At 59.5% G+C, this 56359-nt stretch carries 56 protein-coding genes and 1 riboswitch (1 of these 57 cut by a window edge); of the genes, 28 read left to right on the top strand and 28 right to left on the bottom strand.

Annotation, left to right across the window (positions count from 1 at the left end; all coding sequences use genetic code 11):
* Positions 1 to 254, top strand: the 3' portion of a protein-coding gene (locus tag BM438_RS20380) for a RidA family protein (protein WP_093636773.1). The gene continues 103 nt to the left of window position 1, outside the view; 254 of the gene's 357 nt are visible here — the last part of the coding sequence; its start codon lies beyond the left edge, outside the window; the stop codon is at positions 252 to 254.
* Between the two features lie 27 nt (positions 255 to 281).
* Positions 282 to 1514 carry an NAD(P)/FAD-dependent oxidoreductase gene (locus BM438_RS20375; protein ID WP_093636771.1) on the top strand — a complete coding sequence of 411 codons (1233 nt, stop codon included), beginning with the start codon at positions 282 to 284 and terminating at the stop codon, positions 1512 to 1514.
* Here BM438_RS20375 and BM438_RS20370 read toward each other — a convergent pair.
* The gene (locus tag BM438_RS20370; RefSeq protein ID WP_093636768.1) at positions 1495 to 1947 is read right to left on the bottom strand and encodes a cupin domain-containing protein; all 453 of its coding nucleotides are present in this window, start codon (positions 1945 to 1947) and stop codon (positions 1495 to 1497) included. The two genes, BM438_RS20375 and BM438_RS20370, sit on opposite strands and share 20 nt — an antisense overlap.
* A 312-nt stretch (positions 1948 to 2259) precedes the next feature.
* On the opposite strand from BM438_RS20370, the gene BM438_RS20365 reads away from it, so the two are divergent.
* The 5 genes from BM438_RS20365 to BM438_RS20345 all read left to right on the top strand — a co-directional run bounded on the left by BM438_RS20365 (position 2260) and on the right by BM438_RS20345 (position 7732).
* On the top strand, positions 2260 to 3219 hold the full coding sequence (locus tag BM438_RS20365; RefSeq protein WP_093637171.1) for an MBL fold metallo-hydrolase: 960 nt from the start codon (positions 2260 to 2262) through the stop codon (positions 3217 to 3219).
* An 18-nt stretch (positions 3220 to 3237) separates the two neighbouring features.
* On the top strand, positions 3238 to 4269 hold the full coding sequence (locus BM438_RS20360; protein WP_093636765.1) for a CobW family GTP-binding protein: 1032 nt from the start codon (positions 3238 to 3240) through the stop codon (positions 4267 to 4269).
* 168 nt (positions 4270 to 4437) lie between these two features.
* Positions 4438 to 6069, top strand: a complete 1632-nt coding sequence (locus BM438_RS20355; RefSeq protein ID WP_093636762.1) for a methyl-accepting chemotaxis protein — start codon at positions 4438 to 4440, stop codon at positions 6067 to 6069.
* A gap of 210 nt (positions 6070 to 6279) precedes the next feature.
* Complete coding sequence (locus BM438_RS20350) at positions 6280 to 7020, top strand: carbonic anhydrase (RefSeq protein ID WP_093636759.1); 741 nt, start codon at positions 6280 to 6282, stop codon at positions 7018 to 7020.
* A 70-nt stretch (positions 7021 to 7090) separates the two neighbouring features.
* Positions 7091 to 7732, top strand: a complete 642-nt coding sequence (locus BM438_RS20345; protein WP_167378425.1) for an MAPEG family protein — start codon at positions 7091 to 7093, stop codon at positions 7730 to 7732.
* A 32-nt stretch (positions 7733 to 7764) separates the two neighbouring features.
* On the opposite strand, the gene BM438_RS20340 is transcribed toward BM438_RS20345, so the two are convergent.
* The gene (locus BM438_RS20340; protein WP_093636753.1) at positions 7765 to 8766 is read right to left on the bottom strand and encodes an AraC family transcriptional regulator; all 1002 of its coding nucleotides are present in this window, start codon (positions 8764 to 8766) and stop codon (positions 7765 to 7767) included.
* A 242-nt stretch (positions 8767 to 9008) separates the two neighbouring features.
* Here BM438_RS20340 and BM438_RS20335 point away from each other — a divergent pair, with 242 nt between their 5' ends.
* From BM438_RS20335 to BM438_RS20295, 9 genes are all read left to right on the top strand, one after another.
* Positions 9009 to 10064, top strand: a complete 1056-nt coding sequence (locus tag BM438_RS20335) for a beta-keto acid cleavage family enzyme (protein ID WP_093636750.1) — start codon at positions 9009 to 9011, stop codon at positions 10062 to 10064.
* A 155-nt stretch (positions 10065 to 10219) separates the two neighbouring features.
* Entirely contained in the window at positions 10220 to 11539 is a 1320-nt protein-coding gene (locus BM438_RS20330; protein ID WP_093636747.1) for an MFS transporter, read from the top strand.
* A 112-nt stretch (positions 11540 to 11651) separates the two neighbouring features.
* Positions 11652 to 12632 carry a quinone oxidoreductase family protein gene (locus tag BM438_RS20325; RefSeq protein WP_093636744.1) on the top strand — a complete coding sequence of 327 codons (981 nt, stop codon included), beginning with the start codon at positions 11652 to 11654 and terminating at the stop codon, positions 12630 to 12632.
* A gap of 10 nt (positions 12633 to 12642) precedes the next feature.
* Positions 12643 to 13491, top strand: a complete 849-nt coding sequence (locus BM438_RS20320) for a TauD/TfdA dioxygenase family protein (RefSeq protein WP_093636742.1) — start codon at positions 12643 to 12645, stop codon at positions 13489 to 13491.
* Between the two features lie 32 nt (positions 13492 to 13523).
* Complete coding sequence (locus BM438_RS20315; RefSeq protein WP_093636739.1) at positions 13524 to 14084, top strand: RBBP9/YdeN family alpha/beta hydrolase; 561 nt, start codon at positions 13524 to 13526, stop codon at positions 14082 to 14084.
* The gene (locus BM438_RS20310; RefSeq protein ID WP_093636736.1) at positions 14071 to 14433 is read left to right on the top strand and encodes a Rieske (2Fe-2S) protein; all 363 of its coding nucleotides are present in this window, start codon (positions 14071 to 14073) and stop codon (positions 14431 to 14433) included. The genes BM438_RS20315 and BM438_RS20310 overlap by 14 nt, the downstream gene beginning before the upstream one ends.
* A 42-nt stretch (positions 14434 to 14475) precedes the next feature.
* Positions 14476 to 16104 (top strand): 3-(methylthio)propionyl-CoA ligase, encoded by a 1629-nt coding sequence (locus tag BM438_RS20305; protein ID WP_093636733.1) that lies wholly within the window; start codon positions 14476 to 14478, stop codon positions 16102 to 16104.
* 92 nt (positions 16105 to 16196) lie between these two features.
* Positions 16197 to 17342, top strand: coding sequence for a porin (locus tag BM438_RS20300; RefSeq protein WP_093636730.1), 1146 nt, complete (start codon positions 16197 to 16199; stop codon positions 17340 to 17342).
* 30 nt (positions 17343 to 17372) lie between these two features.
* A complete protein-coding gene (locus BM438_RS20295) occupies positions 17373 to 17759 on the top strand; it encodes a BON domain-containing protein (RefSeq protein WP_093636727.1) in 387 nt (128 codons plus the stop codon).
* 298 nt (positions 17760 to 18057) lie between these two features.
* Here BM438_RS20295 and BM438_RS44905 read toward each other — a convergent pair whose 3' ends face one another.
* The gene (locus BM438_RS44905) at positions 18058 to 18414 is read right to left on the bottom strand and encodes a hypothetical protein (RefSeq protein ID WP_143131729.1); all 357 of its coding nucleotides are present in this window, start codon (positions 18412 to 18414) and stop codon (positions 18058 to 18060) included.
* Positions 18415 to 18613: 199 nt separating this feature from the next.
* Between BM438_RS44905 and BM438_RS20290 the strand changes: the two genes are divergently transcribed.
* On the top strand, positions 18614 to 19081 hold the full coding sequence (locus BM438_RS20290; RefSeq protein WP_093636724.1) for an NUDIX hydrolase: 468 nt from the start codon (positions 18614 to 18616) through the stop codon (positions 19079 to 19081).
* Between the two features lie 23 nt (positions 19082 to 19104).
* Positions 19105 to 20235 carry a hybrid sensor histidine kinase/response regulator gene (locus BM438_RS20285; RefSeq protein ID WP_093636721.1) on the top strand — a complete coding sequence of 377 codons (1131 nt, stop codon included), beginning with the start codon at positions 19105 to 19107 and terminating at the stop codon, positions 20233 to 20235.
* Positions 20236 to 20256: 21 nt separating this feature from the next.
* Here the strand turns inward: BM438_RS20285 and BM438_RS20280 are convergent, their stop codons facing one another.
* The 5 genes from BM438_RS20280 to BM438_RS44900 all read right to left on the bottom strand — a co-directional run bounded on the left by BM438_RS20280 (position 20257) and on the right by BM438_RS44900 (position 25920).
* On the bottom strand, positions 20257 to 22806 hold the full coding sequence (locus tag BM438_RS20280) for an ATP-binding response regulator (protein WP_093636717.1): 2550 nt from the start codon (positions 22804 to 22806) through the stop codon (positions 20257 to 20259).
* Positions 22807 to 22823: 17 nt separating this feature from the next.
* Positions 22824 to 24050 (bottom strand): hypothetical protein, encoded by a 1227-nt coding sequence (locus tag BM438_RS20275; RefSeq protein ID WP_093636715.1) that lies wholly within the window; start codon positions 24048 to 24050, stop codon positions 22824 to 22826.
* A gap of 273 nt (positions 24051 to 24323) precedes the next feature.
* Complete coding sequence (locus BM438_RS20270) at positions 24324 to 24854, bottom strand: GNAT family N-acetyltransferase (RefSeq protein WP_093636711.1); 531 nt, start codon at positions 24852 to 24854, stop codon at positions 24324 to 24326.
* A 142-nt stretch (positions 24855 to 24996) separates the two neighbouring features.
* Complete coding sequence (locus BM438_RS20265; RefSeq protein WP_093636708.1) at positions 24997 to 25305, bottom strand: hypothetical protein; 309 nt, start codon at positions 25303 to 25305, stop codon at positions 24997 to 24999.
* 126 nt (positions 25306 to 25431) lie between these two features.
* On the bottom strand, positions 25432 to 25920 hold the full coding sequence (locus BM438_RS44900; RefSeq protein WP_143131728.1) for a hypothetical protein: 489 nt from the start codon (positions 25918 to 25920) through the stop codon (positions 25432 to 25434).
* Between the two features lie 168 nt (positions 25921 to 26088).
* On the opposite strand from BM438_RS44900, the gene BM438_RS20255 reads away from it, so the two are divergent.
* Entirely contained in the window at positions 26089 to 26337 is a 249-nt protein-coding gene (locus tag BM438_RS20255; RefSeq protein WP_425270742.1) for a dihydrofolate reductase, read from the top strand.
* A 337-nt stretch (positions 26338 to 26674) separates the two neighbouring features.
* Here BM438_RS20255 and BM438_RS20250 read toward each other — a convergent pair whose 3' ends face one another.
* The 7 genes from BM438_RS20250 to BM438_RS20225 all read right to left on the bottom strand — a co-directional run bounded on the left by BM438_RS20250 (position 26675) and on the right by BM438_RS20225 (position 32263).
* Positions 26675 to 27271, bottom strand: a complete 597-nt coding sequence (locus BM438_RS20250) for a GNAT family N-acetyltransferase (RefSeq protein ID WP_093636703.1) — start codon at positions 27269 to 27271, stop codon at positions 26675 to 26677.
* 45 nt (positions 27272 to 27316) lie between these two features.
* Entirely contained in the window at positions 27317 to 27727 is a 411-nt protein-coding gene (locus BM438_RS20245; RefSeq protein WP_093636700.1) for an ASCH domain-containing protein, read from the bottom strand.
* A 156-nt stretch (positions 27728 to 27883) separates the two neighbouring features.
* Complete coding sequence (locus BM438_RS20240; protein WP_093636697.1) at positions 27884 to 28279, bottom strand: nuclear transport factor 2 family protein; 396 nt, start codon at positions 28277 to 28279, stop codon at positions 27884 to 27886.
* 96 nt (positions 28280 to 28375) lie between these two features.
* Entirely contained in the window at positions 28376 to 29125 is a 750-nt protein-coding gene (locus BM438_RS20235; RefSeq protein WP_093636693.1) for a nicotinamidase, read from the bottom strand.
* A 47-nt stretch (positions 29126 to 29172) separates the two neighbouring features.
* On the bottom strand, positions 29173 to 29427 hold the full coding sequence (locus BM438_RS47015; protein ID WP_143131727.1) for an ABC transporter ATP-binding protein: 255 nt from the start codon (positions 29425 to 29427) through the stop codon (positions 29173 to 29175).
* A 39-nt stretch (positions 29428 to 29466) separates the two neighbouring features.
* Positions 29467 to 31044 (bottom strand): ABC transporter substrate-binding protein, encoded by a 1578-nt coding sequence (locus BM438_RS20230; RefSeq protein WP_093637168.1) that lies wholly within the window; start codon positions 31042 to 31044, stop codon positions 29467 to 29469.
* Positions 31045 to 31123: 79 nt separating this feature from the next.
* Positions 31124 to 32263 (bottom strand): porin, encoded by a 1140-nt coding sequence (locus BM438_RS20225; protein ID WP_093636690.1) that lies wholly within the window; start codon positions 32261 to 32263, stop codon positions 31124 to 31126.
* A 274-nt stretch (positions 32264 to 32537) separates the two neighbouring features.
* Between BM438_RS20225 and BM438_RS20220 the strand changes: the two genes are divergently transcribed.
* Both BM438_RS20220 and BM438_RS20215 read left to right on the top strand, forming a co-directional pair.
* A complete protein-coding gene (locus tag BM438_RS20220; RefSeq protein WP_093636687.1) occupies positions 32538 to 33392 on the top strand; it encodes a class II glutamine amidotransferase in 855 nt (284 codons plus the stop codon).
* Between the two features lie 310 nt (positions 33393 to 33702).
* Positions 33703 to 34410 (top strand): hypothetical protein, encoded by a 708-nt coding sequence (locus BM438_RS20215; RefSeq protein WP_093636684.1) that lies wholly within the window; start codon positions 33703 to 33705, stop codon positions 34408 to 34410.
* A 72-nt stretch (positions 34411 to 34482) separates the two neighbouring features.
* On the opposite strand, the gene BM438_RS47010 is transcribed toward BM438_RS20215, so the two are convergent.
* Positions 34483 to 34710 carry a VOC family protein gene (locus BM438_RS47010; protein WP_408372896.1) on the bottom strand — a complete coding sequence of 76 codons (228 nt, stop codon included), beginning with the start codon at positions 34708 to 34710 and terminating at the stop codon, positions 34483 to 34485.
* A gap of 96 nt (positions 34711 to 34806) precedes the next feature.
* Between BM438_RS47010 and BM438_RS20210 the strand changes: the two genes are divergently transcribed.
* On the top strand, positions 34807 to 35781 hold the full coding sequence (locus BM438_RS20210; protein ID WP_093637165.1) for an alpha/beta hydrolase family protein: 975 nt from the start codon (positions 34807 to 34809) through the stop codon (positions 35779 to 35781).
* A gap of 679 nt (positions 35782 to 36460) precedes the next feature.
* Here BM438_RS20210 and BM438_RS20205 read toward each other — a convergent pair.
* The 4 genes from BM438_RS20205 to BM438_RS20190 all read right to left on the bottom strand — a co-directional run bounded on the left by BM438_RS20205 (position 36461) and on the right by BM438_RS20190 (position 39015).
* Positions 36461 to 36970, bottom strand: coding sequence for a hypothetical protein (locus BM438_RS20205; protein WP_054033822.1), 510 nt, complete (start codon positions 36968 to 36970; stop codon positions 36461 to 36463).
* A 193-nt stretch (positions 36971 to 37163) separates the two neighbouring features.
* Positions 37164 to 37415, bottom strand: a complete 252-nt coding sequence (locus BM438_RS20200; RefSeq protein WP_093636678.1) for a hypothetical protein — start codon at positions 37413 to 37415, stop codon at positions 37164 to 37166.
* A 146-nt stretch (positions 37416 to 37561) separates the two neighbouring features.
* The gene (locus BM438_RS20195; protein WP_093636675.1) at positions 37562 to 37969 is read right to left on the bottom strand and encodes an ACT domain-containing protein; all 408 of its coding nucleotides are present in this window, start codon (positions 37967 to 37969) and stop codon (positions 37562 to 37564) included.
* A 155-nt stretch (positions 37970 to 38124) separates the two neighbouring features.
* Positions 38125 to 39015: a LysR family transcriptional regulator gene (locus BM438_RS20190; protein ID WP_093636673.1), complete on the bottom strand. Its 891-nt coding sequence runs from the start codon at positions 39013 to 39015 to the stop codon at positions 38125 to 38127.
* 115 nt (positions 39016 to 39130) lie between these two features.
* On the opposite strand from BM438_RS20190, the gene BM438_RS20185 reads away from it, so the two are divergent.
* Positions 39131 to 42667, top strand: coding sequence for an ABC transporter ATP-binding protein (locus BM438_RS20185; protein WP_093636670.1), 3537 nt, complete (start codon positions 39131 to 39133; stop codon positions 42665 to 42667).
* Positions 42668 to 42673: 6 nt separating this feature from the next.
* Here BM438_RS20185 and BM438_RS20180 read toward each other — a convergent pair whose 3' ends face one another.
* The gene (locus BM438_RS20180) at positions 42674 to 43651 is read right to left on the bottom strand and encodes a helix-turn-helix transcriptional regulator (RefSeq protein ID WP_093637162.1); all 978 of its coding nucleotides are present in this window, start codon (positions 43649 to 43651) and stop codon (positions 42674 to 42676) included.
* Positions 43652 to 43759: 108 nt separating this feature from the next.
* Between BM438_RS20180 and BM438_RS20175 the strand changes: the two genes are divergently transcribed.
* Complete coding sequence (locus tag BM438_RS20175) at positions 43760 to 44422, top strand: glutathione S-transferase family protein (RefSeq protein WP_093636667.1); 663 nt, start codon at positions 43760 to 43762, stop codon at positions 44420 to 44422.
* A gap of 26 nt (positions 44423 to 44448) precedes the next feature.
* Here the strand turns inward: BM438_RS20175 and BM438_RS20170 are convergent, their stop codons facing one another.
* Positions 44449 to 46389 (bottom strand): NHL repeat-containing protein, encoded by a 1941-nt coding sequence (locus tag BM438_RS20170; protein WP_093636664.1) that lies wholly within the window; start codon positions 46387 to 46389, stop codon positions 44449 to 44451.
* Between the two features lie 267 nt (positions 46390 to 46656).
* On the opposite strand from BM438_RS20170, the gene BM438_RS20160 reads away from it, so the two are divergent.
* A complete protein-coding gene (locus tag BM438_RS20160) occupies positions 46657 to 47196 on the top strand; it encodes a hypothetical protein (protein WP_093636658.1) in 540 nt (179 codons plus the stop codon).
* Between the two features lie 162 nt (positions 47197 to 47358).
* Entirely contained in the window at positions 47359 to 48036 is a 678-nt protein-coding gene (locus BM438_RS20155; protein ID WP_093636655.1) for a hypothetical protein, read from the top strand.
* A 38-nt stretch (positions 48037 to 48074) separates the two neighbouring features.
* Here the strand turns inward: BM438_RS20155 and BM438_RS20150 are convergent, their stop codons facing one another.
* Positions 48075 to 48485 (bottom strand): S26 family signal peptidase, encoded by a 411-nt coding sequence (locus BM438_RS20150; RefSeq protein ID WP_093636652.1) that lies wholly within the window; start codon positions 48483 to 48485, stop codon positions 48075 to 48077.
* A gap of 105 nt (positions 48486 to 48590) precedes the next feature.
* Positions 48591 to 50354, bottom strand: a complete 1764-nt coding sequence (locus BM438_RS20145) for a serine hydrolase (RefSeq protein ID WP_093636649.1) — start codon at positions 50352 to 50354, stop codon at positions 48591 to 48593.
* A gap of 651 nt (positions 50355 to 51005) precedes the next feature.
* Between BM438_RS20145 and BM438_RS20140 the strand changes: the two genes are divergently transcribed.
* Positions 51006 to 51881, top strand: a complete 876-nt coding sequence (locus tag BM438_RS20140) for a LysR family transcriptional regulator (protein WP_093636647.1) — start codon at positions 51006 to 51008, stop codon at positions 51879 to 51881.
* Between the two features lie 100 nt (positions 51882 to 51981).
* Here the strand turns inward: BM438_RS20140 and BM438_RS20135 are convergent, their stop codons facing one another.
* Both BM438_RS20135 and BM438_RS20130 read right to left on the bottom strand, forming a co-directional pair.
* Positions 51982 to 52449 carry a hypothetical protein gene (locus tag BM438_RS20135; RefSeq protein ID WP_093636644.1) on the bottom strand — a complete coding sequence of 156 codons (468 nt, stop codon included), beginning with the start codon at positions 52447 to 52449 and terminating at the stop codon, positions 51982 to 51984.
* Between the two features lie 417 nt (positions 52450 to 52866).
* The gene (locus tag BM438_RS20130; RefSeq protein WP_093636641.1) at positions 52867 to 53127 is read right to left on the bottom strand and encodes a hypothetical protein; all 261 of its coding nucleotides are present in this window, start codon (positions 53125 to 53127) and stop codon (positions 52867 to 52869) included.
* Between the two features lie 315 nt (positions 53128 to 53442).
* On the opposite strand from BM438_RS20130, the gene BM438_RS20125 reads away from it, so the two are divergent.
* Complete coding sequence (locus BM438_RS20125; RefSeq protein ID WP_093636638.1) at positions 53443 to 53892, top strand: ester cyclase; 450 nt, start codon at positions 53443 to 53445, stop codon at positions 53890 to 53892.
* Between the two features lie 238 nt (positions 53893 to 54130).
* Here BM438_RS20125 and BM438_RS20120 read toward each other — a convergent pair whose 3' ends face one another.
* Positions 54131 to 54982, bottom strand: coding sequence for a tetrahydrofolate dehydrogenase/cyclohydrolase catalytic domain-containing protein (locus BM438_RS20120; RefSeq protein WP_093636635.1), 852 nt, complete (start codon positions 54980 to 54982; stop codon positions 54131 to 54133).
* 155 nt (positions 54983 to 55137) lie between these two features.
* Positions 55138 to 55221: riboswitch (ZMP/ZTP riboswitch) on the bottom strand.
* Between the two features lie 190 nt (positions 55222 to 55411).
* Entirely contained in the window at positions 55412 to 56131 is a 720-nt protein-coding gene (locus BM438_RS20115) for a Type 1 glutamine amidotransferase-like domain-containing protein (RefSeq protein ID WP_093636632.1), read from the bottom strand.
* Positions 56132 to 56359: the final 228 nt, after the last annotated feature.

Below are 56359 nucleotides of genomic sequence, written 5' to 3'. Positions count from 1 at the left end.
ACGTCTCCGTGACCGAACAGGCCAACGAAGTCCTCGCGCGTATTGACACGCTACTCGAAGCGGCCGGCGTTGACCGTACACGCCTGCTGTCGGCGAATATCTGGCTGAGCGATCCGAAGCACTTCGCCGAATTCAACGCGGTGTGGGACGCGTGGGTACCTGCCGGCCACGCGCCGACTCGAGCCTGCGTCCAGGCGCTGCTGATGAAACCGGGTTGCGATGTCGAAGTCGCGGTGACGGCACTGTCGGCGTAATCGTCAGTCTGTGAGCTCACGAGCATGATGAAATTCGATACCGTCGTTCTTGGCGCGGGCATCGTCGGCGTATGCGTCGCCGTCCATCTTCAGAAGCGCGGCCAGCGGGTTGCGCTGGTCGATCGCAAACCGCCCGGCAACGAGACGTCGTTTGGCAACGCGGGGCTGATCCAGCGCGAGGGCGTGTATCCGTATGCGTTTCCGCGCGAACTCGGCACGTTGATGCGATACGCGCGCAACCGGTCGCCGGAGGTTCGATTTCACGCCAACGCGATACTCAAGGCCGCACCGTTCCTGTGGCAATACTGGCGCAATTCTCATCCGGTGAAGCATGCGGCGATTGCGCGGTCGTATTCGACGCTGATCGAACATTGCGTGAGCGAGCATCGTGCGTTAGCCGCCGATGCCGGCGCGAGCGCATTATTGCGCCCGATCGGCTGGATGAAGGTATTCCGCACTGAAGCGGTTCGCGACAGTGAGACACGGCTTGTCGAGCAGTGGCATCGCGAATACGGCGTCGAATTCGAATCGCTCGACGCGGCGAGTCTGCAACAGATGGAGCCTGATCTCGACCGCAGCCTGATCGGCGCGTTGCGCTACACGGCATCCGATTCCGTCAGTGACCCGAACGCGCTCGTCACGGCTTACGCAGAATACTTCGAGCAGCTTGGCGGGCGTTATTTCATCGGCGATGCGAATACGTTGCGCGATCATTGGGCGGTGGATACATCGGCGGGCACCATCGTGGCGTCGTCGGCGGTGGTCGCGTTGGGCCCATGGTCGGATCAACTCAGTTCACGGCTAGGCTATCGCCTGCCGCTCGGCACCAAGCGCGGGTATCACATGCACTATGGCGCGCAGCCAGGCGCGCGTCTGAATCACCCGGTCCTCGATGTCGAACGCGGTTACCTGCTGGCGCCGATGGCCAAAGGTATCCGACTGACAACCGGCGCCGAAATCGCGCTGCACGACGCACCGAAGACGCCCAACCAGCTTGACGCAGTCGAGCCCTCGGCCCGCACGCTGTTCCCGCTTGCTGGGCGTCTGGACGCCGAACCGTGGATGGGCCGCCGCCCATGTACGCCGGACATGATGCCGATCATCGGACCGGCGGCAAAGCACAAGGGTTTGTGGTTTGCATTTGGTCATGCGCATCACGGGCTGACGCTGGGTCCTGTGACAGGACGGCTGATCGCTGAGATGATGACCGGCGAGGAGCCCCTTGTAGATACCCGGCCGTTCAGGGCGGACCGGTTTTAGCCGCCGGCACCAGCCCGTACCTCGACATGACATCGATAAGCTTTGAGCGGTCGGGCGGTCCGCCTGCGCTTACGATTGCTCCGACATCACGAAAATACTGAGCGCCTATATCGGGCGTAAGGACGATCAGCGCGCGGGCCGTGTCATTGTGCGGGTTGCTAAAGTGATGAACCGACCCGCGCGGAGTAAACATCCATTCTCCTGGTACCAGGTCTCGGACTACTCCGTCGACCGAGTACCGAAGCATGCCCTCCAGCACGTAGACACACTCTTCGTTACGCGTGTGGCTATGTGGCGGCGGGACTTGTGAACCCGGTCCCACAGTCAGTTCGAAAACACCCATCCCGCCCGTAGCAGTTCCATCAATCAGGTACTGAATCTTCAATTGACCAATGTTGATTGGTTCGATCGGAGTTGCGCCGTTAAGTGTCATTTTCGAACTCCTTTGGATTCAGGATTCTCGTCAGTCCACTAGCGTTGCAGGTAAGGGGCGGACCGCTTGCGGCGCGTCCGCCGACCAAACGGAACGCAACTCATCCAGGATTATGCGCCTCTCAAGGACATATTTTGTCCCGGAGCAGCGACAGACAGTAACCGGCGGGACAGGATCTGGATCCCGGGCATACTGGCCGATGTGTTGCCCGCAGGGGATTAACCCAGCAAAATCGAGCAGACCTCAACCAAAAATATCAGGAGAAACAGAACCATGAGTGATCAGCCGTTCGGACGTTCCCGTCGTGATTTCATGCGTATTGCCGTGACAGCCGGCACGACTGCGGCGCTGCCGTGGATGCAGGACGCCCACGCGCAGTCACCGGCCAACTCCTCAACCACGGCACCCGCTGCGGGACATTCGACAAAAGGCACACAACTGATTCTGCTTGGCACCAAGGGCGGCCCTACGCCTTCTGACCTGCGCGCGGCGCCGGCGAACGTCCTGGTGGTCGACGGTCAGCCTTACGTCGTCGATTGCGGCAACGGCGTCGCGCTGCAGTTGACCAAAGCCGGCATCAAGCTGCCGGGCATCCGGGACATCTTTCTGACCCATCATCATTCGGATCACAACGCCGACCTCGGCAACCTCGTGTTCCTCGCCTGGGCCACCGGCCTGCACACACCCGTCAATCTGTACGGGCCGCCACGCATGACAAAGATGATCGACGACTTTGTCGACATGAACGCGATCGACCTCGACGTGCGCATGCGCGAAGAAGGTCGCCCGCCGTTCCGCCCACTGATCAACATCCATGAATTCGACGGCCCGCGCCTCGTGATGGAAGACGACCGCGTACGCGTCACCTCGACACTAGTCGACCACTACACGATCAAGCCGGCATTCGCTTACCGCTTCGAAACGCGGGACCGCACCGTCGTTTTCTCCGGCGACACGACCTATTACCCGGCGCTTGCCGAGTTCGCCAAAGGCGCCGACGTCCTGGTGCATGAAGTGATGTACCTGCCTGCGCTCGAAAAGCTGATGAAGACCGTCGACAACGCGCCGACGCTGCTCGATCACCTCATGAAGAGCCACACCAGCACTGAGCAGGTCGGCAAGATCGCCGCGGCGGCGGGCGTCAAAACGCTGGTGCTGAGCCATTTCGTGCCGGGCGGCGACCCCGCGATTACCGACGAGATGTGGGCCGCCGATGCGCGCAAGCATTTCGACGGACAGATCATCGTCGGCAAAGACTTGCAGGTTATTTGAGTGTCAGGAAAAGCTGCCATGCAATCTGCTGCAATTCCCTTGACGTTGCTGACGGGCTTTCTCGGTTCGGGTAAAACCACACTGCTCAATCGCCTGCTGCCGCAGCCCGCGCTGGGCCGTTGTGCGGTGGTGATCAATGAACTGGGCGCGATCGGTCTCGATCATCTGTTCGTCAGCACCTCGCGCGACGAGACCATCGCCCTGCTGGAAAACGGCTGCCTGTGTTGTGGCGTGCGCGACAAACTGGCTGCGACCGTGACCGATCTGCTGCAGCGCCGCACGCGCGGCGAGATTCCCGCCTTCGAGCGAATTCTGATCGAGACCACAGGGCTGGCGCGGCCCGGTCCGGTGATCTCGTTGCTGCTGGGTGACCCGGCGCTTGAAGGTCGTTTGCAACTCGATGGCATCGTAACGACCGTCGATGCGAAACACGGCGCCGCGCAACTTGCCCGGCATGAGGAGTCGCGTCAGCAGGTGGCCGTGGCCGACCGGCTGTTGCTGACTAAAGCTGAACTGGTCGATGCGGCTGCGCTGGCAGACCTCGAGGCGGCGCTTGAGGCGCTGAATCCGGGTGCGCCACGCATTCCGGTGCGCAACGGCGAGATTGACGCGCAACAGTTGCTCGACATCCTGACGCCGCGTGCCTTGCGGCCCTGGTTGCGCGCCGAGCCTGCGCCGCGCAAGTTGCTGATGCGTGGCGCGACGGCGTCACGCGTGGCCCATCCGGACATTGACAGCTTCTGCCTGACTTACTCGCAGGCATTGCCCATGCAGGCATTCGAAACCGCGTTGACCGTATTGCTCGGCTATCACGGCGAACGCATCCTGCGGGTTAAGGGAATCGGCAATTTCATCGGCGAATCCCGGCCTGTCGTGTTCCATGGTGTGCAGCAGTTGCTGCATGAACCGTTGCGACTCGAAGCGTGGCCTGACGACGATCACACGACACGGCTCGTGTTTATCGTGCAAGGTCTCGCCAGATCGGTGATCGAGGAGACGATCACGCATTTTCTGCGCGAAGCCGGGGTAGAGGCAGCGGCAAGCTGTTAACCGAGGGTTTCACAGGACAAAACTTTCACTCGCATCCGCCGATAACTCGAGCAGGAACCACCTGGACGGCCGCCGGACAGTCCACCGGCGCCGCCCGGCGCGCCCATTCACGTGCCACTTCGCGCGGCAGCCCTGCGCGATTTCCATTCGTTTGCTCGAGGACTCAGGATGCACAAGCTCAGTTTTAAGCAGAAGCTGTGGCTGCCGCTGATCATCAGCCTCGTCGCGTTGCTCGCCGTCTCCGTATCGGCGGCGTGGCAGTCGCGCGAGACGCGCATTGAGGAACGTAAGCACGACCTCACGAATATCGCACACGTCGGGCTCAGCATCGTGACGGAGTATGCCGCGCTGGCGCAAAGCGGCGCGCTGCCGGAGGCCGATGCCCGCAAGCAGGCACTCGAACGACTTCGCGGCGTCCGCTACGGCGAAGACGGCTACTTCCTCGTGATCAACTCGAAGCCGCAGATGGTGATGCATCCGATCAAGCCGGCACTCGAAGGCAAGGATCTCGCAGGCAGCGCCGATGCCGATGGCCGCCACCATTACGTGACGTTCGCGTCGGCTGCGCAGGCGCCGGACGGCGGCTTTGTCGACTATGTGTTCCCACATTCGGGTGCGGCGTCGACACAGGCGGTCGGCAAGATCGGCTACGTGGTGCGCTATGCGCCGTGGGACTGGATCATCGCGACCGGCGCCTATGTCGACGACATCGACGCTGCGTTCATGGCGTCGCTGTGGCTGATCGGCGCGATCTTCCTGGCGGTGTCGGCGGTGCTCGTGACGCTCGTCGCGTTGACGAACCGCAGCATCGCGCGCACGGTCGGCGGCGATCCGGCCTACGCGGCGAATGTGGCGGACGCGATCGCATCGGGCGACCTGACCGTGGCGATCCGCACGCGCGACGGCGACACGTCGAGCCTGCTGCACGTAATGCAGCGGATGCGTGACGCGCTGACCAGCACCATCTGTCAGATCAAGCATGCATCCGACAACGTCGCGTGCGGCGCGAACGAGATTGCGAACGGCAATGCGGATCTGTCGTCGCGCACCGAGAACCAGGCGGCCTCCTTGCAGGAAACGGCGTCGAGCATGGAGCAGATGACGGCGATGGTCCGCCAGACTGCGGACAACGCGCGCACCGCCAGCGAGCTTGCGGCCGGCGCCGCGAAAATCGCGAACCGTGGCGGCGACATGATCACGCAGGCCGTCGCGGCGATGAAGGGTATCTCGAACGAATCGGGCCGCATGGTCGAGATCATCGCGACGATCGAAGGCATCGCGTTCCAGACCAACATTCTTGCGCTCAATGCAGCGGTCGAAGCGGCACGCGCGGGCGAGCAGGGTCGCGGCTTCGCAGTCGTCGCGAGCGAGGTGCGCAGCCTCGCTCAGCGTAGCGCGACCGCGGCGAAGGAAATCCGCGAGCTGATCAGTCATGCGGTGGGCAGCGTCGGCAGTGGTGCAACGCTGGTCGAAAACACCGGCTCGACGATCGACGAAGCGCGCGACGCGATCATGCGTGTGACCGGTGTCGTGCAGGAGATCGCGGCGGCCGCGGCGGAACAGAGCGCCGGCATCGATCAGGTGAATCTCGCGGTCACGCAGATGGACAGCATGACGCAGCAGAACGCGGCACTCGTCGAGCAGGCGGCGGCCGCGGCGCAGTCGCTGAAGGAGCAGGCGATGAGCCTGCAACGCGCCGCCGCTGCATTCCAGGTGAACGACGCTGAAGCTAGCGGCGGTACATCGTTCGCGCCGGCTTCGGCGTCGACCTCGGCGTCGCGCCGCGTGACGTTCGCGTAAGGGCGGCCCGCTCTCCGCAGCCGCGGGATTTTCCGGACACTGCGCCTGACGACGGTATAGACTCAAATCTATGCACATTGGTTGATCCGCCGCGTGGCCCTGGACCACCGCGTGAGGTGCACATAGCAGGTGACCTGTGCCATTTGCGTTGCGATGCGGCAAGGCGCCTGTTTGCGGCCGGATGCGCCCAGCAATGACGGAGACATTCAAATGTGTGATGTCTGTGGTGATGCGCAGCACGAGCCTCAAGTATCGCGCCGGGATTTCCTGAAGACTGGCGCACTCGCGGCACTCCTGCCGTGGAGCATGACCGCCGCCATCGCGGCCGAACCGCCAGCACCCGGCGCGTCGCCACCGCCGAACTCGATCCCGCCTGCGGACGCGTTGAAGCGAATCATGGATGGCAACGCGCGCTACGCCGCCAACGCGCCGAACGAGCGCGACTTTTCATCAGGTCGTGCCGCCCGTGTGCAAGCACAGTATCCGATCGCCACGATCCTGAGTTGCGCCGACTCGCGCGTAGCGCCGGAGTTCGCGTTCGATCAGGGGCCGGGCGATCTCTTCGTTTTACGCGTCGCGGGCAATGTCGTGAACCCGGATCTGCTTGCCTCTCTCGAATACGGCGCGCAGTTCCTGGGGGTGCCGCTCATCATGGTGCTGGGCCACACCGGATGCGGTGCGGTCGATGCCGCAATCAAAGTGTTGAAGGCCAAAGCGGTCCTTCCCGGCCATTTGCCGGGACTCATCTCAGCGATCAAGCCTGCCGTCATCGCCGCCGAGAAAACGAAGACCGGCAACTTGCTGGACAACGCGGCCGCCGAGAACGTGCGACGGCAAATGGCTCGACTGAAGCGCTCACCGCCGATCGTCCAGCAACTTTACGAGAGCAAGAAGATCGACATTGTCGGCGGCATGTACGACCTCGCCACCGGCAAAATTGCGCTCGTCTAAAGGAGTGGGTTTATCCTTCCGCGGGTGGCCAATGCTGATGCCCCGTATGAAACGCCCGGAGGAAAAATCCATGACCGACCCGACCTATCGCGCGCCCGACTTTCGACAGCAGCGCAGCGTCGGTATTGTCGGCATCGCAGTCGCGTCGCTGTTTGCCTCGGGGCTCTGGTTCGGCATCGATCTTTTGATGTCGCCGCCGCCGGGCATGGACAGCCTCGGCGCGCGGATGCTTCTGACGCTCAAATGCTGCTGTGTCGCGGTGCTGTTCTGCCTGGTGACGGGCATCGAAGCCGTGGCGCACGAACGATTGACCTCGCCCGCATTCGATCCGCTGGCGGGCTTCGAGACACGCAGGTTGCGCGTCAATCAACGATACCTGCAGAACACGGTTGAGCAGATCATCGTGTTCGCAGCGGCGCTGTTCGGCTTGGCAGCCTACTGCCCCGATGGTTCGTCCATGCGCGCGGTCGTGGCGACGACTGTGGTCTGGATCGTCGCGCGAGGCGCATTCTGGCTCGGCTACCATCGCAGCGCTGCTTTGCGCGGACTCGGAGCGCCGGGCATGGCGATCAGCATGATCGTGTTGCTGTACGTGACGAGCCGATTCGGGCGTGAGATCGCGGGGACGGTGGGCGCGATTGTGCCGCTCGTTGCTTTCTTCGCGATCGAGGCGGTGTTGTTTTGGGGGACGCGGCCGGTGAAAACGGGTTGATTTAATGAAGCCGATCAACCCGGCCAGCGCGATCATTTCAAATGGCGGTTGCGCCAGTCACGCGGCGTCACACCAAAGCGTGAATTAAACCAGTTTGTGAAGGAGCCCTGCTGCGAATAGCCAAGCAGTGCGGAAACCCGCCCAATGGGATAGCGTGGGTTGCTCATATAGCGCACGGCAAGTTCACCTCGGACTTCCTCGACCAGACGCGAGAAGCTGGTATGCGCAAGTTCAAGTTGGCGCTGCATGGTGCGAACGCTCAGACGTAAATGGCGGGCAACCAGTTCGACGGTGGCCTGTTCGACGGGAAGCAACAAGTAGATCGCCTTGCGCACTTCCAGCGCGGTCGAATCGACACCGGTCACGTTGAGTGAATCCGCGAGGCTCTCGGCATATCGCACCAGTTCCGGGTCAGCGGAGGGATTCGGGTAGTCGAGATCGGCGGCCGCACACACGAAGCCGTTGAAGTCGCTGCCGAACTCCAACGGACAGCCGAAAAATCGTCGATGAAACGTCAGGTCTTTCGGTCCCTGATGAACAAAATGGACCGAGCGTGGTTTCCAGTGATCGCCAAGCAGAGCGCTGGAGTGGCGCCAGAGGACACCGACCGCGAGCTCGATCGCCTGATTCGTCGGGGTACCCGGTTCGACGACCAGTTCTTCGCGGATGGTAACCGTTTCGCCCACGTCCTCGACATACACAGCCAGGGCTTCGTTCAACAGATGCCGGTATTCAGCCGTGGCCAGCAGTACCTCGCGCAGCGTGCGCTTGTGCGCGAGCAGGACGTTGATCACACCGGTACCGAACTTCTGCCGGGTCTCGGCCATCTGCAGCGCGAAAGTTGGGCATGACGCCTTTTCGGCCGTCAGTTCCAGCAGCCGGCACGCGGCGGTTGCCGGAATGCGGTCGTCCGGATTCGCAAGCGCCGCGGTATCGATCCCGACCTGCTGTGCAAGCTCGACCGGGTTCAGTCCGACCCGCCGCGTCACATCGAAATAGCCGCTCATGGCTACCGAGCGCAACATCGTTTCCATCGCTTTGTCTCCGCGTACGCCTCGCAGGCGGCCTTCCTGCGTCTGATATTGAGGTGTCTGCCGCACGCACCGGTGTTAACGCGTAGTGGCATGAAAAGCTAAAAGAATGGCGCCATATCATAAAAGTGTAGCGCAGGATTGCCGTATCGTGGGATCTCAACGGTTCATCATGTTCCGACCAGTTTTCATGCGGCCAGCCGTGTCGCGAGCGTCGGAACACCGTACTCATATTGGAGAACACGATGCAATTCCTCGACGATTCGCTGCACCCTGAGAACCAGGACAAGGTTGTCATCACAACCGCTCCGTACGGCCCGGAATGGATGCCCGAGGACTTTCCGGAAGACATTCCGGTAACGATGCAGGAGCAGATCCAGAAGGCCGTCGATTGCTACGAGGCCGGCGCGACCGTGCTGCATCTGCATGTGCGCGAACTGGATGGCAAGGGCTCCAAGCGCCTGTCGAAGTTCAACGAACTGATCGCCGGTGTGCGCGCGGCCGTGCCGGACATGATCATCCAGGTGGGTGGCTCGATCTCGTTTGCACCGGAAGACGACGGCCAGGCCGCGAAGTGGCTGTCCGACGACACGCGTCACATGCTAGCCGATCTCGACCCGAAGCCCGATCAGGTAACGGTCGCGATCAACACCACGCAGATGAACATCATGGAACTGCTCTATCCGGAGTACCTGGAAGGCACGTCGCTGTCCAATCCTGCGTTGATGGCCGCCTACAGCGAAATGACCGTGCCCGCGGGTCCGGCCTGGGTTGAGGAGCATCTGCGCCGCCTGCAGGCCTCGGGCATCCAGCCGCACTTCCAGCTTACCGGTATCCATGCGCTCGAAACGCTCGACCGCCTGGTGCGCAAGGGCGTCTACAAGGGGCCGCTGAACCTGACTTGGATCGGCATCGGCGGCGGCTTCGACGGTCCGAACCCGCACAACTTCTTCAACTTCGTCCACCGTGCGCCGGACGGTGGCACGATCACAGCCGAGTCGTTGCTGAAGAACGTGCTGCCGTTCAACATGATGGCGATGGCCATGGGCCTGCATCCGCGCTGCGGCATCGAGGACACGATCATTGACCAGCACGGCAATCGCATGAGCTCGGTGCAGCAGATCGAGCAGTGTGTGCGCGTGGCGCGCGAACTGGGCCGTGAAATCGCGAGCGGCAAGGAAGCGCGCGAGATCTACAAGATTGGCGTGCAGTACAAGACGGTCGACGAGACGCTCGCAGCCAACGGCATGGCGCCGAATCGCAAGGCCGGTGTGAGGAACCTGCCGCTGCGCGCGGCGTAAGAGTTTGAAGCGCGGCTGACGTTTAGCGGACGCCGCGCTTCGAAGGCTGGACTCGTCGGCCAGGCCGGTGAGAGTTTTACAGTATCCATAAAGGCTGCCTTTGTCCTGTACGGCAAAGGCGGTCGCCAACGAGCTGGACACGAAGGAGACAACTCATGTTCACGCATGCCGAGCCCATGACAGGCGATATTTCGACAACGCAAAAAGGCGTGCCCGCGTATGCGTGGGTGGTATTCGTCCTGACGGTGGGGTTGCTGCTATCCGACTACATGTCGCGGCAGGTGTTGAATGCGGTGTTTCCGATGCTCAAGGCGGCATGGCACCTTTCCGACACCCGACTCGGTTCGCTCAGCAGCGTGGTTGCGCTGATGGTCGGCGTGCTCACCTTTCCGCTATCGGTACTCGCCGACCGCTGGGGCCGCGTGAAGAGCATTGTCCTGATGGCGGCGATGTGGAGTCTCGCGACGCTCGGCTGCGCGCTCGCAACGAACTATGGCGAGATGCTGCTCGCGCGTGCCTTCGTCGGTATCGGTGAAGCCGCCTACGGCAGCGTCGGCATCGCGGTTGTCCTCAGCATTTTTCCAGCGCGACTGCGCGCCACGCTCACCGCCGCCTTCATGGCTGGCGGGGCGTTTGGTTCAGTGCTGGGCATGGCGCTAGGCGGTGCCGTCGCGGCTCACTTCGGCTGGCGCGCGGCGTTCGGCGCAATGGCGGCGCTTGGCATCATGCTGGTCGTTTTCTACCGGTTTGCCATCACCGAAAAGCGACTCGCGCCGCTGCAGCCGGCTAACGTGGGTCGTCAGGCACAGGGCGCCGGTGTGTGCATGAGCTTGCGCACGTTGATCCAAGGACTCTTTTCAACAAAGTCGGTCGTGTGTGCCTACGTCGGCAGCGGCATCCATCTGCTGGTTCCGGCGGCTGTGTGGGCGTGGATGCCCAGTTTCCTGAACCGCTACTACGGCATGCCTGCCGGCAAAGCGGCCATGGGCGCGGCCGTGTTCGTGCTGGCCACCGCGTTCGGCATGGTGGTGTGCGGAAACCTGGCCGACCGGCTCAGCAAGCATGCGCGGGAAAGGAAGTGGAGCACCGCGGTCGCCTTCTGTCTGATCTGCTTCGTGCTGCTCACAATCGGCTTCCGCATGCCGGCGGGGTCGGCACAGCTCGTCGTGATCGGTGCCGGCATGTTCTTCTGCGCCGGCGCGACCGGCCCCTCGGGAGCGATGGTGGCGAACCTCACCCCGCCATCGATCCACGCATCGGCGTTTGCCACCCTGACGTTGGCGAACAACCTGCTGGGGTTGGCACCTGCTGCGGTCCTGACGGGCATCGTGGCCGACCGGATCGGGCTGCTCGGCGCGTTGCAACTCGTGCCGTTCGCACCTCTCGTCGCGGCAGTCGCCTTCTTCATCGGCAAGCGGAACTATGGCGTCGACCTCGATCGCTTGAGTGCCCTGCGTGAGCAGGCCGGGAGCTGACTCGACGGTCACCCGCGAGCTTTAGACCTGGCAAGTGCGCCCGAGAACAAATCGGGCAGCACTTCACAGGCGAAATAAATTTGCAGTTCGAGTAATGAATAGGAGATTTGACATGGCAAAAGCAGTGCGCTTCCATGAAACCGGCGGTCCCGAAGTATTGCGCTATGAAAACGTTGAAGTGGGCGACCCCGGCCCCGCACAGGTTCGCTTGCGCCATGAAGCAGTGGGCCTGAATTTCGCCGACACCTACTTCCGCACCGGCCTGTACCCCGTACCGCTGCCTGCGGGCATGGGTGTCGAGGCCGCAGGTGTGGTCGAGGCCATCGGCCCCGGCGTGACCAACGTTGCGGTCGGCGATCGCGTGACCTACACCGGCTTTCTCAACACGCTCGGCGCTTACAGTACAGAACGCCTGATTCCGGCCGCGCCGCTCATCAAGCTGCCTGATGCGATCTCCTGCGAAACAGCTGCCGGCATGACGATGCGAGGCCTGACCTCCTCATACCTGATGCGCCGCATTCACGACTTCAAGGCGGGCGACACCATCCTGCTGCATGCCGCCGCCGGCGGTGTCGGTCTGATCGTGTCGCAATGGGCGAAATTGTTGGGTCTCACCGTGATCGGCACGGTGTCGAACGAGGCCAAGGGCGAGGTGGCCCGCGCGCATGGCTGCGATCACATCGTCTACTACAGCCGGGAAGATGTCGCGAAGCGTGTGCGCGAACTGACCAACGGAACGGGCGTGGACGTCGTGTTCGACAGCGTCGGCAAGGATACCTTCGAGGCGTCGCTCGATTCGCTCAGGCGCCGTGGCCTGATGGTATGCGTCGGCACGGCGTCCGGGCCCATCCCGCCGTTCAATCCGCAGATGCTGGCGATGAAGGGCTCGCTCTACCTGACGCGGCCCGCGCTGGCGGACTACATTGCCGACCCCGTTGAGAAGAACGAACTTGCCGGCGAACTCTTCGGGCATGTCGCCGCGGGCCGCATCAAGATCGAACTCAACCAGCGTTACGCACTGGAGGACGCGGCGCAGGCCCACCGCGACCTCGAATCGCGCAAGACGACCGGCTCGTCGGTCTTCGTTATCTGAGGAGCAGGTCATGCGAGTCGAACAATTGACGTGTGCCATCGGTGCCGAACTGGTGGGGGTGAATCTCGCCGATGCCATTCACGATGACAGCCTGTTTGCCGAAATCCGGGCGGCGCTGCTGGAGCACAGGGTGCTGTTCCTGCGCGATCAGGACATTTCGCGCGGCGAGCACGTCGCATTTGCTCGCCGTTTCGGCGCGCTGGAAGACCATCCCGTCGCCGGCAGCGACCCGGAACATCCGGGCCTCGTGCGCATCTACAAGAACCCGGACCAGCCCAACGACCGGTATGAAAACGCGTGGCACGCGGACGCCACCTGGCGCGAGGCGCCGCAGTTCGGCGCTGTCCTGCGCTGCGTGGAGTGCCCGCCGGTCGGCGGCGACACGATGTGGGCAAACATGGTCCTCGCCTACGAGAACCTGCCGGACCACGTCAAGACCCAGATCGCGGACCTGCGCGCCCGCCACAGCATCGAGGCGAGCTTCGGCGCCGCAATGCCGATCGAAAAACGTCTCTCTCTTAAAGCGCAATTCCCTGACGCGGAGCATCCGGTCGTGCGCACGCACCCGGAGACCGGCGAGAAGGTGTTGTTCGTGAACGCCTTCACCACCCATTTCACCAATTACCACACACCGGCGCGCGTGCGCTTCGGGCAGGACGCCAATCCGGGTGCGGGTGAACTGCTTCGCTATCTCATCAGCCAGGCCTACATCCCCGAGTACCAGGTCCGCTGGCGCTGGAAACCTAACAGCATCGCGATCTGGGACAACCGCAGCACGCAGCACTATGCGGTGATGGACTACCCGCCGTGTCACCGCAAGATGGAGCGCGCCGGAATTGTCGGCGACAAGCCGTACTGATCGGACCGCAACCACCTGCATGGGATCGCTTCATGACTCTCGATACGACGCCGACCATTCTGATGGTGCCCGGCTTGCGCGACCACGTCGCGGAGCACTGGCAAACACTGCTGGAGCGGAAGTTGCCCAAGGCCACCTCGGTGCCACCGCTCGAGCACGACAAACTCAGTTGCGCTGCGCGCGTTGCGGCGCTCGATGCTGCCCTCGCGAAAATCGATGGCCCGGTGATCCTGGTCGCGCACAGTGCAGGCGTGATGATTACGGTGCACTGGGCCGAGCAGCACAGCCGCAAGATTCACGGTGCGCTGCTCGCCGCTCCCGCCGATCTCGAGACGCCGCTGCCGGCGGGCTATCCGGACATCGATGCACTGGCCGGGAACGGCTGGCATCCGATTCCACGAAAGCCGCTGCCGTTTCCGAGCATCGTCGGCGCGAGCCGCAACGATCCGCTTGCGCAGTTCGAGCGTGTGGCGGCGATGGCGAAACACTGGGGTAGCCGTCTTGTCGACCTTGGCGAAGTCGGTCACCTGAATCCGGCCGCAGGGTTTGGTGAATGGCCCATGGCGGAGACACTGATCCATGAACTCGTCTGATCAGATACCGGTTGGTGCGGTCGATGAACTCGGACCAGGCCAGCGAAAACTCGCCTTCATCAATGGCCGCGGCGTTGTCCTTTTTAACATCGACGGCACGATCCACGCGATTGACAACGCGTGTCCCCACCAGGGGGCCTCGATCGCAAACGGCCACCTTGACGGGTGCGTGCTGCGCTGCCCGGCGCACGGTCTGCGCTTCGACCTCCGCACCGGTTGCATGCCGGGTGCAAGTGGGTTGAGCCTGACGACATTCCCAGTCCGGACCATCGACGGAAAGCTGTTCGTGAGTCTCGAGGACCCAGTCGCCAGTCCCGCGCCGGCACCGGCGTGCAATGCGGCATCGTGATCCGGGCCGCGCGGGAACACACAGCCATTCAGGGGAACAAGGATGCAAGGTTTGATGATGCAACAACCGCTGCTGGTCGCTTCGCTGCTCACGCATGCTGAACGCCATCACGGCGAACAGGAAATCGTGTCGCGACGGGTCGAAGGCGACATTCACCGGTATCGGTATAGGGATCTTGCGCAACGCGCGCGCCGCATGGCAAACGCGCTGGCAGGCCTCGGCATCAAGCCCGGTGAGCGGGTTGGGACGCTGGCATGGAACGGCTACCGGCACATGGAGCTGTACTTCGCGGTGTCGGGGTCCGGGTCCGTGTTGCACACGCTCAACCCGCGGCTGCACGTCGACCAGCTCGCGTACATCATCGAACATGCGGAAGATCGCGTGGTGTTCTTTGACCTGACGTTTCTGCCGCTGATCGAGAGCGTCGCGCCGCGGGTCAGGAGCCCGAAGGTCTTCGTTGCAATGACCGATCGCGCGCACATGCCGCGCAACCATGGCCTGTCGGCGACACTGCTGTGCTACGACGATCTCGTCGACGGTCACAGTGACGCATTCGACTGGCCGTTGCTGGACGAAAACAGCGCCTCGTCGCTGTGCTACACGTCCGGTACGACAGGCAATCCTAAAGGGGTGCTATACAGCCACCGCTCGACCCTGCTCCACACCTACGCCGCGGCGCTGCCGGATTCGCTGAATTGTTCGGCCCGCGATGTGATCCTCCCCGTCGTGCCAATGTTCCATGTGAACGCGTGGGGATTGCCTTATATCGCCTGCATGGTCGGTGCGAAGCTGGTGTTTCCGGGGCCGGCGCTGGACGGCAAGTCGCTCCATGAGCTGATCGAGAATGAACAGGTCACGCTGTCGGCCGGCGTGCCGACAGTCTGGCAGGGACTGCTTGCACATGTCGACGCGATCACGGGTTCGTTTTCGTCAATGAAGCGCACGATTATCGGCGGCGCGCCCTGCCCGACAGCGATGACGACGGCGTTCCAGGCGCGCTATGGCATCGATGTCGTGCACGCATGGGGCATGACGGAATTGAGCCCGGTCGGAACGATCTGCAGTTTCAAGGCACATCAGGTATCTCTGCCGGTGGTAGAGCGCTACGCACTTCAGGCGAAGCAGGGTCGCCCGGTATTCGGCATGGACATGAAAATCGTCGACCTGGAAGGCGAGGCATTGCCATGGAACGGCGCCGCAACGGGCGACCTTCTCGTGCGCGGTCATTGGGTCACGCGGGAATATTTCGGCAGTGACGACACACCGCCGCTGCGCGACGGCTGGTTCCCAACCGGCGACGTGGCCAGGATCGATCCCGACGGCTTCATGCAGATTACAGATCGCAGCAAGGACGTCATCAAGTCCGGTGGCGAATGGATCAGTTCGACTGACATCGAAAACATCGCGTACCTGCACCCCGAAGTCACGACGGCGGTATGCATCGCCGCGAGGCATCCGAAGTGGGACGAGCGGCCCCTGCTGCTGATCGTGAAGAAGCCTGGCAGCGCGCTCGTCCCGAACGAACTGCTCACGTTTTTCGACGGCCGGCTTGCGAAGTGGTGGAAGCCCGATGCCGTTGTGTTTGTCGACTCGGTTCCGCTCGGTGCAACGGGCAAGGTCCTCAAGAACCGGTTGCGGGATCAGTTCGGCGATTACTACCTGTCGGCCTGAAACACTGGCACGGCAGCAACACAGTTTCATTCGAGTAACAAACCATAAACTGCCGGGTCCACCCGGCACGCCTCAAACCAGGAGGAGACACAATGAAATTGAAATCAAGCAGCCTGGCAGTGCTGATAGTTTTTTCCAGCGCGGTCCACGCCCAGTCTTCAGTCACGCTCTATGGCGTACTCGACAGTGGGTTCCTGTATCAAAGCACCTCGGCGGCAACGTTCCAGCCGACCGCGCGAAACCAGGGGCATTCCTATCAACTCAAGGACGGTGGTATCTATTCCAGCTACTGGGGTCTGAAAGGAAGCGAGGACATCGGCGCTGGCTACAAGATCACCTTCAAGCTGCAAGGCACGTTTAACACCACGAACGGCAAGTCCGGGCTGTCTGATACGCCGGGCGTGACCGCAATCTTCAACCAGTTCGCAACGATCGGGGCAACCGGGCCGTTTGGCACGTTCGACGCCGGCCGGCAGATCATCCCGATGATCTACGCAATGGCGGAAACCGACGTACGCGGCGCACAGTATTTCGGCAGCATCCTGACTGCGTGGCTCGGCATCAACCAGGCGGCCGGCTGGCCCGGCACCAGCACGAACGCTCCAATCGGCGCCCTCTATGACAGCAACGCGCTGGTCTACAATTCGCCGAAATTCTATGGTGCATCGCTTGCACTTGAGTACGCGCCGGGGGGCGTCGCCGGACAGTTCCAGGGCGGCACGCGTGAATCGGCTGTGCTCAAATATTCGAACTACGGACTGAACCTGTCCGCTGTGTACTACAACGGACATGACACCAATCCGTTCCCGCTGACCTATCCGGCGGCGCCGGCTGTGCCTGCGACAGGCCAGAGCAACAATCGCTTCTACTATTTCGGTGCGATGTACACGATCAGTGGATTTTCTATGTCCGCCTCGTACGGCATCGGCAAAAACCCGGCGAAGAGCAACACTGCTGACTTCGAAATGGTGTCGGGTGGCCTCGGCTACCAGTTCAATCCGCAACTCAAGATCACGTCCGGCTACTACTACCTGAAGGACCGGAATCATTCAGCGAATCACTCGAGCGAAATCGCAGTGGGTGCCGAATACAACCTGTCCCCACGGACCAAGGTATACGCGCAAGTCGGCTACGTCGACAACAAGGGGACGATGAACCAGACGATCATCTATGGGGCACCGGTTGCGCCAGGCATGTCCACCACTGCCGCGATGATCGGCCTCCGCCATAACTTCTGATTCCGTCACCCTCTTCAAGCGGAGCAATCCATGAAAACAATCAAGACTCTTGGTCTGGCTGTCGCCACATTGTTCGTTGCAATGTCCGTGACCACGTGGTGCCATGCCGGTGAAGCAGCCAGTAGCCCTTCGGGTGCGCAAGGTGCGTCGACGACGGCGGGAACGGGCGCAGCGGCACCCGCGGGCAGGAAAGCGGATCGTGCCTTGCGCCGGAAGATTTATGCCGCCATCGGGAAATACAAGGAGATCAACGCCGGAGACATCAGCGTCATTGCGAAAGACGGCGCGGTGACACTGAATGGCACGGTCACGGAAGCTACACAGATCAGCAAGGTCGAGGCGATCGCTCGAGGCGTTCCCGGCGTGACGTCAGTGACCAACAAGCTGACGGTGAAGAAGCCATTTGGCGGCATGTAATCCGCCGTAGTCAGAAACGGAGTGGGCGAGGCCGAAGACAACTGGCCACGCCGACTTCCACCCATCAGTGGCGGCACCCAATGTGTCGGTCGCGCGCGGCCGACACCTATCCCCCAGGAACGGGCCTTGCTGACCAATGCGACGTGCAACGTCCGATGGTTATGCCCAATGAAACCAACCCGCGCCCTGGAAGCACTGAATTTCTTCGCTACTGTGGGTGTCGTACGCACGGCAACCTCGATAGCAACACCGTTGACGCACGCCCCGCCGAGTCTTGATTGCCTTTTGTTTACCAATGTCAATCATGGTCGCCATTTGACCGCCGGTCCGACGAACGTTTCGGATCTTCATCCCCTGATTTCCTCGTTCGATGCAGCGAGTGTCCGATCTGTCCGGCGACATCCTGGATAGACGAACGCATGTACCAGGGCCACCAGGCCAGATGCCAGAACCACAGGCATGCCCCGCGGTATCCCCGGAGCCACTTGCGGCTTATGCCAGTCACAGGGAAGCTTTCAATGCTGCGATGGCCGAGCGCCATCACACCAATCGTCATCCAGACAACGGCGATCACGAGAGTCGGAAGCGACAGAACGCATGCGGTGACAAATATCGCAAGCGGCAAACAGATAGTGAGTGGCGAGCGGGTTTTCATTTTGCTTTCGCCCCCTTTATAACGGATCTTATTATTTTAGATTAGCGTATTTTGGAGGTATTAACCGATAGGGTTTTGTACCATCGCTTGAACCCTAACACTGACCATCAAAGCGCAGGTTATTCGGCGGTTTGAACACCCAACGCGTGATTCATAATTAGGCCCTTGCTCACGAAGTGCCAATGCTTACATGGAAAGCATGAAAGATAGATCGACAGTCGTATGCGTCCAGAATGGCAAAATCCTTCTCGTTGCCCGCACGCGCTCGCGGTGGTCTTTACCAGGTGGCACGATCCGGAGATCCGAGTCGCCGCAGGACGCCGCCTTGCGCGAACTGGAAGAAGAGACTTCGCTAGTTGGAGTGGAACTTACGTACCTGTTCCAGTTTGGCGGCCTCAGCAAACACCACCATGTTTTCCGCGCCGATGTTCCTCAGGACGCGGTCCCCGAAGCGCGTAACGAAATTTCGCGTTGCCGGTGGTTCAACCCGGCCAAAATTTCAACGCTAGTCGCAAGCATACCGACGCGGGAAATCGTCGATCTTTTTTGTAAGCACGAAAATCGCGCCGAAATGCCGCCGGCTGTCATCGGCAAACCGGATGGGAGCATTAAACTGGTGGCCCAACCGTATGCCCATGTCGCCGACACGGCTGCGCCGCCGGCTTAACATCGAAACTTGCTGGGAACGCGATGAGTGACACTATGCAGCCACCTTTTTCCGTTCTCTTCGTCGACGACGACGAGATGTCGCGCAATCACTTCGCACGCGCGATCCGTAAAGAATACTGTGTGCATGTCGCTCAAGGCGTAGACGAAGCGATGGCTATGCTAAGTGAATACGGAGCGGAGATTGCCGTACTGGTCACTGATTTCCGCATGCCAAAACGCGACGGAGACGATCTGCTGCGTCAGGTGGCGCGGGAGTATCCGCAAATCGTGCGGATACTTGTCACCGCGTATGCTGATAAAGACATGCTGTTGCAGACAGTCAATACCGGTGACGTATTCCGAATCCTCGAAAAGCCGCTTCGGGCTGAAACGGTGCGCGAGGTTCTGCAACTGGCAACCGCACGCTACGCTGAGCGAGAAGCCCGTCAACAGCGCCTGTTGGCGATGGATGAGACGCTTGCTTTCCTCGCCCACGAGCTGAACACGCCGCTGGCAACGATCTCCCTTTTTGCACGCAGCGTCGAAACCGACGTTGCTGAGCAATACGATCCGGAGCGTCAAATGGCGATCGGCCAGGCGGCAGCGTCAATGCTTAATAATGCACAGTACTGCCTGACGCTGATCTCGTCCTTCTGGGCGGCGGTGCACAAGAACGGAGGCCAACAGGCCGCGTCGGGCATTGGAACCCACGAGATCCGCGCGACGCGATTGATCGCTACCTTGCTCGATACCTATCCGTTTGCCGCCTCGCAGCGCGACTGGATACAGGTCGACGTGCAAGGGGATTTTACCGTGCACGCCATGCCCAATTGCGTGGCGCTCGTCATCTCTTCGCTGTTATCCAACGCGTTGCGTGCGCTCGACGGTACGCCCTCGCCTTCGTTGCGCCTCGAAGTCGTGGACACACCCGAACCTGAGATCCGTATTCACGACAACGGTCCGGGGATTGCACCGGAGATAAAAGCGCGTCTGTTGCTGGACCCCGTCACGACTTACGCAGGATCCGGCGGGCACGGTATGGGCATGATCTTTTGCAACCGCATCATGCAGTCTCTCGGTGGGTGCCTCCGTATCGAATCCACCCTGGGTGTGGGCACGACCGTGACGATGGGGTTTCCCAGTTTCAGAAATCAAATGAATGCACATCACTGACACCGGGTAGCCGTCAGGCGGTTACCCATCGCTGAGCACGTCCCGATGATCGCGACGTGCTTTGGCCGAATCGAAATACGTCTCCAGCGCGTTAGCTGAACGCTCACCCAACACGCAAATCCGCGCAAGCCAGTCAGCCTCCGAAGGCCATGCGCCTTCTACCACTCGCGGATAAATCTGCCTCGTGAATTGGTGCAGCCCCTTTGCTCCGATATTGCCGCTGACGCCAAGAAGGAGGTGCAATACTCCGCGCGCCGATTGAAGGTCACGAGCCGTCACACTGATAGTAAGTTGCGCCATAAGCACGCGAATCTGCTCAATGCCGTTGAGGAACGACTGATCCAGCAAGTCAAGCGCCATAAGCTCTTCAAGGTGTTTCTTGTCAAGCAGATCGCCTTCCGCGACAGTGGCGGGCTTGCCGATTGGGCTGGCCAATGTTTGAGATAAATCTGCCTTCGCCGGCGCATGCAAGGTTCGTTGCTGGGCAAACTGTCTTGCGAGGGAGGCATACAGGGAACCGACCTGTACGGGTTTTATCATGACCTCGTTCATGCCTGCAGCGAGACATGCCTGTACGGCTTCCATATCGGATTGGCTGGTCAAGGCAATGACCGGTACGTGGGCATACGCATCGGCACGGGCGCGAATCAACGTGGTGGTTTCCACGCCGCCCATTCCTGGCATATTCAGGTCCATCACGATGGCATCGATAGTGTCGTCTTCCTGCAGCCTGGCCAGCACAGCCAGCCCATGTTCGGCCTCGACGACGCTCGCGCCGCATCGCTCCAGATAACTTTTGGCAACCAGCCCGCTGTAGGTGTCGTCGTCCGCCACCAGGATCGTTTTGCCGGCGAACCCATCGAAGCTCTGTTTCGAATGATGCTGTTTGCCGTTTTCGAAGATCGTCTGCAAGGTGCCAACCAATTCCACCACGCCGCAGGATTTGCTGATGAGTCCGTCCATGCCGGCTTGCCGTGCAAGGACGCGCGCCACATTGCTTGGCTCTGCCGTATAAGCGACGATCAGGACATTCCAGTTAGGTTCTTGACGGCCAGCGCGGATTTTCTCGGTGGTCGTGTAGCCGTCCAGACCCGGCATGTTGATGTCCATCAGCACAAGGTCCCACGGCGTTGCCTGTCGAAGCATGTTCAGCGCCGTCTCGCCGTCTGCGGCTTCGCTCACGTCCGCGCCGACCTTCGACAGCGCACGACGGGTTCTCGCCCGCTGACCGGCGTCGTCGTCCACGACAAGAATGCGTTTCTCCCTGAAAAATGGCGTGGCGTGGTCGAGAATCTTCTGCTCATGGCTCGCGACTTCGCTTTCAGAAACGACCGGAAATTGCAGCGTGAACTGCGTAAATTTTCCGACTTCGGATCGGCAGCCGATGGTGCCGCCGAAGGCGCGCATCGCGCGCTGGCAGTACGCGAGCCCGAGCCCAGTACCCGCCGAATTGCCAGCAGTGCGGAAAGGCTCGAACAGATGCGGCAGAATCTCGGGCGCAATACCCGGGCCTGTGTCGTGAACGATCACCGTTTGCCGCTCGACCGTGAGTGTGAGCGTCGCTAGAGGATGCGCGGCAATGTGATGGAGCGCGTTCTTGATCAGATTGAACAGTGTGAACAGATAGACGGTTTCGTCGACCTTGAAGGTGAAATCCTCCAGCACCACGAGTCTGACTTTGCTGCGCTCCTTCTGATCGCTGAAACCGTATTCGTCCAGCGCTTTGCGTGTGGTACTCGCCGCGCTCAGATAGGTCAGATAGTCGGAGCGGATGGGTTTGGCGCTGACTTCGTCCAGTGTCATCGCGATGATACGCAGGCCTCGCTCAATCGACAGTTGTCCGTGGGCGAGATGACGATAGAGCAACGCCGCCCCGTCCTGCGACAACGCCGGCGACGGAGTGGATTCAGTCCTCGCAGGCAGCGCATCTTCCACGCGATCCAGAACGTGCTTCAGCTGGCTGAGGGGATTACGCATTTCATGGGCGATCGAGCCCGCAAGGGCCTGCAATGCTCGATTTCTTTCGACAAAGATGCGCCCTTTGCTGATCGCATAGCTGAAAGCCATGCTGCACAAGACCACGACGGGCAGCACGGCGAGATCCGACTGGTTGGCCGCGCTTAGAACGATCGGAGCCGGTGAGCTGACCACCGCAGCCAGCGAACCGGAAAGAATGCCGATGCCTATGCAGCCCATCAGCAAAAGCGGGTTGTCGATACACAGCGCCATGATGAAAAGCATCATGACCTCGGTCATCATCCACATAGTGGAGAATGAATTTCTGATCGCGAGGAAAGTACAAACGAATGGCAATACGTAGATCAAGCAACAATGCCAGTAGATCAGCAGGTAATTGTTAAATCGCCTTGGCCAACGCGCCTGAAAGATCAAGGGAATGCAGATGACAGCCGCACTCAACCGGAGGAAGAGGTTGTCGTACGGCTGCGGCAGGACATAGGTCCAGACGACGTAGTAAATGGGGTGGCACAGGAGGCCAAGTATGCCTCCCCATCGAATTGCAAGCCGGCTTCGTTCCAGCAAATCCCGCATGCTCTCGCGCGGCATCACCATCTGGCCTCCAATGACGTTCACGACCCTATCAGTTCGTGTTTGCCACGACGCTGGGTACTCTGGATGATCGCCGAACCGTCTTTACCGTGAAAAGGTCCGACCGAAAACCCGTACTTCTTCAGAAGACCGTGAGTATATGAAACGGACCACACAGGAGGGCTGCCGATGATGAAATCGGAAGCAATGCCTTCCTGCCAGGCTGCGTAGCCTTCGGCGAAACAGGTATAGCAATCGCGGGTGGTCGGCAGTCTGAACGGAAACACGGTGTTGAGTCCGGCAGGGCCACGGGCGAAACACTCAATATATAGCGTGTGGGCCCGCGACGCGAGTTCAGCCTCGACGCTCGCTGCCCTGGGATGAGAATCATCGATCCAGAACTGCGCCCGTTTGAGGTCAGAAGACGTGAGGTAGGGAACGCTGGTACTGCTGACGAGGATTGCGCCATCGAACTGCGGCAACGGCGTGTCCGGACTGAAGGTGTGTACCGAAATCCGGGTTCGTCCCAGCAGATCAGTTGCCAGCAGTTCTTTTGCTTGCTCCTTGAGCAGGTTCACCTTATCCGGCAAATCGATCAGAACAAGCTCTTTCGGTGCATCTTTGTAAAGCAGGTATTTAGCCGCCGTGACGCCGAGCCGCCCAGCGGCGCCGAATAGAGCGAGCTTCGTCTTGCCGAATTCGAGATCAAGTTCGTTGCAGCAGTGGATGGCCCAGTCTTTCAGCATCGAGGCCGTGGCGGCATGACCCGTGGTGATGTGGGGCGGCTTCGTATGCCGGGGGAGTGCGCCATAGTTGCAGGCATAGGGCGTGGACGCGCCCATCGCCACCATACTCAATCCCGCTTGCCTTGCCAGTTCCAGAGCCGGAAAAAATTGCGTCTCCCGAAACCGCTTGATACCGCGCGGGCTCCCAAGCCACAACTCGAGAGGAACTGGACACGCAATATTGGCCCCTATGACCTGAGATCCCGAATAGATAGGCGATGCGATAAAAGGCTTTGCTTTCCAAAGCTCTTCTTCAAATGACGCATTTCTGCGTTTCACATTATGAAATGAAAATGAAAGCGTATCCCAGTCCGTAGCGTGAAACAGAAACCCAATGCCACCTTGGCCCGCTGACAGGTTGTCCCTTATCTCTTCTGGGTGAATGATGTGTTTGAGCGTCAAAGGCGCACTATTGGGGTGCAGACTGGAGTTGGCCTGCTCATCGAAATCGATCGTAATTTCCTGTTGAGGAGACGTTCTCATTTGGGTTCCCTTAGGTTGAACTTACGCTGGAAAGTCAGCGCAGCATCGTCAGTCAGGATTGACTGCCGACATTCAACTCTAGAGAAATCCTGCGCGGTGTGTCCGTCTGTTCGGTCGCATCGCGAAAGTTGCGGGACTTACCGGAAATTGCGGCTGGGGGTGGGGTGAGGCTGGCGGCGGGTGGATTCGAAGCAACAAGCGTGGGCGTATCGGAGTTCTGATTGAAAGTTAGTCCGTCGATTTCTCATCATTTGAGAACTCTGACGACGTCTCTCAACCAATCAGACTCGCAACGTCGTCCCACGCAAAGACGATGTTTTCCGATCGCCACATCGGTCCCGGATCGATGTACTCGCCTGCCGGCCGGCCATTTAGCGTCTCGTAAAAGGCGATCGCGGATTCGTTTCCCTTGACGACGCTTAAAGCGGCTCCTTGGTAGTGCATTTTCCTCAAATGAGTTGCAAGTTGTGCAAGCAACTCGCGGCCGATGCCGCGGCGCTTGAAGTCAGGATCGACATAAAGGAATTTGATCTCGCCGCGACCGTCGAATATCGATTCTGAAGGCCTCCCGGCGGCTCCGATGCCAACGGTTCTACCGTCGATCTCAGCAATGAGCACGACCTGGCTGCTGTCATTCGCGGACAGTTTTTCCTTCCACTGCTTGCCACGATATTGCTCGTCGAGGACGGCATATGCTTCCGCTGGCGCAAGCTCCTGGTAGGTCTGCCTCCAGACCTTCACATGAAAATCGGCGATCATTTGAGCATCGTCGATATTTGCGGTTCTGATGAATATTCCCGTCATTTAAGGCTCTTTTGGATGCGGAACTGCGCCGTGGGCGCGCGCGTAAGAGATTGTGAGCGATCTGGGCGGAGGTGTCGACGACCGGTTGTGGCCGAGTTTCGCACAGGCACCTCGCATTCATTTGCGGCTGACTCTTGTCGTATCACTCGGCACGGGTGACTGACCGCACGCACTCGGTGATGAGCCGACAGAAGCTCTCAAACTCACGATCACTACGAAACCGGTATCGTTGAAATTCATAGGGCCGCCCCTGAAACGTGAAACCGATCGTCTCCCGCGCCTTGGAAGAATAGCTCCCGCGCCGTGTCAGCGAGGGCTGCTGGTAACGCCGCAGATTGCCAATCGCGGGATGCCCTTCGCCCCAACGGGTCTGTACCCGGTACCATTCAAGAAAGGCAGCCTCCCCTTTGGGCGCAACCTCAGGGGCGAATACCATCAAGTCATAGCTCATCTCGTTGGTTCCTATGTCGTCACGAAAGGCGCAAATTCATGGCGTTAGTCAATCCCAACGTCCGCCGACGACAGCGATCAGCGACCGATACGGAAAGCGCTGCTTCGTTGACCACAAAAAGTACGGCTATGACCCACAGAAAGGGCCTTGCTCACTCATCGCGCGCTTCCAGGTGTGTTCCGTACTGGGAACCGGCGCCGGGGAAGCGAGTGGCGCCGCCGGAGTACCTGTGTCGTTCAGATCGATATGACAGCGACCGTCGGTCACCGCGAGAAGAGCGACATAGCGGTGGGTGGCTTCCGGTGTGAACGTAAGGGTGTCGACGCAGAATTTCTCGACCACCAGCATATTCTTTGTGTAGACCATGGAGAAAGACAATGGCGCGTTTGGTGTAACTTTGCGCGCGATCTCCTTCTCAGCATCCATTACGGGAAGATGATGCCGCTCGGTACATTCAGCCGCGCCTCCATAAATAAATGCTTGTGCTGTGAAATCGCCTGTTTTGCGAAAAACTATAGTAGCAGCGTCTGCTTGAGATGGTTCCTGATAGGTTGCCGCGCAACCCGTGATGGCGAGCGCGCATGCACCCAGCATAAGTGTTTGGCTAAATTTCATAATTATTGATTAGGGGTATGTGCAGATTAGAATTCACACGCAGTCGCGCTCAAAACGCAAGCGCGCCTAATCATCCTTTACGGCACCCGGCAAAATATCTTGAGAGATTGTGCGTTCCGCAGGTGAGTGAAAATCACAGCCTGTCAGTGATTTGCATGCTGACGTTATATGACCGTAAACGGAAAAGCGAGACGGCAAATGTTGAGCGGAAAGCGAATTTCAATGGTGGCGGCCATGGCCGCGAATCGGGTGATCGGTGCGGCTAACGACATTCCATGGAGAGTGCCCGGAGAGCAGCAGCGGTTTCGTCAATTGACCGAGGGGCACCTGGTCGTGATGGGACGACGCACATACGAGTCAATAGGTAGATGTCGTGCATTTTCACCCACGTGGCGCGGCACAAACGCTCGACACTAAGGCGCCGATTGCGCTAAGCGATAGAATGATGCCCGCACCGCGCTACCAGTGATCCCATTTGAAATGCTACGCTGTCGAAGCACGATCTTGAGGGACCATAAAAAAATCCCCAGTCCGCCAGTAGCAATCATCGCCAGTATCCCGACCGCTGCGCCGTGAGTCTCCAGACACCACCAAGTTAGCCATGCCGCGCTAAAGACAGCAAAGAACATAGCGCCGCGCGCTCGACTCGACGATGCAGATTGAATGGAATCCATGCATGTACTCATCGTTGGAGAAAGGGCAGAAATAATCATGTTCGGTGCCAACTGTCATCGATCTGGGCATCGACCGTTTACTACGAGGCGTCGGGGTGATCCCGACTAACAAGATTCAGATATTCGCCTAGTCCGGCTTCGCCCAGCGGCTTGACCATGACCCGGACGGTCTGGATGGCATCTCTCATCACGACGCCATACCGGCGGCGCGTTTCAAGGTAGCCATTCCGCTCCCAAAAGCGTTCCGCGCGCGTATTGCCGGCAATGACGCCAAGGCGCAACCACTTCGCTCCTGACGCCTTCAGCCAATGCTCAAGGCCTTCGTACAAGTCACGGGCTACACCTTGGCCGTGTTTGTCAGTTGACACGATCAACAATCCTATATGCCACACACCGCCGGTGAAGAGGTCCGAAACGATCGTGGCAAACCCGGTCACCTCTTCACTCGCGTCGACAAACCCAATCGCATGCTTGCTAGTGAATGCCCATTCCTCCGGCAGTTCACTTTCGAACTCCTCCTTGGCTTGACTATCTGTCGGTAGACAACCTTCTGCCGACAGGAAGTATTCCGGATTGTTCTCCAAAAATGTTTGAATGATCGGGATGTCGTCATCAACAAGTTCGATGGCACGATAGCCGTCCACTTCGAACAGTATTGGCTCCATTCCAGAAAGCATCGCTATCCTCAGTACCGGTTATAGAGTTTGATCCACCAGGATACTTCAAGAAGTCGATATGACTTCACGCGCGACGACCTCGACCAATTCGAAATGCAGCGTCACCAGTTCGAAATGGTCTTGCAGGTCTACGTGTGGCATGCACCTGATATGGCACTCCCGGAATTCTTCCGCACTGGAGAATGTTTCGCCACGCCAGACTTCTTCCGGGATGTTCCAGAATTCGATCGTATATACCTTTGTTGCCCTAATGATGCAGCGAAGCCGCTTCTTCAAATCGTAGACTTCGATAATGTCGCCCGGCGCGTAGCTGCCGTCGCCATATTCTCCGTATGGTTTGTAATAATCTGCGACCGTGTCGGCAGTGACCGTCTTGCGCCCGTCCATGACGGCGCGCGGAAGACTATCGTCGTTTTCGTCAGCCCCCCAAAAGGTCAGTCGCTTTCTTCTGTTCATCACGTATCACATCACAGTTGAAGCTGCGCACGAAATAACGGGAGGAGTTCCTGATAGGTCTCCAGATACCTGTTCGAATCGGCATGTCGAGATGCGCGCGGGGCGAACGGTGGAATCTGACCATGGCGCCGGTGATCTAGCCGAAAATCCTGCTTCTTAGTCGATGGGCTCAACAAGATGCGCTCTATTGGCCGGCGCAGCATATGGCTCGGGCCAATATTCGACAATTTTAGTAATCGTTCCAGACTCGACTGAGAAGAATGAGATGGCTCGCGCCGTCAAGGCACCATCGGTAATGGTCACATCGGATACCGCTTCCTGAGTAGTGTTGGCGACGATTCTGTTCACCGTGAAGCGCCACGGTCCTTGCGCCGGATACTCTGAGTTCATTTGTGCAAAGCGCGTCGCGCCCCTGATGCGCTCGTTCGACTGTGGCCACTCCAGGATGAACTGCTCACTTAGCACTGACTGTACTGACTCAAAGTCGTTTGAAGCCATCAGTGTCCAAAATTCCTGAACCAGCGCCGTGATATCAGCAACAACTGCTGTCATAGATCTTCCGTGTTGGCCCAAAGTAAAAGAATTTCGGAGGTTGATTTTCAACGGTTCGGCCAGTCGATATCCACGGCAGTGATCCGAGCCGCCCACTCACGTCGACAAGATATCCTTTGACTGAATCCGCTTTACGCCCACGCGATCCATGTTTTTTCGCGCAGCCGCAAGTGAGCCGTTGAGGTCAATCGGACGCGTTGCGTCTTCGATGACATAAGCTTTGAACCCTGCCTTGCGGGCGTCCATTGCTGTCCATGCAACGCAGAAGTCAGTCGCCAGTCCGGTCACAAACACGGTGTCGATATGCCGCTGCTTCAGATATCCCGAGAGGCCGGTTTCTGTCTTGTGATCGGCTTCCTCAAACGCGGAATAACTGTCCATGTCCTTGTGAAAGCCCTTGCGTATGATGACTTGCGCAGTCGGCAGTTTAAGGTCCTTGTCGAGCGCGGCGTCGTCAGTGCCTTGCACGCAATGATCCGGCCACAAGACCTGTGTACCGTACGACAACTGGGCCGTCTCGAACGGCTTCTTACCAGGATGGGAACTGGCGAACGACGCGTGTCCCGGCGTGTGCCAGTCCTGCGTAATGACAATGTTCTCGAACTTGCCAGCCAACTCGTTGATAAGTGGCACGACTTCGGCGCCGCCTTTCACCGGCAGCGTTCCGCCATCGATGAAACAATTTTGCACGTCCACGACGATCAATGCGGATTTGCTGCCGGGCGTGATGTGTTTGCCTGATGCAGCCGACGCTGCCAAAGCGCTCAGGCTTCCAAGGCCACAAAGATGAACCAGACCGAGCGCGGCGGTCGACTTGATGAGTACCCTACGACGGTTTTCTCCCACGGCGAATCCCCTTTTCGATTGAAGCCACAATCATAGAGGCGCCAAATTTATTTCATACTGCGTCTCGAGGCACCTGTCTTGCTGAAAGCCACCGCATAAATAATCGCACAAAAATTCGCTAAATGGTTTGATGTCCGGGGAATTTGCCGACTATTCCAGCAATCTCGATGCCGCGGCTCCTGCGAGGCAGAAAAATCGAGCCTGGGCGTGGCGGCCATCAAGATTTGCGTATACGGATGGCGTGGCGCAGAGAAAACGCGCGCAAGTCTCCAGTAACGGTCGTGCAACTGCACGACCGTCATCCGGTGAAAGAGCGATATGGGAAGGTTTTCCGGACGCTGTTACCGAATCGACACAGCCCCGAAGTTCACACGGCCGAACGCACTGACGTGATAGCCATCGATGTTCGGACGCGTGATCGCAGCCACCAGCGGATGCGCAAGCGGAATCCAGAGCGCCTGATCGTGCGCGATCTTCACGGCACGGTCGTAGTCCTGCGCGCGAACCGACGCGGTGCTGGTAGCTTTCCCGCTCGCGATCGACGCATCCAGCGACGCATCGCAGTAACGCTGGAAGTTGGTACCGCCCTTCACAGCGTCACATGAGAATAGCGGCGACAGGAAGTTATCCGGATCGCCGTTGTCGCCGGCCCATCCCATGAACAGCAGGTCATATTGTCCCTGCTTGATTTCGTGAAGCAACTCGCCCCACTCCAGGGTCTTGATCCGTGCGTCGATGCCGACCTTGGTGAGGTCAGCCTGAAGCAGTTCGGCGCCCACCTTCGGATTCGGATTGAGCGTGCTGCCGGTCGAGCGGGTCCAGATCGTCAGGCTCAATCCATTCGCCATGCCCGCCTGGGCCAGCAGCTTTTTCGCGAGCGCCGGATCGTACGCATAGCCGGTCTTCGCCTCCGTGCTGCTGGGATACGGATCCGTCGCGGGAACTGCGCTGGTGCCGAACAACGTCTTCACGTACGTATCGCGATCGAAGGCCAGATTGATCGCGCGGCGCACCACCTGACTATCGAGACCGTGACGCTGCGTATTGAGCGCGACGAACGCCGTCATGAAACCGGGCACGTCGAGTACTTTCAACGACGGGTCCCGGCGCGCCGATGCAATGTCGTCCGGCTTCGGCGCGAGAGCGATATCGCATTCGCCGGCCTTGACCCGTTGAGCTCGCACGGTCGGATCGGGCGTAATCGCGTAGATCAGTCCATCGACCTTGGGCTTCGGCCCCCAGTAGTCCGGGTTCACCGTGTAGCGGATCGTCGCGTCCGGACGATAGCTCTTGAGAACGAACGGACCCGTCGATACCGGCTTGGCGTTCAGGTCTGCGATCGCGTTAGTCTTCAGCAGTTGCGCAAGATATTCGCTCGAATAGATCGAGGCGAAACTCATCGTCAGGATCGGCAGCAAGGTGGCGTCCGGATGATTGAGAACGATGCGGACCGTCAGCGGGTCGACCTTGTCGACCGACTTGATCAGCTTCGTGATCTGCATCGACTGTACGTTCGGCATCACCACCGTCGGCAACGCCTTGCGCCATGCGTTGTCCGGATTCAGCATGCGGTCGAACGTGGCGATTACGTCGTCGGCATCGAACGTCCGGGTCGGTTTGAAGTAATCGGTCGTCTGGAAATGGACGTTGGGACGCAAATGGAACGTATAGACCGCGCCGGACTGACTGACGTCCCAACTCTGCGCGAGCGCTGGCTGCACGGTGCCGGTGGCATCGTCGTACGTGACGAGCCCGTTGAAAATAACGTCGGCAGACGCATTAGTGATGGTCAGCGTGCTGTAACGCACCGGGTCGAATCCTTCCGGACTGGCTTCGGTGCAGACGACCAACGGCTTCGCAAAGGCACTCGCAAGCGGCAAAACCATGAGCAACGCAATAGCGGCGAATCGCAGTTTCATTGGATATTTCTCGTTTGACTTGATCCCGGCCACGGCACGCGTGCCACGGCCGGTGTCCAGCACAGGGTCACTCAGAAGTTCAGAAGTTGTGGGCGATACCAACGCGCACGTTGGCTTGTGTCTGCGTGCTCGACGGGGTGAATGCATAGCCGATCACCGCATTCACACCGCTCGATGCGCGGAGGTAACCTGCCGACGTGTAGATCCGCGTACTCTTCGACAGACTCTCGTAGAGACCGACCGACAGTTCGTTCCAGTGGTGATGCTCGAAGGTCGTGTACTGGTAGCCCGAGCGGAGCGCCAACGCAGGCGAGAGCTGATACGCGCCGCCAGCTTCGTACACGTGCATGAAAGACGACACATTGCCATCGGCCGACGTGATCTTGGTCAGGGTCGTGTTGGCCTTGATCGTGAGCTTGTCGAAGCTGTAGCTTGCGCCGATCCCGCCCGTATCGAGGTGGCTCACAGTCAGTCCGGTGCTCGAATACAGCGACATGAGCTGACCGGTCGAACTGCTGACCCTGGCGGTCGTGGTGCCCAGGAATGACGACAGGCCGAGCGCGTTGTACGGATCGATTGTCGTGCTGTTCAGCTGCGAGTATGCCGCTGCCGCACTGAACGCGCCGGCGGTGTAAAGCACGCCGGCACTCCACGCTGAACCTGTATGGAAACTGCCGGCCGTATTGCTGAACGAATACATCGCGCCCGCGCTCAGACCGTTGAAACTCTTGCTTGCGAACTTGACCGAGTTGATCATTGTGTCGCCGCTCATGCGGTCGAGGTCGCCGAGGTGAATCGCATAGCCGTCGCCGTCCTGACTGATGTTATAGCGAGACGTGTAGTCGTTGATGAAGTCGTATTGCCTGCCGAGCGTCAGCGTGCCGAGCCAGTTGCTCAATCCCACCAGTGCAGTTTTGCCGAACATATAGCCGCTGCTGGGCTTCGAACTACCATCGGTCACACGAAAGCCAGAGCGAAGGTCGAATACGGCCTGTGTGCCGCCACCAAGGTCTTCCGTGCCGCGCAGCCCCCAGTAGTTGCTGTACACAACACCGCTGTCCATCTTGTATTGGTGTTGCCCACCCGTGTCCGTTATATAGCTCACCCCGTTGTCCATCCGCCCATAGAGCGTCACGCTGTTGTCCGCTCGCGCCGCCGATGTTGCCAGCATCGCAGTCATCCCTAAAACTCCAAACCCGAAAAAGAATCTTGATTTCATGTGCGATATTTTTGTGTGGATCCCATAGAAGCCAGACCGGAACCCGCGTGATGCCGCAATGCGCTGCACACCGGGTTCGGAGCTGCATTCCCGTCCATCGGGGAACGGGAATCACTGTATCGCGGGGCCGGGAGAAGAAAAAACTAAAACCCTTCGTTCAAATAGATCAATTTGAAATAACGTTCTATTTTGAAGACTAATTAGGAAAGGTAGCATTCGTTTATCGTTTCGAATGCAATAGTTAATTCTTACCGCCCATTACATAACTTTACCCATGTGCCAACTCCTTGCTCTCAGTTGTGCTGAGCCGACCGATGTGACCTTTTCATTCACGGGATTTGCGGCGCGAGGCGGTCTGACCGATCACCATGTGGATGGATGGGGAATCGCGTTTTATGAGGAGCGGGCATGCCGCTTATTCATCGACGACAAACCTGCCTGCCGTTCGCCCATGGCCGAATTTGTGAAGCGTTATCCGATCAAATCGCGCAATGTCATCGCGCACATCCGGAAAGCGACGCAAGGTGGCGCCAGCGCCGAGAATTGCCATCCCTTCATGCGCGAACATAACGGACAGCAATGGGTGTTCGCACATAACGGTGACCTGCGGGAGCGAAACTGGTGGGTGTCCGGTCCTTACGCGCCGGTGGGAACAACCGATAGCGAAACGGCCTTTTGCACGATCATGAATGTGATCCACAAGCGTGGCGTCGATAGGGATACCACGCCGGACGAGCTGTTCAATGTCGTAGAGGACATTACTCGCAACCTGAACCACTATGGAATTTTCAACTTCCTGCTGTCGAACGGACAATCGCAGTTTGCCTACTGCTCCACGCGACTGGCCTACGTGATGCGTCGCTGGCCGTTCTCAAGCGCGAGACTCGTCGATGCCGATATGTCGGTCGACTTCTCTGCCTATGCGACCTCGGAAGACTGCACGGCAGTGATCGCGACGACACCACTCACCGATGAAGCATGGACCACGTGCCAGCCGGGCGATCTGCTCATGTTTCGCGCAGGATCCCTGGTCAGACGCGCACACGTCCCTGTGCCGCCTCAGGTACTTGCTACCGCGCGATATGCACCTTCCGAGACATCGGGCACACCGGTTGTCTCGATGGGATGATTTGGCGTTGCGCCCTGGAAGCTGTCGACCAGCACTTCAGCGTCGCGCCGACCACCTTCGACTAACGCAAGGGATTCTTGATCGAGACGCCAGGAACACGAAGGTGACATTGGCTGGGACAGGCGCCTTATTTGTGGGCATAAGCTCTTCTATCACTCTATTGCTCTGGACAAGCACGGCTGGCTTCCTTTCGCGCACTTACAAAACATCAAGTCTCGCGCGATGGTCCCGATAACTCGATTGCACGTCGCTACCGTGCATTCGATTTTCGACCGTCTCGCCAAGCGCGGGACAAAGGAAGCGTCAGCCCATGTCGCCTGATCCGATCAACACGAACACGTCAGTCACCACACCGCCACCACCCGAGCCTCCTCCATCAAAGGATGCATCGTCGACAGCCAGCACGTCCGACCGCAGCAACGATGCACTGATAACAGCACTCAAGCAGACGTTGACGCGGCTCGGCATCGATGCATCAACGGGCTTAGCCATCAGCGACAGCACCAACGACGACTCCGACGCCTTGTTGCACAGGCGTGTGAGTGCCTCGAGCACGTCACTGGTCGCGGCGCTCTATCAGGCGCTCGAGCTGCAGCGGTCAATTGCCGTGGCTAACGGCCTGAGCACGTCGGGTAAGGAAACGAAAGACGCGCTTTCCCCCGCAACAGATATCCAGCCATCCAGTTCGGCCGTAAGCGGCTATCGCGATCTCGGCGCTCAGATTGCCGATCTGGCGAAGACGTCCCGCACGGTGGTAAGCGACGACGATAACGATACGGACGAATGGGATTTCGATATCGACGATTTCGAAAACACACCGAGCGCTGTCACAGAGTCAGGCGACCCGATGACAGCCGCAATCGGACAATTGAATCAGGCGTTACGGGATCACGTCACGACGCTCGCGCAGGATGCGAACGCGAAAGTCTCGCTAGTTGCGGTGCTCGACGGATTGTCAGACGAGACGAAGGGGGTTCAATGGCGGCCGCTCGGTGTGTTGATCGACGTGCAGGCGTAATGCGCGATCGACGTCGTCACGTCAATCGCGCATCCACCGCTTTTCCACCAGTCATGCGTTCATCTGCAGCGATCAGGCCGTGCCCCCGGGGTTTGGGAGAACCTGGCCAATATCGATGCGATTCCCATCAGGATCTGCCAGCACGAAACACCTGAGCCCGAAGTCAGCATCGCGCAAGGCCTTGATGATCCGAACGTTGTGGGTCGTGCAGTGCTCATAAAGGACAGTTGCGTCTTCGACCATGAGGTGGGCTACGTTATTTAGCGATGCTTTATGGTTCTTGTTCTGCGACAGATGCAGTTCAGCTTTGTCCTTCTTCAGAATGAGTTATCGTAGCTCGATCTGCATCTGGATTCGGCCTGAGCGACGACAACAAAGGAGACAACTGTGAAATTGATGGCCATGATCGCCATCCTTTTGGCCCTTGTTGCCGCGCCGGCCCTCGCCGCCGATGTCGGCTTCGAGGAGGTCAAGATAACCAATGGTGCCGAGCCGCCGCTAACTGCCGGAATCTGGTACCCGACTAACGCGTCGGCGACACCGCACGCCTTGGGCAATTTCACCCAGACTGTGGCGCCGGATGCTCCGATCATCGGCCAACAACTGCCGCTGGTGGTGATGTCGCATGGCGGCGCAGGGTGGTATGGCGGCCATTACGACACGGCTCTCGCCTTGGCTCACGCGGGTTTCGTGGTGGCGGCGGTCAGTCACGCCGGCGACACTTTCGATGACCAGAGCGGCGTCTTGCAGTTGTGGCGCCGTCCCGCCCAGCTTAGCCGGCTGGTTGACTACATGCTCGACGAGTGGCGTTGGCGCCAGCGGCTGGACGCGGCCCGCATTGGCGCGTTCGGCTTTTCCAACGGCGGCTTCACCGTGCTCGTGGCCGCAGGCGGGGTCCCGGACCTGCCGGAGATCGCCCCATATTGCGAGGCACACGCTGATCATGATCTGTGCGCTGCTCTGAGGCATGCCGGCGTCGATCCCCATGTCGGCGCCGATGTTCCGGCCAGTGCCTGGATCCACGACTCGCGCATCAAGGCTGTGGTCATCGCCGCGCCCGCGTTCGGCTTCGCGTTCGGCCGCGCAGGGCTAAGCAGCGTGCGCGCTCCGATCCAGCTCTGGCGAGCTGCCGAGGATCGTCATCAGCCGCACCCGTACTACGATGAGGCCATACGCGCCGACCTGCCCCGAACGCCCGAATACCACGTGGTCGCCAACGCAGGCCATTACGACTTCCTGCCACCCTGTGACGCGGGTCTGTCCCGGAAGAAGCCAGAAGTCTGCGACAGCCTGCCGGGCTTCGACCGCGCGGCGTTCCATGAACAATTCAACGCCGATGTGGTGCAGTTTTTCCAGGCAAGGTTGCGATAGAAAACTTCTCGTCTTTCGTGCGCCGACACCGCGAGTCATGAGGTCGTTGACCGTCGCCTTTCGAGATTCGCGTCAACGGTTGGCTGACGGCTCTGGACTCCCATCGGCACCATGCCAAACGATACGGTTGTCCAGCGCATAAATGAAACATTCCGTCTTCGCCAATATCTGGCAAATTGAAATTGCACGCTGCTCTGCCGCCCGCTTATCACCAGAAACCTCAGTTGCATCCGCTGAATATCCCCAGTGACCGTCGGTCGATATCGCGAACGCTCGATGCAGTCCACCGTTACCTTTGGTAGAAAATTCATCCCACGTTCCCGACACTGCAGAACAATCCTGAACGAGGTTGAACGTGACTCCACGTCCTTTTGAGCGGTCCGTAGGCGGTGTCATACCCATTGCCCGGCTAGCTGCGCCAATGCTGAAGTTGCCATGAACGCGACTATGGCTCCTGCAAGTCCAACCCCGATCTTCGATATTTTCAGTCGCATGGACCACCGGTAATCGCCATTCGTAGTGGTAGAAGTAGCATGTTGAACGGTTGTCGACGATTCGGCAGTGACAATCGATCAGCAGCTTGTGACCGAGCGCTCCCGAATCGCACATAAGCCACAAAAATTCGAGGCAAGTGCGCAGGCCGGCACAAGAGTGACGGCCGCTTGAGTTTCCCGGCGACTCAGTGATGCGCGACGCTGTAAACGTCCCAACGCGGATCCTGATAACGTGCCCTTATGCCCTGTTCCAATTCAGCCGTGCTGCCATATTGGAACAGACCCTCCTCGATGTCGTAGAAGTCCAGCCGCCCGACGCGCGTGTCCACCGCCATCACGTGGGTATCGTTGGTGATCAGGTACACCCCTGGTGTGGCCAAGACGATTCCGAACAATGCCGTGAGCGACACCTGATCGCCCACCTGAGCACCCTGCAGATCTGCCTGCTGCAGGAGGTCGAGCGTCGCCTCTCGTTCGGTTCCCACGTTCCAGCGGTACTTCACTTGCAAGATGCCTGTGCGCAACTTGTCCGGATTGGAGTCCTTAGGTGCGACAGCAGGATCGAGCGCGTTCTTCGTCCACAGCACGCTGGCCGCCGCACACCAGCCATAACGGCGAAGAATTCTGCGGTCGCCGGCCTCGGTTTGCGAACTGTAGTAGTCGTTGCGCGATGCGAAGAGTTGGATTTCTGACATGATATGAGCCCCAATCGACATACGTGAAGCATTGGGCGACATGCGGCCCAATGCACCCCGGACCACCCGGGACGAGACCAGTCTATGGGGCGCCCTCAAGGCACGATATCCAACGGATGGGCCAAACGTAGACAAGGGGCTTATGGCATAGGCCCTTCCTCCTGTATTGCCGGCAGCCAAGCGCCAGAGGCAGTTAACGCTCCTTCTTTTTCGCCTGTGCAGCGACCATCCAACAGACCACCGCACCCGCAGCCCAACCGCATGCGAACATCAGTTCGAGATCGAGCAAGCCTTGAAAATTCTCCGCATTTTCGTAGCTGCATGTCTGATGAGTTTGGAACTGGATGCAACCAGTTTGCATGTCTTGAAAGACCACAAACAGTTTATACAGACCGAATGCCGTGAATGCCACGGCAATGAGAGCGAACTTCTTCGAGTTGTTCATCGCACGCTCCGTTGCTTCGTTTTAACACGATACCAATCGTCAACGATCCATGTGCCTAGGTCGAGTATCCCTTCCTGACCGGTTCGCGTCCGTCGGTGACTTTCTTGATTCTCTATTCGAACAAACTGAACACCATTTGCTAGCTGTTACGCGATGCCGCCATCCTTCTGCAATTGATGAAGTACATGCATCGCCGTCTGTGCCGATTCGAGAGGAACAAAAATATGATCGTGGTATGCGCCCGCTACCACGTTACAACTGATGCCGGAACGCCCCAATGCAGTGGCGAATGCTGCGGTCAATCCGACCGCCTCCAAGGCTGAATTCACGGTCAACGTAATCCACGCGCATTTGAACAACGGATTCAAGCCGCTGATCGCCGCGTCTGCCTCACTCGTAATTACCGACAAGCCCTCCGGCTCCCGGATTGACGCCACGATGACGGCTGGGTCAATGGCATGACCGTCCTTGACCGAAGCAAACACAAACACGCCCGGGTTAAGCGCCGGCTCCAAGGTTTTCAGTAAAACAGAAAGATCGGAAACTGGGTTCATGTAATCTCCTGTGCAGCATTGTTCTGAGCCACTCGGGCTTCGTTTAGCTTAGGGGCCGTCGTTTAAACCGCACCGGACAAAGGTTCAGGCGATCGATTGTGTCAGGACATCACGCAACGCGGTGTCTCGGGCAGCACACCACCTGCGCGCACCGATTAAACATCGCCGTGCGCTGTCGCCTCCGCGCGAAGAAACTCGATCAAGGTATCAAGCATTCGATGCCTGCGCGTTGGTCCGCGACGCAAGACAAAGCGCCAGGAAGCCGGTCGGGACAGAACAGGAAAGAGGCGTACCAGACGCCCACTGCGCAGTTCCGGGTCAATCAGCGGCGAGCGTCCGAGCGCCAGTCCAGCGCCTCCGACTGCCGCACCAATCACCTGGCTGAAGCTGCTATAGCGAACGATCTTCGTTTCAAAATCGTCTGGCAGACCGAACTCCCCCGACCAGCTACGCCAATCGATTTCAGGGGCATTCTCGTGCACCTCCTGAAGCAGGCGACAACGACAAACCGCCTTGGATGCGAATGGGTGCAGCTCAGGACTGCACACCGGAAACACATCCTCCCGCAAAAGGACGACGTCATCCGGACGCAGCGCGCGTTCAGGTACGTGCACGACGGCGAGGTCGATGGCGTGTCCAGCAAAATCTGGTTCGCCATCCTGAATGATGGCGTTCAATGGCGTGTCCGGATGGCTGGCGGAAAACTCGGCAAGACGGCGAGCGAGCCACATCGTCGAGAACGGCACATTTGCCGACACGGTCAGCCGTCTGGCGACGCCTTTGATCTGCGCACAGGCCTCTTCCAGCAGCGAAAGCGCGCCGCTCGCCGCCGGCAACAGGCTGGCCCCCGCCGGTGTCAGGCGAATGCCGCCGAGGCCCGTGCTGCGCTCCAACAGGCGCGCGCCGAGCGACTCTTCCAGCCCGCGGATCTGATGGCTCACGGCGCTGGTTGAGACATTCAACTCGGCCGCCGCGCGGGCGAAGCCGCCGAGCCGCACCGCCGCCTCGAAGGCGCGCAACGCTGTGAGTGGAGGGATATTGGACATAGGGAGGTATTGTAGGATATTCAACACCCCTTGAAAAACCATCTTTTGCCTGTCCCTGTCGCGCGGGGTAACGTCGCATAACGCCGATATGGCACTAATCCGACCGGAGGCAGGAATGTATTTCGACAGCAGGCTATGGATGATGATGGCGGGGCTGCGGCTGCGCGTTGCCGGCGCAGTAGCCCTGGGCCTGATCGCCATGGGCTTCGGCGTTCTGCGCTTCGTGTTCCTCGGTCGGGTTCTCGCGCTGGCGTTCGAAGGCGCGCCGCCGCAGCAGATTGCGCTTGCCGCAGCCGGCACGGTCGCCTGCATGTTGCTGCGGGCCGCGCTCGACCATCGCCGGGTCGTCCTCGCGCAGGGCACGGCCGGACGCGTTCAGTCGGTGTTGCGCGCGCGCCTGTTCGACCGCATCGCCGAACTTGGCCCCGCCTGGTTCGGCGCCGAGCGGACCGGCGGCGTGATGCTCGCCGTCATCGACGGCGTGGAGCAGTTGCAGACCTTCTTCGGCGCTTACGTGCCGCAGCTCATCATCGCCGCCTGCGCGCCGGTGGTGATCTTCGCCGTGCTGGCATGGTGGGACGTGCCGACCGCCGCGGTACTGCTGGTCGCCGCGCTCGCGACGCTCGCGCTGCCGATGCTGGTCCACAACGCCGACAAGCACGCGGCGATCGCCCGCGCGGCTGCGTTCAAGGCGTTCGGCGAAGAGTTCCTCGACGCGGTGCAGGGTCTGCCGACGCTCAAGGCCTTCGGCCAGAGCGACGCCTTCGCGCGCAAGCTTGCCGAACGTGCGAGAGCCCTGTCCGACAGCACATTCTGGGTCCTCGCGCTGGGTCTGCTCACGCGCTTCTTCACCGACCTCGGCACCGGGCTCGGAGCCGCGGCCGCGATTGCGGTGGGTGCATGGCGGGTGCAGCACGGCGAAATGAGTCTGGAAGCCTTGTTGATCATCCTGATGGCCGGCACCGAGATCTTTCGGCCGTTGCGCGATCTGCGCTCGGTGCTGCATCAGGGCATGATCGGCCAGTCGGCGGCGAACGCCATCCATACGCTGCTGGAAGCCCGCAGCGGCGCCCCGGCCGGCGGCGCGGCGCACGTGCCGGACCTGACACCGAGCATCGCGTTCGACAACGTCGGCTTTGCCTATCCGGGCCGCCGCGCGGACGCCCATGCCGGGTTGAGCTTTGAGATCGCCGCCGGCGAGACGGTGGGGATCGTCGGACCGAGCGGCGCAGGGAAATCGACCATCCTGCGCCTGCTGTTGCGGCAGCACGATGCGCAGGCCGGTTCGATCAACATTGGTGGCCACGATATCCGCACGCTCGACCCCGATCAGGTGCGCGGCATGATCGCGATCGTCGCGCAGGACACCACGCTGTTCGACGGCACGATCGCCGACAATCTGCGGCTCGGCCGGCATGACGCCAGCGACGCCGACATGGTCGCCGCGGCCGGCGCGGCCAACATCCACGACTTCATTAGCGCGCTGCCCGATGGTTATGCGACGCGCATCGGCGAACGCGGCGCCACGCTCTCCGGCGGCCAGCGTCAGCGCATCGCGATTGCCCGCGCACTGCTGCGCGACGCGCCGATCCTCGTGCTGGACGAAGCGCTCTCCGCCGTCGATGCTGAGAACGAAGCGGTCATCCAGCAAGCGCTGGACCGGTTGATGCGAGGCCGCACCACCTTGATCCTGGCACACCGCCTGTCGAGCGTAATCGGCGCCGACCGGATCCTCGTGCTGGAACAGGGGCGCGTGGTCGAGAGCGGCACGCATGCCGAATTGATCGTCCGTGCGGGCGCGTATCGCCGCCTGATGGGACCGCAGGTCGCCGCGGCAGGCGAACGCCCGGCGGTAATCGAACCGGCGCGCGCCGCGGCGGTGTCGTCGGGGCCGCAAGTGCGGCCGCTCTCCGAAGACGCCGCCGCGATCGGCTGGGGCGATACATTGCGCACCTTGTTGCGCTTCGTCAGGCCATGGCGAATGAAGCTGACGCTGACCGTGCTGTGCGGCATCGGCCGGGTGCTGAGCTTCATCGGAGTCGGCGTGCTGGGCGCGCTCATCGTTGCCGGCGTCGCCTCGGGACGGCCGGTCCTGGGGTTGATCGTCGGGCTGTTGTGCGCGGCCCCGGTCGCGGCAACGCTGCACTGGCTGGAATCCTGGCTCGCCCATGACATGGCTTACCGCCTGCTGGCGGAAATGCGCATCGCCCTGTTCGCCAAGCTCGAGCGTCTCGCGCCTGCCTATCTGCTGCGCCGCCGTTCCGGCGACCTGGTGGCGCTGGCCACCCAGGACGTGGAGACGGTCGAGTATTTCTACGCGCATACCGTGGCCCCGGCTTTCGTCGCGGTGCTGATTCCCGCCAGCGTGCTGGCGCTGCTGGCATGGGCGGCCTGGCCGCTCGCGCTGGTGCTGCTGCCCTTCCTCGCCTGGGCCGGTCTGACGCCGGTGTTCGCACGCAGCAAGATCGACCGTCTCGGCGGCCTCGCACGCGCTGCATTGGGGCAGCTTGGCGCGCATCTCACGGAGACGATCCAGGGCCTCGCCGAACTCGCCGCCTTCCAGGCAACGGGGCGACGCCGCGCCGTATTCCTCGCCGATATAGCGGCTTACCAGAAGCAGCGCTCGGCGCTGCTGGACGACCTGTCGCGGCAGAGCGCCGCCCTCGAAGTGGCGACCGGCCTGGGAGGACTTGCGGTCGCCTTGTTGGGCGCGGTGCTCGCCTCGCGGGGCTGGTTTGCCCACGAATGGCTGCCGTTGCTGGTGCTGGTCGCCGTCGCGGCCTTCATGCCCGTTGCGGAAATTGGCCAGGTGGCGCGCCAGTTGGCCGATACGATCGCCTCCACGCGCCGGTTGCATGTCGTCGAAGCAGAGGCCGAGCCGGTGACCGATGGCGACCTGCCGGTGCCCGCGAATCCGCAAGTGCAGCTCCACTCGGTGAGCTTCGCCTACCCGGGCCGCAGCGCCCCGGCGTTGGACCGGGTGAGCTTTGCCGTGCGTCCCGGCAGCACCGTGGCACTGGTCGGCGCCTCGGGCGCGGGCAAGTCGACGGTCGCCAATCTGCTGCTGCGCTTCTGGGATCCGCAGCAAGGCGCGATCAAGCTGGGTGGCATCGATTTGCGCCAACTGCGACTCGCCGACCTGCGCAACCATATCGCGCTGGTCGCACAGGATACCTACCTATTCAACGACACGCTGGAGGCAAACATCCGCCTCGCCGGGCGCGACGTGTCCGATGCAGATGTCCGCCGCGCCCTGGACCGGGCCGCGCTGAGCGAGTTCGTCGACCGTTTGCCGGACGGCCTCGCCACTCGGGTGGGCGAGCGTGGCGTGCAGTTGTCAGGCGGGCAGCGTCAGCGGGTGGCGATTGCACGCGCCTTCCTCAAGGATGCGCCAATCCTGATCATGGATGAAGCGACCTCGCATCTCGACACGATCAGCGAGCAACAGATCCGCGCCGCCCTCGACGAATTGATGGCGGAGCGCACCTCGATCATCATCGCGCACCGTCTGTCCACGATTCAGAACGCCGACACGATTCTGGTCATGGATGCCGGGCGAGTCATCGAGGCGGGCTCGCATGACGCGTTGTTGAATGCCGGAGGAGTCTATGCGCGCCTCGTTGCGCATCAGTCCGGCGTGGTTGCCGCGTAGCGGATCTCATGCTCCCTTCTTATAGAGCGCTTTCAACTGAGACAACTCTTCCAAAAATTTATTCTTAAGTTCCTGCGGCCCTACGACTTTCAAATTTGAACCGTATTCCAGCAGCTTCCGCGCGCCGTGCTCGATGGATTCGATAGGCATCAAAAATTCTTTCCATCCTGATGGCACCTCCGCACTACCTGCACCCTGCAAAACTGGAGCGGTTCTAATACGTGCGTTGGCCAGCCAGTTCTCGCCGCGCGGCGACACGGCGATATGTGCCGTCAGCCGATAAAGATCAGTCTCGTACCGGTTCATGGCGTCACGCCAGTGCTTCGCCAGATCAAATCGCGCAGGACGCTTGAAACGACGGCGGGAGGTCTTGAGTTCACTAATATTCGCTAGCCGAAAAGTCAGTGCGCCGGGCCTGCCTACCATCTTGGCTATCAGATACCAAGCACCTCCCTTGACAACCAAACCAAGCGGTTCAAGTTCGCGGCTGGATAAACCTTGCCAACTCTCGTACTTCACTTCGATACGGTACGAGCCCCAAACGGCATTGGCGACTTCACGCAGAAATAACGGCGTTTCTTGCGCACGGTACCAATCCACCGTGTCAATGTGCAGTCGGCTGGCGACACGATCAGCCTGCTCGCGCGAGTCTGGAGACAGGCTGGCAATCATCTTTAGCCGCGCCGAGGTTGCCATGCCGTCCAAGCCCAGTTCTGTCGCAGGCCCAGGCAAACCTGCCAGAAACAGCGCGTGCGCTTCGTGCTCCGTGAGCCCTGTGAGATCGGTACTCCAACCCTCGCGCAATTGAAATCCTCCATTGCGACCTCGATCCCCCCAAATGGGCACGCCAGCAGTGGAGAGCTGATCGATATCGCGCAAGATCGTGCGCTCGGAAACCTCCAGTGCTTCAGCCAAAACCGGTGCGGTCATACGCCCGCGCGCTTGCAGCATCATCATGATCGACAAAAGGCGGCTGGCTTTCATAAACGACACCCTACCTAAAAATACATGACATAAGGTGTCATGTTAACGGACTTATTATCTGCCACACCCCTAATCTGCTCGATCATCAAATCAATTGAAGAGAGACAAATGAAAATAATTTCCGGACCCCTGAGCATGTTCGGCGCCAAGGTCGAGATCGCGGCGCACGAGAAGGGCATCGACTTCGAGCTGGTGATGGCGCCGTTTGACCAGCTGCGCGGTTACAACCCCAAACATCCAGATGTATTGCGCGTCAATCCGAAGCATCAGGTGCCGGTACTGATAGACGGCAACCTGGAGATTTTCGATTCCACGCAAATATTCGAGTATCTTGAGGACCTGAAGCCCGATCCCGCCTTATGGCCGGCGCATCCAAAGGCGCGCGCCATCGCGCGTCAGCTCGAACACTGCAGCGATGAAATCTATTTCCCTCACATTGTCCGACTGATGGGTCTTGAAGATGCGCCGGATGATCCTGCGGCGCAGACCGCGCGCAACGAAGCGTTGCAATATTATCGACGCATGGAACGAGTTCTCGCGAATCGAGAATTTCTGGCCGAGACCTATTCCTATGCCGACATTGCGTTTTACATGGCGCAGTTGTTCGGCGCGCGCAAGGGCGCGCCGATAACAGGAGAAACGCCCAACCTGCTGGCTTGGCGTGAACGGATGACCGCACGTCCTGCCGTGCGAAAAGTTGCCGTTGCTATGGCGGGATATCTTGCCTCGATTGGAAACGCGGTCCCCGATTTCCTTCAAGGACTTAACTAGCAGCCTGTTGAAAAACCTCGTGCAATTCAGGGCGTCCACCGATAGACAGTAATACTGGACCCCTTAACGTTGTTCTTCGTCACCACGTACTCACCCGTCGATCGAAGGTATGCCCTGACGCCATACATCGAATCGATAGCACTGCTGGCGTCGACTTTAGCGGTATTGGTGTTGACCAGCGTGGTGTCGAGATTGCCTGTAGCGAGATTGAACGCATCGATGTTCGGCAAAGCTTGCCCGGTACCGAACCAGTAGCCGACGAAGAGATAGCTGCCGGCTGCGTCAATCGACTTGGCGCCGACATGGGGGAGCTTGATCACCGGATTAGGCGTCGTGGTGTTGCCCGCGCTCCAGCCGTGATACACCTCGATCCGCGTGCCTATCGCTGTCCAGTCCGTCCCCCCAACAACGCCCTGTCCGAGAATCATCGTGTCGCTGTCCGCGAGGTAGACGATTCGCGTCAACGGCTTGATGCTATCGGGAATGCGAATAGGGACACCGGGTCCCCATGTTGGCTTGCCGCTAGCGTCGAAGCCGATCAACGGATAGTGGTAGATGTAACCAGTCTTGTCGAGGCCAGCCCACACGCCTCCTTTGCTGTCGATGCAGAATCCGTCCCTGACCGATGCGGCCGTCTTGAACGCCGGACCGGGAAGCGTGGCGTCCGGTATTGCAATGTAGCCATTCGCAGCATTGAAGTGGAAGAAGTAGTAGATATCGGGATTCTGGCCGGACGCTACAAGGATTCGGTTGGCGCCGACGGAGGCAAGTTGACCGAAGTGCTCATCTCGTGAGCGATCGTTGATGTTGATGCGCGGATCGGATGGATAGGCGATCGGATCGACAGTGTTCGCTACGAAGGTTCCCCCAGCGGTGCCGGTGTAGATGTTGGTGCCGCCATAAAAATAGACGCCGTCGGTACCCGGGTCCGGAGCGGCGATCCCCTCAAAGTTGAGAGACTGAAGCTTCCACTGCAGACGACCCGAAGTGTTGTAGGAGTGAATGTCGGTGCCGCCGTCGCGGCCGAGGTCCCAGCTTCCGCCCCACGGGTTGTTGAGCACATAGAGGTTGCCTGCGGTGTCCTTGCCGATGCCAACGACGCGCGTGAAGCGCTTGTCGCCAACCTGCCCTTTGATTCCCGTCGTGGTGTCGAGATAACCGCCTTGAATGCCGAACGTGCCGGCTAACGTCGGTGTGCCCGAGACCTTGTAGCGCTTGATGTTCATGTCGGTACCTTCGTCTCCGACCATGAGCTGCCCCGACGACGCATCGAAATAGAGCGCCGATGGCAGCGACCCACTTGGCATCCGGATGGTGTTCAACAGGGCACCGGTCGGACTGAACCCGACGATCGAGCCCTCACTCTTCTGCGCGACCCAAACATTGCCTGCGCCATCCAGTGCGAGAGCGCCCGGGCCCGTGATGTTGATGTCCCGCTGCCAGACACCGCCGGTAGTGAAGATCCGGACGCGGTTGCCATAGAAGTCGCTCGCATAGAGGAGCGAGCCCGCCGTGGCGAGTCCAGTGACGACGTCGACCCGAGGCTGATTGTTCGACGCGCTGATCTGAATCAATAGATCACGAGCCTTGGTGGTGCGGTTGTATCGTCCCACCGCACCGCTTCCGTACGTCCCGCCGGGCTGCAGCGCCACAAAGATCGACGTCGCGTTGCCCGTGATCGCGCTGCCCTGAAACTCGCCATGCGCGCCCATCGAGCCGAGGCTCTTGCCAGCCTGGTAGATAGCGACGCCACCCTCGTACTCATCCCACATGGAGGCCGTATAGATCACGCCTTCCGGCGCGACCCACATGGAACGCGCCGTGTTACCCACGTGGGCTGCGAGGGTGCCATAGGTGTTCGCCAGCCAGTCGGTGGTGTTTTCCGCCTGACACGCCGGCGCAATCGTCGCAATCGTGGTGATCGCTGCGGCGAGTAGCACAGCATGAATTCGTTTTTTCTCAATCATGACTGATGCTCTCCAGAACGTAGTGATCATTCACGTGAATAGTCGGCCAGTCAGATTTCAAATTCGTGATCGGTGACCCACGTATGACCATACGCAACGCATTGCGCCTTTACAAGCCGCACTGCGACTTTGCATGCGGACGTGAATTGATCTCCCCTCTCCTTCTCGCGCAACAGGTAATATTTCGCCTTGTCCTGGCGTATCGCTATGCATAGCGAATGAATCAGGGCGTTTTGACCGTTACCAAAAAACATAGGGGTGGAGTCAATGAATCGAAAAGAAATCAAAGCTCAGGTCGTGCAGCTTCTATCGAATGGGGTTGCGAAATCCGAAGTGTTCACCAGGTTGACGGGACAAGGCGTCAAGGATCGTCTGCTTGCCTATTTCATCGCAGCGCACGCAGATCCTGAACGATGCCGTGCAAACCGCGGCCATCTGATTGCCGTTCGGGTCATCGCGTGGTTGCAGGTCATTGTTGGCTTGTTGGCGGGATACGCCGTTGGCAGCGAGATATCTGCCGTGGCGGGGTTGATCGTCGCGGCGGTGGCTGTGGCGATTTCCCTGTTGTTCGTCTGGGGTTTTACGAAGAACAATGTCGGCGCCTACAACGCCTATCTGATTTTGGCGATTACGCAATTGCCAAGGCAGTTCACGGACTTTGCGGAACATCCCATGTCAACCTTGATTGGTTGTCTGATCGGGGTGGGGTTGTTCGCCTACATCTGGTACGTCAGAACCCGGATCTTTCCTGATTTCAATTTCATTGCACCTAAAAAATTGAATGGGAAGTACGTCTTCTCGGAGTAACCCATCGGGTAGTGACAGTAACCGCGAGACGCCGTCTTTTTGGAGGGCGAAATTTCTACCGATATGTGACGCGTTTCATTCGTCTCGGAACGGTCGATTTTGCAAATGGTCGAATTCGATTCGCGCCTGTTCAACCCGAATCCGTCAACATGAGGGGTAGACATGAAAGCAATCGAAAGCAAGCGCTTTTCCATGCGTATTGGCTCGCGGGCGGTCGCGTGCCTGCTGGCGGCGGGGTTTGCCGCTTCAACCACTTCGGCGGCCAGCGCGGCCGATTCCGTCCTTCTGCCTCAGGATGCGCCGCACTACAGGACCGGAGACAACTGGACCTATGTGTGGTCCGACCTGCTGTCCGGAAAGAGTAGGACCATCACGCAAACCGTGACGTCCGTCAATGCGGATGGGAGTGCATCTCTTCAGATAGGGTCCGGAAGCGGGCATGTAGAGCTGACCTCTGAAGCAAACGTGATTCCCAATGCAGCCGCCCAACACGCCTGCGGTATCGCGCTTCATTTTCCGCTGCGAGCCGGAACGCGCTACGAGGCGGACTGCCAGGCCGCCGGCGAAGCGAGCACGACTGTGCTGCGGCGCGCCCAGTGCGAAGTGCAAGGTGTGGAAGAGATCAAGACAAGGGCCGGCTCGTTCTCCGCGATCAAGATCAGGATGACGGGAGTCTGGACGCCGCAATCTGGCTTTGGGGGTGGACCGATGGAGGAGACACTGTGGTATGCCCCAACCGCCAAGCGCATTGTCCGTGAGGAGTTTCAAAGCCGCATGGCCGGAAAGGGCGTACCTGCGACGACCTCGACTGAGTTGGTGCGTTATGCGGTGAGACAGTAGTGCGTCGTTCGGCTGTATCGGCCATCGAAATTGGAGCGTCAGCGCGCGGGTGAACGGACCTTGCCGTCCACCACTAATGTGCGTTTGTCTGGTGTGACGTCGTATTCGACCGTTTGCGCTGGTGTAACGGCACCATAAGAAACGCCGTTCACGTAGACGGTCCCGCCCTTCAGTTCAATCGTGTCGCCGCCGACCCGCGCGGTGCCCTGTTCGCCCTGTAAAACTGCGCCGGCGCAACCTTGACTTGTAAAACTGCGGACTGTCGTAGTCGGCTTCACAGGATTCCCTTGCTGGTCCGGAAAGAAAAAATGCGGGACAAAAGGGCCATGTAGCGCAGCATTTTCCGCGCTGCATGGCTGTGCATCCTTGCTGTCGGCGCCGTGGGCGGTTCCGAAACTGATCATGCACCCGGCAAGCGTGGCAATCGTCGGGGGCAACAGTTTGTTCATGCTGATATCCGTTATGTCGTGAGTCCCTTAGACCGGAAATCGATTTCCGAATAGCGCGGTGTCCGCGTCTGGCTGAAGCATGACGTCTCAGCATGGGGCGCGCCGCTAGTCATCGGCCGCCTCGTCTTCCTCCATTGTGTCGATCGTGTCGTCATCCTCGGAACGCGTCAGGACAAACTCAGCAATCGCATCCCAGTGCCGCAACGCCTTGACGCGATCACCGTCCATTACAAACTCGAACGTCGTCTCCGGGCTCAGGTAACTGCGGAACTGCAGGTCTTTGAACGGCACCAGAACTTCAGTAGGCCCGTTTGGAAAGCGCAGAGTGAGCTTCTGTTCACGGTTTAGTCGCACCGCGGCTTTGATCCCAATCGCCGTTACGTAGGTGCCCGTGATTTTGTCGATGACGGACTGGGGCACCGTATCGGGTGTCCGCTTGAATATCGCCTCGGCCTGATCAAGCCACAGCACCGCCCGGTCGATGTCACCCAGCGAACTCGTCTGGAACAGGACGGACCATGCGCCGTCGACTTCGTCATCGGGGGTGTCGAAACGGTCGTAATGGAAATGGTTCAGCGGAAGACAGGTCTGGCGGAATGCCAACTGCAACTGATTATTCTCGAGCGAGATCGTCAATGGCCCATACGCCGGGTGTTCGTATCGACCGACATAGCCGGCCAGATCATGCGACGGGCATGTATTCGGTACGGGGTTCGGCACAACCCTTTGGCGAGCTTCCCTAAGGCTGTTCCTCGCCCGCCTGGTGAAATCGAAAAGCCGCTGAGTCCAGTCCGTTGGCGGCAGACCCAGCAGACGGTCATAGATTTCGTAGCCCACGGCGTTGCGCAGGATCGCGCAATGGTCGCCGATAACAAAGACGTTTACGCCGATCTTCTCGTTCGGTAAATACGAAACTTGCGAATGGAATGCGCGAAGATCTCCACCGTGACTTGCTAACAGGTGCCCTCTGTACGACGCCGTTTGTCGACCCATGCCATAGATGCCATTCAGTTCCGGCGTGAATCCCAGAACTTCATTCATCGCGTCAGGAACTGCAACGCCTGGTGCCAGCGTTGCCTTGAGAATACGCTCGGGAATCACCTGCTTGCCGGCCACCCGGCCTTTATTCATCAACATCAGCAACCAGCGGGACATGTCATCCATTGTGGCGACAATGCTGCCGGCGGGGCTCGACTCGTCGGCGTCCATGTACGGCGGCTGCCACAGTTCATCGCTGTCGCGCTTCTCCAGAAACGGCACCGCAGGTTCTGCTCGCGTGAGCATGTCGGCTATGGTGAATGCCGTGTCAGTCATGCCAAGCGGCGTAAGTATCTCGTCCCGCACGAAGTGGTCCCAGCGCTTCCCGCTCAACAATTCTATGATGTGGCCAACCGCCTCATACATCATGTTGTTGTAGATGAATTTCGAGCGCAGCGGCGCAGTCGGCTTCATGAAACGAATTCGCTCGAACAATTCTGCCAGCGAGAGGCGTGCCTCGTACCAGATCATGTCGTGCCGCGGTACGCCCGTCCGATGACTCAGCATATCGCGCAGCGTGACGGCCTCATCGAGCGCCTTGTCATAAAAGCGCAGGCTGGGGACGAATTCGCGGATCGGCCGGTCAAAACTGAGCAGGCCGCGATCGACGAGGAGGCCCGCCGCCACAGCCGTAAACAACTTCGTATTCGATGCAATTGGGAACCACGTTGCCGCGGTGTACGGCAGCTTGCTGGCATGGTCGCGATACCCATAGCCCTTCGAGAGCACGACCTCGTCGTCCTTGGCAATGCTTACGCCGATGCCCGGCACGTTCCAGTCGCTTATCAATTTCTCCATGAAACCGTCAAAATCACCCAGTTCTCTCAGCATCGAATTTGTCCTTTAACGGCAAGTTGATCGTCGGAAAACGTTTATTGCGGCTTTCTAAGGCATTCGGGATGAAACCGATGGAGATCGTAAAGCAGAAAGGGGAAGTAAAGCAGAGTTGCCTGACACATGACTTTCATATGTCAAAGCAGGCGGGCAGTCACTCAAATTGTTGAACTGGTAGGTCGTTCGGAGGATGACGCGCCGTTCATTTCAGAGTTTTTTAGCGCTTTAGATGCGTTCGGCATAACCCCGATGCCGCTCGGCAGGTGGTTTCGTCAAGCCCTTTCACATCCTGTGAGCTGATGAAGTCTGAGCGGTTGATTTCTTTCAGCGCGGCCACCGTTTGCGAGAGACGATGGCGAAGCTCACGGCGATCGCGCCCGTCTGGACCTGGCGATCGTCTGCCGAAGATACCCCGGCGAAGCGAGGGCGACGCGGGCCGCGCTTCCTACCAATCAAAGGATCCTGCGCAGGTTCAGGATCGCTGGCGTGCTCGTCAACCGATACCGCTATGCGTCCCAGCTGGTGTGGATGACACTTGGGGCTCGTTGAGGCCATGGGTAATCTCGTGTGAAAGGACATACCCGTATTGAACAACTCGATCATCGATTAGTAAAATGAATGATTTGATCGATACGATAACGAACCAGAATGGAACTCAAACTGCTGAGGACGTTTTTGTCGGTCGTCGAACTGCGTCATTTCGGGCGGGCGGCGGACGCTCTGCACATGAGTCAGCCGGCGTTGAGCAAACAGGTCGGCGCGCTAGAGGCGAGTCTGGGCGCGAAGCTGTTCGAGCGGGGTCGACATGGCGCGGAGCTGACGCGGTTCGGGGAAATTTTTCTGCCCGATGCGCAAGCGCTCGTCCACGATGCGGACGAGATTCTCGCGCGTGCGCGAGAGGCCGGCAGCGGCAGGCGTGGGCATTTGCGGATCGGCATTTGTTTGTCCGTGCTGACGATCGCGCCGCAGATCATTGCCGACTTCCGTCAGCAATATCCGGGGATTGCCGTCGCGTTGAGTGACCTGTCTTCCGCTGAGCAGACCCGCCGTCTTCTGGCGGGGAAGCTGGATGTGGGCTTTATGCGGGCGCCCTCGGTCGACGGTCTCTCGTCGCTTCGTGTGATGGAGGAGACACTGGCACTGGCGTTGCCCCCACGTCTTGAGCACGTGCGTCTTCCGTCCGATTTTGGCAAGCTAAATGAAATAGGTTTTCTGGCCTTGCGGCGTGCGCGTGGGCCCGGCCTCGCTGCTCAAGTCGAAAGCTGGTGTCGCGAACAGGGCTTTGTACCAAACGTGACGCAACAGGCTGATGATGTGCAGTCTGTTCTGGCATCTGTCGCTGCTGGAGTCGGCGTCGCGTTCGTTCCCTCGCGTGCGCAACATCTTCTTCGGGACGCTACCGTCCTGCCACTTCGCGGAAAACACGCGAAGTGGCGCGTAGGACTTGTGTGGGCGGATGCGCAGAAGAATCCGGTTACTTCACGGTTTGTTGCGTTTGTGCGCGCTGCGTTGAAAGGTGTCTGATTCTTCTTTTCGGCGACAACTTACCTGAGGGACGAGTCGCAGTCGGCGTGCCAACGATTCGGACGCACCACGCTACTACTCGCCCGCCCTTCTTGATCGCCTAGTGTTGCGCGACGACCGGTTGCTGAGCCGTGTCGGCTCTTAGCGCTGCGGCAGTTTTCTCTGCCGGGCTTTGGCGTTGCGGCTCATTTGCGGTGGCTATCGGCTCGCCTGCTCGCTGCGCCACCTCTTCTGCAAGCAGGTTCGCTGCGTGGCGTGCTGTGATGCGGCTTTGCGGAACACCCTTCGCATCGAGCGCAATCACCTTGTACAACTCGCGGTCGCATTCGAGTTCCTGCTGATATTGCTCAGCCTTGTCCACCAGCAATTCAAGAAGCGTCTGACGACGCCTTCTTTCCTCCAGCGTGATGGAAGGATTCCTACATATCGAGGACGCAAGTGTGATCAAGGTATCCAGTTGAGCCAGGTGCCGGTCGCATAAATCGAAGGCCGACAGGGCAAGCTTTTCGTATTGGATTGCGTCGACAGCCGGACGTGATGCGGGTTGATTTTTGTTGGGCTTGCTCATGGTGACGATCTCCCTGTTACGTCTTGGATCGCCCGACACTCGCTTGGGAAGGGGGTGAGCGGGCACGTAGCAGGTTAGCAGACCGGGTCGAAAACAAACCGGCGAGCCTTGCGGCTCCCCACCACGGCCCGCCCATAGAAATATAGACGTGCAGAGGTAGACGCACGACCCGCCTGAGCGGGTGTGCGGTTTTCGACTACAGGCTGCTAAACCCGGCCGCCGGGTGTTTCCCAACGACCTGGCAATTATAAATCAGGTGGCGTGGATTGCCTTCAACCTTGTAGGCCAAATGTTTGATTTTGGCCAAACGGATAAGGGATGCTAGGACGAAGGGGCGTGTGTTTGGCCGGTGCTTCGATTCGCCGCACGAATACCCGATCCCAACTTCAGCGAATGCGCATTTTCGATCCGCTTGAGTCACTCAGAACTCGCTTCCCGCTGTTCGTTTTCGCAGCGGCATGAGACCTCCGCCGAAGACTCATCGGCTCCGCACGGCGCCACAGGGACTTTAGGAACAACGTCCACCGCATGCGAGGAGAGTTCTGCTTCGACAGGTTCGATGATGGCAACCAGACCAGCCTCCAATCTGACATGGCGTTCGAACAAGGCGAGAAGTTCAGGGCGCAGTCCGTCGCCGCGTTGTGCTGCAAGAGCGTGAAGCGAGAGAAAGGGCAACATGGTCAAACTCCAGTCGATGAAAGACAGGCGAGCGCGATGACGATGAAAGAATTGACATGTCGGACGCCTGCGAGATCAGTGTGGTTCGGACGCGCCGCGCGACGTCCGCCGACCTCGGCTAATGCGGGATCGAATGCTCAAGCTAGCGCAGCAGATCGGTACGGACACTCCGTTTCTTGCTGTTCAATTGAGATGAAGGTCTTCGAGTATTGCAGCAAGAAACGGGGGGCCGCTGACCGCTCGCGCCAATATTGTTCAGGCAGAGAGGAGCGATCGTGCATCTCTCTTTCAACCGCAGTCAATGAGGAATTCACCATGTCCAAGGAAGATGACAACAAGGCCATCGTAGGCCGCTGGTTCACCGATTTCTGGGGCAAGACCTGCAACCTCGAAGTCGTCGACGAGCTTGCCGCTCCCGACATGCTTCTGCGCTACTCGCTGCACGAGCCGCGCCGTGGACGCGAGGACATCAAGGCATTCATGAGCGATTTCCGCGAAGCATTCCCGGATCTCAACTTCTGGGGTGCCGCCGATCTCATCGCCGAGGGGGACTATGTAGTCGGTCGATGGGAAGGTGGCGGCACGCATACCGGTCCGGCATTCAGCGATTTCCTCGTAGGATCGTTGCCGGCTGCGACCGGACGGAAAATGCGCTTCACTGGCACGACTGTGCTCCAGCTAAAAGACGGCAGGATCGTTGAAGAAATCGGCCTGGACGACGGCGTGACCGCTCTGCAGCAACTCGGACTCATCAAAACAGCGTGACCGAAGGCACGATGCGTCCGATATGTTTGCGTGACGCCATGTGCATCTAACGCTACAACGGGCCGGGTGTACCCCTGCTCGTTGTAGCCCGTGACGCCAATCGCGAAGGTCAAGCCTGTGGCCAGCAACAGTTATTCGAAGAGACAGCGTCGGCCGTCGTTTCCTGGCCGGTTGCTGCCTGACGCGGTCGGCTCACTTCGCCCCAAAACGGCCGGTCAACTCTATCGACAGCGGACACTCATTGGATGGCTGCACACGCACGTTCGGCGGCACTGACGGTTTGGGCGATAAGCGTTGAAATTGTCATCGGCCCCACACCTCCCGGAACCGGCGTCACCGCTGCGCATCGGCCCATCAGATCATCGGGATGGATGTCGCCTATGCCGCCGGGATGGTAGCCGGCATCGATAACAATTGCTCCGTCGCTGATCCAGTTGCTACGAATGAAGTTCGGCTTTCCTACTGCACCGACGATGATTTCGGCACGTCGAATTTCCGCTTCAAGATTTGATGTCTTCGAATGGCATAGAGTGACCGTCGCGTTCGCATTCGATAGCATAAGCGCCATCGGTTTTCCAAGAATGGGACTGCGCCCCACGACCACGGCCCGCTTGCCAGAGACATCGATCTTGTAATGAGCCAGCAAGCGCATGATTCCGGCGGGCGTTGCGGACCCGAAGGCGGGTTCGCCTAACGCCATCAAACCAAAGCCGTGGCTGGTGACGCCATCAACATCCTTGGAGATGGATATTCTGTCGAAGCACCGGCGTTCGTTCACATGTGCCGGCACCGGGTGCTGAAGCAGAATGCCATGCACCGTCTTGTCAGCGTTGAGCTTGTCAATCGCGGAAAGCACGTCATCCGTCGCCGCGCTCGCAGGCAACTTGATCACAATCGAGTCCATACCAACTCTCCGGCATGCACTGCCCTTCATGCTGACGTACGTCGCCGACGAAGGATCATTTCCTACAAGGATCGTAGCCAGTATGGGTGTCTGGCCGCCATTTCTTGCCTTGAGGGCCGCAACGTGTTCGGATAGTTTCCGCTCGTGCAACGCCGCTACTGCTTTACCGTCGAGAAGTGTGCTCATGCGTTTCCCCCTTGCATGACCAATCTGGAACCGGCATGGCTCAAATACTGAACAGGGCAAAGCGGGAGTGAATGGGAGCGCGATTGATTAAGCGCGAGCCGCGTGGACAGAGAAGGGATTTTGGCAATGATCATGGGCAGTCTCAAAGAGATTAATCAAGATGCCCAGGCGAACGGCGTTCGACCGTCTACGCTTCCCGATGGTGACCCATCTATTGCTCGCCAGTTACGTAGACACGTTATTTTAGTCGGCTTTTTTGTGGCTACGCAAGGTCAGTCGCAGAAAGCAAAGACATGGATTGCCAACGATTCAGGTGTCTGCGTCGCTTGGCCGTTTCTGGCCGACCGTCGCCCAACGCGACAGGCTGCGCCTGCGCCTGAGCTTGGGCGGCCCTTTGGTGTCCTCTGAGTGGAATCTACACTGTAGGCGTTACACGCTAATTTGTTTGGCCGATAACGCCGTCTCTATGACCGTGCCGCCTTTGCAATAGGTTTGATACGCGGTCGATCCCGTTCGCCACGAAACCACGGTGTTGATCGATGTGCCCACGTACATAACGGCCGCAAAGTCATCGATGGCAATCGAAGATGGGATCGACCGGGTTTGTTGTGCTGCATGTAACGTCTCGCGTCTCTTCGAATCGCTGCTGTAATGAACGGCACAGCCACCAGGCAGTAATCCCAGACAGTCGAGCGGACGATACGCTGAGCCCCAGAACGAATCGGTGAGCCCGGCCTCGAACCAGCACATTGCGCCTGCACTCATGCCCGCGAGCAGCACACCGCTCCCCCACGCCTCTTTCAAAACCGTATCAAGCCCCCACTCGCGCCAGACGGCAAGTGCAGACTTGGTGTTACCGCCACCGACAAAAATGGCGTCCTGCTCAAGTAGCCTTGCGCGGAAGTCGGAGACAAGAATCGACCTCGCGTCGGGTTGCCGAAAGAATGCAAGATGAGACGTTTCACAACCCAAATCACCGTACGCGGCGTGGAACTTGTCGAGATGCGCGGGCAAGTCACCGCTGGGCGTGGCCAGATAGCAGATACGCGGTCGCGCCTTTCCTGTGAGACCAGTGATATGCCTGTCGATGGGCGATGGCGTGTCCTCCATCATGAAGCCTCCGCCGCCTACTGCAAGGATACGTTGCATGGATGCCCCCGGCGTTGATCGTGGGTTGTCGCGCGAACTGGAAGCCGCTTGGTTTCGCGATTGTCGACGATTTGGGGGACCGAGTCGACCGTCTGAAAGTGGCCGGACTGAGCCCTCCGGCACCCGACTCAGATCGACCGAGGCTGTGTGGAAACGCGGAACGTAGATTTGATGTGCAAAAAATCTGATTCGGCGACTATATAGCCGCGTTGCGCTCTCGCAGTCAAT

The sequence above is a fragment of the Paraburkholderia aspalathi genome, assembly GCF_900116445.1.
In the GTDB taxonomy this organism is placed as follows: domain Bacteria; phylum Pseudomonadota; class Gammaproteobacteria; order Burkholderiales; family Burkholderiaceae; genus Paraburkholderia; species Paraburkholderia aspalathi.
This window is presented reverse-complemented; position numbering and strand designations above follow the sequence as displayed.

Excerpts from the sequence above, each read along its gene's own strand:
- BM438_RS20355 (WP_093636762.1), top strand. The coding sequence starts at position 4,438 with ATGCACAAGCTCAGTTTTAAGCAGAAGCTGTGGCTGCCGCTGATCATC.
- BM438_RS20155 (WP_093636655.1), top strand. The coding sequence starts at position 47,359 with ATGAAAGCAATCGAAAGCAAGCGCTTTTCCATGCGTATTGGCTCGCGG.
- BM438_RS20250 (WP_093636703.1), bottom strand. The coding sequence starts at position 27,271 with ATGCTTTCTGGAATGGAGCCAATACTGTTCGAAGTGGACGGCTATCGT.
- BM438_RS20280 (WP_093636717.1), bottom strand. The coding sequence starts at position 22,806 with ATGGTGATGCCGCGCGAGAGCATGCGGGATTTGCTGGAACGAAGCCGG.
- BM438_RS20305 (WP_093636733.1), top strand. The coding sequence starts at position 14,476 with ATGCAAGGTTTGATGATGCAACAACCGCTGCTGGTCGCTTCGCTGCTC.
- BM438_RS20285 (WP_093636721.1), top strand. The coding sequence starts at position 19,105 with ATGAGTGACACTATGCAGCCACCTTTTTCCGTTCTCTTCGTCGACGAC.
- BM438_RS20240 (WP_093636697.1), bottom strand. The coding sequence starts at position 28,279 with ATGACAGCAGTTGTTGCTGATATCACGGCGCTGGTTCAGGAATTTTGG.
- BM438_RS20270 (WP_093636711.1), bottom strand. The coding sequence starts at position 24,854 with ATGACGGGAATATTCATCAGAACCGCAAATATCGACGATGCTCAAATG.
- BM438_RS20265 (WP_093636708.1), bottom strand. The coding sequence starts at position 25,305 with ATGAGCTATGACTTGATGGTATTCGCCCCTGAGGTTGCGCCCAAAGGG.
- BM438_RS20345 (WP_167378425.1), top strand. The coding sequence starts at position 7,091 with ATGACCGACCCGACCTATCGCGCGCCCGACTTTCGACAGCAGCGCAGC.
- BM438_RS20275 (WP_093636715.1), bottom strand. The coding sequence starts at position 24,050 with ATGAGAACGTCTCCTCAACAGGAAATTACGATCGATTTCGATGAGCAG.
- BM438_RS20295 (WP_093636727.1), top strand. The coding sequence starts at position 17,373 with ATGAAAACAATCAAGACTCTTGGTCTGGCTGTCGCCACATTGTTCGTT.
- BM438_RS20370 (WP_093636768.1), bottom strand. The coding sequence starts at position 1,947 with ATGACACTTAACGGCGCAACTCCGATCGAACCAATCAACATTGGTCAA.
- BM438_RS47015 (WP_143131727.1), bottom strand. The coding sequence starts at position 29,427 with ATGACGGTCGTGCAGTTGCACGACCGTTACTGGAGACTTGCGCGCGTT.
- BM438_RS20130 (WP_093636641.1), bottom strand. The coding sequence starts at position 53,127 with ATGTTGCCCTTTCTCTCGCTTCACGCTCTTGCAGCACAACGCGGCGAC.
- BM438_RS20135 (WP_093636644.1), bottom strand. The coding sequence starts at position 52,449 with ATGAGCAAGCCCAACAAAAATCAACCCGCATCACGTCCGGCTGTCGAC.
- BM438_RS20330 (WP_093636747.1), top strand. The coding sequence starts at position 10,220 with ATGTTCACGCATGCCGAGCCCATGACAGGCGATATTTCGACAACGCAA.
- BM438_RS20230 (WP_093637168.1), bottom strand. The coding sequence starts at position 31,044 with ATGAAACTGCGATTCGCCGCTATTGCGTTGCTCATGGTTTTGCCGCTT.
- BM438_RS20120 (WP_093636635.1), bottom strand. The coding sequence starts at position 54,982 with ATGAGCACACTTCTCGACGGTAAAGCAGTAGCGGCGTTGCACGAGCGG.
- BM438_RS20175 (WP_093636667.1), top strand. The coding sequence starts at position 43,760 with ATGAAAATAATTTCCGGACCCCTGAGCATGTTCGGCGCCAAGGTCGAG.
- BM438_RS20195 (WP_093636675.1), bottom strand. The coding sequence starts at position 37,969 with ATGAACCCAGTTTCCGATCTTTCTGTTTTACTGAAAACCTTGGAGCCG.
- BM438_RS20200 (WP_093636678.1), bottom strand. The coding sequence starts at position 37,415 with ATGAACAACTCGAAGAAGTTCGCTCTCATTGCCGTGGCATTCACGGCA.
- BM438_RS20140 (WP_093636647.1), top strand. The coding sequence starts at position 51,006 with ATGGAACTCAAACTGCTGAGGACGTTTTTGTCGGTCGTCGAACTGCGT.
- BM438_RS20255 (WP_425270742.1), top strand. The coding sequence starts at position 26,089 with ATGACCGTAAACGGAAAAGCGAGACGGCAAATGTTGAGCGGAAAGCGA.
- BM438_RS20325 (WP_093636744.1), top strand. The coding sequence starts at position 11,652 with ATGGCAAAAGCAGTGCGCTTCCATGAAACCGGCGGTCCCGAAGTATTG.
- BM438_RS20375 (WP_093636771.1), top strand. The coding sequence starts at position 282 with ATGAAATTCGATACCGTCGTTCTTGGCGCGGGCATCGTCGGCGTATGC.
- BM438_RS20220 (WP_093636687.1), top strand. The coding sequence starts at position 32,538 with ATGTGCCAACTCCTTGCTCTCAGTTGTGCTGAGCCGACCGATGTGACC.
- BM438_RS20315 (WP_093636739.1), top strand. The coding sequence starts at position 13,524 with ATGACTCTCGATACGACGCCGACCATTCTGATGGTGCCCGGCTTGCGC.
- BM438_RS20225 (WP_093636690.1), bottom strand. The coding sequence starts at position 32,263 with ATGAAATCAAGATTCTTTTTCGGGTTTGGAGTTTTAGGGATGACTGCG.
- BM438_RS20185 (WP_093636670.1), top strand. The coding sequence starts at position 39,131 with ATGTATTTCGACAGCAGGCTATGGATGATGATGGCGGGGCTGCGGCTG.
- BM438_RS20290 (WP_093636724.1), top strand. The coding sequence starts at position 18,614 with ATGAAAGATAGATCGACAGTCGTATGCGTCCAGAATGGCAAAATCCTT.
- BM438_RS20350 (WP_093636759.1), top strand. The coding sequence starts at position 6,280 with ATGTGTGATGTCTGTGGTGATGCGCAGCACGAGCCTCAAGTATCGCGC.
- BM438_RS20145 (WP_093636649.1), bottom strand. The coding sequence starts at position 50,354 with ATGCTGAGAGAACTGGGTGATTTTGACGGTTTCATGGAGAAATTGATA.
- BM438_RS20170 (WP_093636664.1), bottom strand. The coding sequence starts at position 46,389 with ATGATTGAGAAAAAACGAATTCATGCTGTGCTACTCGCCGCAGCGATC.
- BM438_RS20150 (WP_093636652.1), bottom strand. The coding sequence starts at position 48,485 with ATGAACAAACTGTTGCCCCCGACGATTGCCACGCTTGCCGGGTGCATG.
- BM438_RS20360 (WP_093636765.1), top strand. The coding sequence starts at position 3,238 with ATGCAATCTGCTGCAATTCCCTTGACGTTGCTGACGGGCTTTCTCGGT.
- BM438_RS44900 (WP_143131728.1), bottom strand. The coding sequence starts at position 25,920 with ATGAAATTTAGCCAAACACTTATGCTGGGTGCATGCGCGCTCGCCATC.
- BM438_RS20335 (WP_093636750.1), top strand. The coding sequence starts at position 9,009 with ATGCAATTCCTCGACGATTCGCTGCACCCTGAGAACCAGGACAAGGTT.
- BM438_RS44905 (WP_143131729.1), bottom strand. The coding sequence starts at position 18,414 with ATGAAAACCCGCTCGCCACTCACTATCTGTTTGCCGCTTGCGATATTT.
- BM438_RS20340 (WP_093636753.1), bottom strand. The coding sequence starts at position 8,766 with ATGGAAACGATGTTGCGCTCGGTAGCCATGAGCGGCTATTTCGATGTG.
- BM438_RS20190 (WP_093636673.1), bottom strand. The coding sequence starts at position 39,015 with ATGTCCAATATCCCTCCACTCACAGCGTTGCGCGCCTTCGAGGCGGCG.
- BM438_RS20320 (WP_093636742.1), top strand. The coding sequence starts at position 12,643 with ATGCGAGTCGAACAATTGACGTGTGCCATCGGTGCCGAACTGGTGGGG.
- BM438_RS20215 (WP_093636684.1), top strand. The coding sequence starts at position 33,703 with ATGTCGCCTGATCCGATCAACACGAACACGTCAGTCACCACACCGCCA.
- BM438_RS20245 (WP_093636700.1), bottom strand. The coding sequence starts at position 27,727 with ATGAACAGAAGAAAGCGACTGACCTTTTGGGGGGCTGACGAAAACGAC.
- BM438_RS20115 (WP_093636632.1), bottom strand. The coding sequence starts at position 56,131 with ATGCAACGTATCCTTGCAGTAGGCGGCGGAGGCTTCATGATGGAGGAC.
- BM438_RS20205 (WP_054033822.1), bottom strand. The coding sequence starts at position 36,970 with ATGTCAGAAATCCAACTCTTCGCATCGCGCAACGACTACTACAGTTCG.
- BM438_RS20300 (WP_093636730.1), top strand. The coding sequence starts at position 16,197 with ATGAAATTGAAATCAAGCAGCCTGGCAGTGCTGATAGTTTTTTCCAGC.
- BM438_RS20125 (WP_093636638.1), top strand. The coding sequence starts at position 53,443 with ATGTCCAAGGAAGATGACAACAAGGCCATCGTAGGCCGCTGGTTCACC.
- BM438_RS20310 (WP_093636736.1), top strand. The coding sequence starts at position 14,071 with ATGAACTCGTCTGATCAGATACCGGTTGGTGCGGTCGATGAACTCGGA.
- BM438_RS20160 (WP_093636658.1), top strand. The coding sequence starts at position 46,657 with ATGAATCGAAAAGAAATCAAAGCTCAGGTCGTGCAGCTTCTATCGAAT.
- BM438_RS20210 (WP_093637165.1), top strand. The coding sequence starts at position 34,807 with ATGGCCATGATCGCCATCCTTTTGGCCCTTGTTGCCGCGCCGGCCCTC.
- BM438_RS20365 (WP_093637171.1), top strand. The coding sequence starts at position 2,260 with ATGCGTATTGCCGTGACAGCCGGCACGACTGCGGCGCTGCCGTGGATG.
- BM438_RS20180 (WP_093637162.1), bottom strand. The coding sequence starts at position 43,651 with ATGAAAGCCAGCCGCCTTTTGTCGATCATGATGATGCTGCAAGCGCGC.